Annotated in this window: 62 protein-coding genes and 1 pseudogene (2 of these 63 cut by a window edge); 15 read left to right on the top strand and 48 right to left on the bottom strand. The window is 31.1% G+C overall.

Annotated elements, in window-relative coordinates:
* From AAH949_RS00620 to AAH949_RS00610, 3 genes are all read right to left on the bottom strand, one after another.
* On the bottom strand, positions 1-455 hold the 5' portion of the coding sequence (locus tag AAH949_RS00620; protein WP_134238284.1) for a biotin--[acetyl-CoA-carboxylase] ligase. 181 nt of this gene lie to the left of the window's left edge; only the first 455 of its 636 coding nucleotides appear in the window; its start codon is at positions 453-455; its stop codon lies beyond the left edge, outside the window.
* Complete coding sequence (gene fmt / locus AAH949_RS00615; RefSeq protein ID WP_348518666.1) at positions 436-1,353, bottom strand: methionyl-tRNA formyltransferase; 918 nt, start codon at positions 1,351-1,353, stop codon at positions 436-438. Before fmt ends, AAH949_RS00620 begins: the two co-directional genes overlap by 20 nt.
* A 63-nt stretch (positions 1,354-1,416) precedes the next feature.
* Entirely contained in the window at positions 1,417-2,067 is a 651-nt protein-coding gene (locus AAH949_RS00610) for an FkbM family methyltransferase (RefSeq protein WP_348518665.1), read from the bottom strand.
* A 226-nt stretch (positions 2,068-2,293) separates the two neighbouring features.
* Here AAH949_RS00610 and AAH949_RS00605 point away from each other — a divergent pair, with 226 nt between their 5' ends.
* The gene (locus AAH949_RS00605; protein ID WP_348518664.1) at positions 2,294-2,542 is read left to right on the top strand and encodes a helix-turn-helix transcriptional regulator; all 249 of its coding nucleotides are present in this window, start codon (positions 2,294-2,296) and stop codon (positions 2,540-2,542) included.
* Between the two features lie 4 nt (positions 2,543-2,546).
* On the opposite strand, the gene AAH949_RS00600 is transcribed toward AAH949_RS00605, so the two are convergent.
* The 18 genes from AAH949_RS00600 to AAH949_RS00515 form a co-directional block, all read right to left on the bottom strand.
* On the bottom strand, positions 2,547-4,331 hold the full coding sequence (locus tag AAH949_RS00600; protein ID WP_348518663.1) for a DUF4365 domain-containing protein: 1,785 nt from the start codon (positions 4,329-4,331) through the stop codon (positions 2,547-2,549).
* Positions 4,324-5,079 (bottom strand): glutamate 5-kinase, encoded by a 756-nt coding sequence (gene proB / locus AAH949_RS00595; RefSeq protein WP_134238281.1) that lies wholly within the window; start codon positions 5,077-5,079, stop codon positions 4,324-4,326. The genes AAH949_RS00600 and proB overlap by 8 nt, the downstream gene beginning before the upstream one ends.
* Position 5,080: 1 nt before the next feature.
* On the bottom strand, positions 5,081-5,479 hold the full coding sequence (locus AAH949_RS00590; RefSeq protein WP_348518662.1) for a nodulation protein NfeD: 399 nt from the start codon (positions 5,477-5,479) through the stop codon (positions 5,081-5,083).
* Positions 5,472-6,389 (bottom strand): stomatin-like protein, encoded by a 918-nt coding sequence (locus AAH949_RS00585; protein ID WP_348518661.1) that lies wholly within the window; start codon positions 6,387-6,389, stop codon positions 5,472-5,474. The genes AAH949_RS00590 and AAH949_RS00585 overlap by 8 nt, the downstream gene beginning before the upstream one ends.
* A 141-nt stretch (positions 6,390-6,530) precedes the next feature.
* Positions 6,531-6,935, bottom strand: coding sequence for a DUF6194 family protein (locus AAH949_RS00580; RefSeq protein WP_348518660.1), 405 nt, complete (start codon positions 6,933-6,935; stop codon positions 6,531-6,533).
* Between the two features lie 51 nt (positions 6,936-6,986).
* On the bottom strand, positions 6,987-7,286 hold the full coding sequence (locus AAH949_RS00575; RefSeq protein ID WP_348518659.1) for a competence protein TfoX: 300 nt from the start codon (positions 7,284-7,286) through the stop codon (positions 6,987-6,989).
* Between the two features lie 14 nt (positions 7,287-7,300).
* On the bottom strand, positions 7,301-7,513 hold the full coding sequence (locus AAH949_RS00570; protein WP_348518658.1) for a hypothetical protein: 213 nt from the start codon (positions 7,511-7,513) through the stop codon (positions 7,301-7,303).
* Positions 7,503-8,546, bottom strand: coding sequence for a GTPase ObgE (obgE, locus tag AAH949_RS00565; RefSeq protein WP_348518657.1), 1,044 nt, complete (start codon positions 8,544-8,546; stop codon positions 7,503-7,505). Before obgE ends, AAH949_RS00570 begins: the two co-directional genes overlap by 11 nt.
* Positions 8,546-9,016 (bottom strand): DUF2059 domain-containing protein, encoded by a 471-nt coding sequence (locus AAH949_RS00560; RefSeq protein WP_134238274.1) that lies wholly within the window; start codon positions 9,014-9,016, stop codon positions 8,546-8,548. Before AAH949_RS00560 ends, obgE begins: the two co-directional genes overlap by 1 nt.
* Positions 9,017-9,068: 52 nt before the next feature.
* On the bottom strand, positions 9,069-9,323 hold the full coding sequence (gene rpmA, locus AAH949_RS00555) for a 50S ribosomal protein L27 (protein ID WP_002800974.1): 255 nt from the start codon (positions 9,321-9,323) through the stop codon (positions 9,069-9,071).
* A 10-nt stretch (positions 9,324-9,333) separates the two neighbouring features.
* Positions 9,334-9,642 (bottom strand): 50S ribosomal protein L21, encoded by a 309-nt coding sequence (gene rplU / locus AAH949_RS00550; RefSeq protein ID WP_087725499.1) that lies wholly within the window; start codon positions 9,640-9,642, stop codon positions 9,334-9,336.
* A 157-nt stretch (positions 9,643-9,799) separates the two neighbouring features.
* Positions 9,800-11,002 carry a CsgG/HfaB family protein gene (locus AAH949_RS00545; protein ID WP_348518656.1) on the bottom strand — a complete coding sequence of 401 codons (1,203 nt, stop codon included), beginning with the start codon at positions 11,000-11,002 and terminating at the stop codon, positions 9,800-9,802.
* Between the two features lie 11 nt (positions 11,003-11,013).
* Positions 11,014-12,351 carry a DUF6844 domain-containing protein gene (locus tag AAH949_RS00540; protein ID WP_134238272.1) on the bottom strand — a complete coding sequence of 446 codons (1,338 nt, stop codon included), beginning with the start codon at positions 12,349-12,351 and terminating at the stop codon, positions 11,014-11,016.
* A gap of 91 nt (positions 12,352-12,442) precedes the next feature.
* Entirely contained in the window at positions 12,443-13,048 is a 606-nt protein-coding gene (gene lpoB / locus AAH949_RS00535; protein ID WP_348519166.1) for a penicillin-binding protein activator LpoB, read from the bottom strand.
* A 36-nt stretch (positions 13,049-13,084) separates the two neighbouring features.
* A complete protein-coding gene (locus AAH949_RS00530) occupies positions 13,085-13,480 on the bottom strand; it encodes a YcfL family protein (RefSeq protein ID WP_348518655.1) in 396 nt (131 codons plus the stop codon).
* A gap of 9 nt (positions 13,481-13,489) precedes the next feature.
* The gene (locus tag AAH949_RS00525; protein WP_348518654.1) at positions 13,490-14,842 is read right to left on the bottom strand and encodes a hypothetical protein; all 1,353 of its coding nucleotides are present in this window, start codon (positions 14,840-14,842) and stop codon (positions 13,490-13,492) included.
* Between the two features lie 138 nt (positions 14,843-14,980).
* Positions 14,981-17,206 carry a penicillin-binding protein 1C gene (gene pbpC, locus AAH949_RS00520; protein WP_348519165.1) on the bottom strand — a complete coding sequence of 742 codons (2,226 nt, stop codon included), beginning with the start codon at positions 17,204-17,206 and terminating at the stop codon, positions 14,981-14,983.
* Between the two features lie 5 nt (positions 17,207-17,211).
* Positions 17,212-22,488, bottom strand: coding sequence for an MG2 domain-containing protein (locus AAH949_RS00515; protein WP_348518653.1), 5,277 nt, complete (start codon positions 22,486-22,488; stop codon positions 17,212-17,214).
* A gap of 138 nt (positions 22,489-22,626) precedes the next feature.
* Between AAH949_RS00515 and AAH949_RS00510 the strand changes: the two genes are divergently transcribed.
* The gene (locus tag AAH949_RS00510; RefSeq protein ID WP_134238268.1) at positions 22,627-22,983 is read left to right on the top strand and encodes a hypothetical protein; all 357 of its coding nucleotides are present in this window, start codon (positions 22,627-22,629) and stop codon (positions 22,981-22,983) included.
* A 20-nt stretch (positions 22,984-23,003) separates the two neighbouring features.
* Here the strand turns inward: AAH949_RS00510 and AAH949_RS00505 are convergent, their stop codons facing one another.
* From AAH949_RS00505 to AAH949_RS00495, 3 genes are read right to left on the bottom strand one after another with little or no spacing between them, the layout of a single operon-like run.
* The gene (locus AAH949_RS00505; RefSeq protein ID WP_348518652.1) at positions 23,004-23,879 is read right to left on the bottom strand and encodes a fumarylacetoacetate hydrolase family protein; all 876 of its coding nucleotides are present in this window, start codon (positions 23,877-23,879) and stop codon (positions 23,004-23,006) included.
* Between the two features lie 10 nt (positions 23,880-23,889).
* On the bottom strand, positions 23,890-25,764 hold the full coding sequence (locus AAH949_RS00500) for a mechanosensitive ion channel family protein (RefSeq protein WP_348518651.1): 1,875 nt from the start codon (positions 25,762-25,764) through the stop codon (positions 23,890-23,892).
* Positions 25,761-26,393 carry a carbonic anhydrase gene (locus tag AAH949_RS00495; RefSeq protein WP_348518650.1) on the bottom strand — a complete coding sequence of 211 codons (633 nt, stop codon included), beginning with the start codon at positions 26,391-26,393 and terminating at the stop codon, positions 25,761-25,763. The genes AAH949_RS00500 and AAH949_RS00495 overlap by 4 nt, the downstream gene beginning before the upstream one ends.
* Positions 26,394-26,530: 137 nt before the next feature.
* On the opposite strand from AAH949_RS00495, the gene AAH949_RS00490 reads away from it, so the two are divergent.
* From AAH949_RS00490 to AAH949_RS00460, 7 genes are all read left to right on the top strand, one after another.
* Complete coding sequence (locus tag AAH949_RS00490) at positions 26,531-27,223, top strand: Bax inhibitor-1/YccA family protein (RefSeq protein WP_134238264.1); 693 nt, start codon at positions 26,531-26,533, stop codon at positions 27,221-27,223.
* A gap of 100 nt (positions 27,224-27,323) precedes the next feature.
* Positions 27,324-27,686 (top strand): preprotein translocase subunit SecG, encoded by a 363-nt coding sequence (secG, locus tag AAH949_RS00485; protein ID WP_134238263.1) that lies wholly within the window; start codon positions 27,324-27,326, stop codon positions 27,684-27,686.
* A gap of 9 nt (positions 27,687-27,695) precedes the next feature.
* Positions 27,696-28,253 carry a ribosome recycling factor gene (gene frr / locus AAH949_RS00480; protein WP_134238262.1) on the top strand — a complete coding sequence of 186 codons (558 nt, stop codon included), beginning with the start codon at positions 27,696-27,698 and terminating at the stop codon, positions 28,251-28,253.
* Between the two features lie 2 nt (positions 28,254-28,255).
* Positions 28,256-28,864, top strand: a complete 609-nt coding sequence (pyrE, locus tag AAH949_RS00475) for an orotate phosphoribosyltransferase (protein WP_134238261.1) — start codon at positions 28,256-28,258, stop codon at positions 28,862-28,864.
* A complete protein-coding gene (locus AAH949_RS00470) occupies positions 28,865-29,284 on the top strand; it encodes an RDD family protein (protein ID WP_348518649.1) in 420 nt (139 codons plus the stop codon).
* A complete protein-coding gene (locus tag AAH949_RS00465) occupies positions 29,277-30,299 on the top strand; it encodes a ribonucleotide-diphosphate reductase subunit beta (RefSeq protein WP_134238259.1) in 1,023 nt (340 codons plus the stop codon). The genes AAH949_RS00470 and AAH949_RS00465 overlap by 8 nt, the downstream gene beginning before the upstream one ends.
* 38 nt (positions 30,300-30,337) lie before the next feature.
* Entirely contained in the window at positions 30,338-31,708 is a 1,371-nt protein-coding gene (locus tag AAH949_RS00460) for a nicotinate phosphoribosyltransferase (RefSeq protein ID WP_348519164.1), read from the top strand.
* A 163-nt stretch (positions 31,709-31,871) separates the two neighbouring features.
* Here AAH949_RS00460 and AAH949_RS00455 read toward each other — a convergent pair whose 3' ends face one another.
* The gene (locus AAH949_RS00455; RefSeq protein ID WP_134238258.1) at positions 31,872-32,420 is read right to left on the bottom strand and encodes a gamma carbonic anhydrase family protein; all 549 of its coding nucleotides are present in this window, start codon (positions 32,418-32,420) and stop codon (positions 31,872-31,874) included.
* Positions 32,421-32,515: 95 nt separating this feature from the next.
* Between AAH949_RS00455 and AAH949_RS00450 the strand changes: the two genes are divergently transcribed.
* Positions 32,516-33,145: a protein-L-isoaspartate(D-aspartate) O-methyltransferase gene (locus AAH949_RS00450; protein WP_348518648.1), complete on the top strand. Its 630-nt coding sequence runs from the start codon at positions 32,516-32,518 to the stop codon at positions 33,143-33,145.
* Here the strand turns inward: AAH949_RS00450 and AAH949_RS00445 are convergent.
* Genes AAH949_RS00445 through AAH949_RS00430 form a run of 4 tightly spaced genes read right to left on the bottom strand, consistent with a single transcriptional unit; the run spans position 33,142 to position 36,367 of the window.
* On the bottom strand, positions 33,142-33,945 hold the full coding sequence (locus tag AAH949_RS00445) for an adenylosuccinate lyase (RefSeq protein WP_134238256.1): 804 nt from the start codon (positions 33,943-33,945) through the stop codon (positions 33,142-33,144). The two genes, AAH949_RS00450 and AAH949_RS00445, sit on opposite strands and share 4 nt — an antisense overlap.
* A gap of 3 nt (positions 33,946-33,948) precedes the next feature.
* Positions 33,949-34,668 carry an arginyltransferase gene (locus tag AAH949_RS00440; protein ID WP_348519163.1) on the bottom strand — a complete coding sequence of 240 codons (720 nt, stop codon included), beginning with the start codon at positions 34,666-34,668 and terminating at the stop codon, positions 33,949-33,951.
* The gene (locus tag AAH949_RS00435; RefSeq protein ID WP_348518647.1) at positions 34,668-34,928 is read right to left on the bottom strand and encodes a hypothetical protein; all 261 of its coding nucleotides are present in this window, start codon (positions 34,926-34,928) and stop codon (positions 34,668-34,670) included. Before AAH949_RS00435 ends, AAH949_RS00440 begins: the two co-directional genes overlap by 1 nt.
* A complete protein-coding gene (locus AAH949_RS00430) occupies positions 34,928-36,367 on the bottom strand; it encodes an acetyl-CoA carboxylase subunit A (protein ID WP_134238254.1) in 1,440 nt (479 codons plus the stop codon). The genes AAH949_RS00435 and AAH949_RS00430 overlap by 1 nt, the downstream gene beginning before the upstream one ends.
* Positions 36,368-36,548: 181 nt before the next feature.
* Here AAH949_RS00430 and ftsW point away from each other — a divergent pair, with 181 nt between their 5' ends.
* Together ftsW and murG are read left to right on the top strand one after the other, a co-directional pair.
* Complete coding sequence (ftsW, locus tag AAH949_RS00425; RefSeq protein WP_134238361.1) at positions 36,549-37,712, top strand: putative lipid II flippase FtsW; 1,164 nt, start codon at positions 36,549-36,551, stop codon at positions 37,710-37,712.
* On the top strand, positions 37,709-38,716 hold the full coding sequence (gene murG, locus AAH949_RS00420) for an undecaprenyldiphospho-muramoylpentapeptide beta-N-acetylglucosaminyltransferase (protein ID WP_348518646.1): 1,008 nt from the start codon (positions 37,709-37,711) through the stop codon (positions 38,714-38,716). The genes ftsW and murG overlap by 4 nt, the downstream gene beginning before the upstream one ends.
* Here the strand turns inward: murG and AAH949_RS00415 are convergent.
* From AAH949_RS00415 to AAH949_RS00345, 15 genes and pseudogenes are all read right to left on the bottom strand, one after another.
* Entirely contained in the window at positions 38,694-42,206 is a 3,513-nt protein-coding gene (locus AAH949_RS00415; RefSeq protein ID WP_348519162.1) for an acyl-[ACP]--phospholipid O-acyltransferase, read from the bottom strand. The genes murG and AAH949_RS00415 overlap by 23 nt on opposite strands.
* Before the next feature lie 91 nt (positions 42,207-42,297).
* The gene (gene trxB / locus AAH949_RS00410; RefSeq protein ID WP_348518645.1) at positions 42,298-43,236 is read right to left on the bottom strand and encodes a thioredoxin-disulfide reductase; all 939 of its coding nucleotides are present in this window, start codon (positions 43,234-43,236) and stop codon (positions 42,298-42,300) included.
* 129 nt (positions 43,237-43,365) lie between these two features.
* Positions 43,366-43,680, bottom strand: coding sequence for a thioredoxin (gene trxA, locus AAH949_RS00405; RefSeq protein ID WP_134238250.1), 315 nt, complete (start codon positions 43,678-43,680; stop codon positions 43,366-43,368).
* 55 nt (positions 43,681-43,735) lie between these two features.
* A complete protein-coding gene (locus AAH949_RS00400) occupies positions 43,736-44,074 on the bottom strand; it encodes a YraN family protein (protein WP_134238249.1) in 339 nt (112 codons plus the stop codon).
* Positions 44,074-45,327, bottom strand: a complete 1,254-nt coding sequence (locus AAH949_RS00395) for a homoserine dehydrogenase (protein WP_348518644.1) — start codon at positions 45,325-45,327, stop codon at positions 44,074-44,076. Before AAH949_RS00395 ends, AAH949_RS00400 begins: the two co-directional genes overlap by 1 nt.
* Positions 45,328-46,533 carry an LL-diaminopimelate aminotransferase gene (locus AAH949_RS00390; RefSeq protein WP_134238247.1) on the bottom strand — a complete coding sequence of 402 codons (1,206 nt, stop codon included), beginning with the start codon at positions 46,531-46,533 and terminating at the stop codon, positions 45,328-45,330.
* Positions 46,534-46,539: 6 nt separating this feature from the next.
* Positions 46,540-47,346 (bottom strand): hypothetical protein, encoded by an 807-nt coding sequence (locus AAH949_RS00385; protein WP_134238246.1) that lies wholly within the window; start codon positions 47,344-47,346, stop codon positions 46,540-46,542.
* Entirely contained in the window at positions 47,340-48,293 is a 954-nt protein-coding gene (locus tag AAH949_RS00380; RefSeq protein ID WP_134238245.1) for a hypothetical protein, read from the bottom strand. The genes AAH949_RS00385 and AAH949_RS00380 overlap by 7 nt, the downstream gene beginning before the upstream one ends.
* Positions 48,286-48,966, bottom strand: a complete 681-nt coding sequence (rlmB, locus tag AAH949_RS00375) for a 23S rRNA (guanosine(2251)-2'-O)-methyltransferase RlmB (RefSeq protein ID WP_134238244.1) — start codon at positions 48,964-48,966, stop codon at positions 48,286-48,288. Before rlmB ends, AAH949_RS00380 begins: the two co-directional genes overlap by 8 nt.
* Before the next feature lie 13 nt (positions 48,967-48,979).
* A complete protein-coding gene (rsmI, locus tag AAH949_RS00370; protein ID WP_134238243.1) occupies positions 48,980-49,804 on the bottom strand; it encodes a 16S rRNA (cytidine(1402)-2'-O)-methyltransferase in 825 nt (274 codons plus the stop codon).
* Complete coding sequence (gene rpmE, locus AAH949_RS00365; RefSeq protein WP_134238242.1) at positions 49,804-50,004, bottom strand: 50S ribosomal protein L31; 201 nt, start codon at positions 50,002-50,004, stop codon at positions 49,804-49,806. Before rpmE ends, rsmI begins: the two co-directional genes overlap by 1 nt.
* An 89-nt stretch (positions 50,005-50,093) precedes the next feature.
* Complete coding sequence (locus AAH949_RS00360) at positions 50,094-50,756, bottom strand: 16S rRNA (uracil(1498)-N(3))-methyltransferase (RefSeq protein ID WP_134238241.1); 663 nt, start codon at positions 50,754-50,756, stop codon at positions 50,094-50,096.
* Position 50,757: 1 nt separating this feature from the next.
* Positions 50,758-51,165 carry a hypothetical protein gene (locus AAH949_RS00355; RefSeq protein WP_134238240.1) on the bottom strand — a complete coding sequence of 136 codons (408 nt, stop codon included), beginning with the start codon at positions 51,163-51,165 and terminating at the stop codon, positions 50,758-50,760.
* Positions 51,166-51,176: 11 nt separating this feature from the next.
* Positions 51,177-51,359 (bottom strand): annotated as a pseudogene (locus AAH949_RS00350) (cytochrome c); the annotation flags it as partial.
* The gene (locus tag AAH949_RS00345; protein ID WP_134238238.1) at positions 51,359-51,940 is read right to left on the bottom strand and encodes a 6-carboxytetrahydropterin synthase; all 582 of its coding nucleotides are present in this window, start codon (positions 51,938-51,940) and stop codon (positions 51,359-51,361) included. The gene AAH949_RS00345 and the pseudogene AAH949_RS00350, both read right to left, overlap by 1 nt.
* A 434-nt stretch (positions 51,941-52,374) precedes the next feature.
* On the opposite strand from AAH949_RS00345, the gene AAH949_RS00340 reads away from it, so the two are divergent.
* The 3 genes from AAH949_RS00340 to AAH949_RS00330 all read left to right on the top strand — a co-directional run bounded on the left by AAH949_RS00340 (position 52,375) and on the right by AAH949_RS00330 (position 55,213).
* A complete protein-coding gene (locus AAH949_RS00340; protein ID WP_348518643.1) occupies positions 52,375-52,830 on the top strand; it encodes a hypothetical protein in 456 nt (151 codons plus the stop codon).
* A gap of 2 nt (positions 52,831-52,832) precedes the next feature.
* Positions 52,833-54,017, top strand: coding sequence for a hypothetical protein (locus AAH949_RS00335; RefSeq protein ID WP_348518642.1), 1,185 nt, complete (start codon positions 52,833-52,835; stop codon positions 54,015-54,017).
* A gap of 209 nt (positions 54,018-54,226) precedes the next feature.
* On the top strand, positions 54,227-55,213 hold the full coding sequence (locus tag AAH949_RS00330; protein WP_348518641.1) for an autotransporter outer membrane beta-barrel domain-containing protein: 987 nt from the start codon (positions 54,227-54,229) through the stop codon (positions 55,211-55,213).
* A gap of 23 nt (positions 55,214-55,236) precedes the next feature.
* On the opposite strand, the gene AAH949_RS00325 is transcribed toward AAH949_RS00330, so the two are convergent.
* The 4 genes in view from AAH949_RS00325 to AAH949_RS00310 are tightly spaced (at most 7 nt apart) and all read right to left on the bottom strand, a layout consistent with a single transcriptional unit that may run on beyond the window.
* A complete protein-coding gene (locus AAH949_RS00325) occupies positions 55,237-55,980 on the bottom strand; it encodes a 7-carboxy-7-deazaguanine synthase QueE (RefSeq protein ID WP_348518640.1) in 744 nt (247 codons plus the stop codon).
* Positions 55,981-55,983: 3 nt separating this feature from the next.
* Positions 55,984-56,946, bottom strand: a complete 963-nt coding sequence (gene moaA, locus AAH949_RS00320) for a GTP 3',8-cyclase MoaA (protein ID WP_134238236.1) — start codon at positions 56,944-56,946, stop codon at positions 55,984-55,986.
* 7 nt (positions 56,947-56,953) lie between these two features.
* Positions 56,954-57,460 (bottom strand): hypothetical protein, encoded by a 507-nt coding sequence (locus AAH949_RS00315; protein ID WP_348518639.1) that lies wholly within the window; start codon positions 57,458-57,460, stop codon positions 56,954-56,956.
* On the bottom strand, positions 57,450-57,671 hold the end of the coding sequence (locus AAH949_RS00310) for a hypothetical protein (RefSeq protein ID WP_134238234.1). Its footprint extends 279 nt past the window's final position; the window shows 222 of its 501 coding nt (coding positions 280-501); the start codon falls outside the window, past its right edge; its stop codon occupies positions 57,450-57,452. The genes AAH949_RS00315 and AAH949_RS00310 overlap by 11 nt, the downstream gene beginning before the upstream one ends.

Below are 57,671 nucleotides of genomic sequence, written 5' to 3'. Positions count from 1 at the left end.
AAAAACTCTTCTACTAAAATTTTCAAGTCAATTTCAATATCTACAATTTCAGCTCCAACAGGTGCAAATTTCAAATTTAATCCCACTCCACCTATGATAAATTCACTTATTTTAGCGCTCATCACCCCGCCTACTTTTTTATCATTTAAATACAAATCGTTAGGCCATTTAACCCAAATTTGTGATCCTTTACGCTCTAAAACTTCTTTCATCAAAAAAGCAAAATAAATACTCACAGATGCTAAAGGCAAATCCTTGGGTAAATCTTGCACTTTTAAGCAAAAAGAAAGGTGTAAATTCCCCTTAGAACTTTGCCAAATATTTTCCCTACTTCCAACTCCGCCATTTTGCTCTAGCGCATAAATTGCTAAATTTTTGTTTATTTTGCCACTTCGAATTTGTTCGCATAAAAAATGATGGGTCGAAGTAATGCTTTCAATACAAACTATCTCCAATTTTCAACCTTTTTCCATTTAAATAAGTCCTACCATCAAGGGCTTTTTTTCCGCTTTCTTGAAGTTTTTTAATGCGTAAAATTCCTTTTTTACAAGCCAATAAAAAACTTTCTTTTTCAAGCTCTAAAATTTCACCTATTTTAGTATTCTGTTTTGTTTCATCAACAAGCTCAAGCTCTATAAACTTCAAACCATTTTCTAAAAAAATTGTAGGCCAAGGCGTGAAAGCTAAATATTTTTGATAAATTTCTCTTGCATCATTTAACTCGATAAGCCCATCTTCTTTTTTGATCTTTTTACAATGCGTAGCCAAGCTTTCATCTTGTTTTTTTGGAGTGATTTTTTCAAAATTTAAAAGTGTAGAAAGTATAAGTTTTGCCGCTAAATTTGCCAAAAGATCAAAAACTTCACTCGCGTTTTTATCTTTTATATCGCACTCTATACTCTCAAGCACAGCACCCGTGTCAAGCCCTTCTTCCATAAGCATTGTGCAAACCCCACTTATTTTATCAGCATTTAAAATCGCACTTTGTATCGGACTTGCACCGCGATATTTTGGCAAAAGTGAAGCGTGTAAATTAATACAAGGTGCAAGATTTAAAATAGCTTTTGGTAAAATTTTTCCATAAGCAGCAACTACTATAAAATCGGGTTTTAAAGCACAAATTTCATTTACAATGCTTTCATCTTTTAAAGAATTTGGTGTAAAAATTGGAATTTGCGGGGTATTTTGGCATAAAAATGCCTTTGTATCACTTGGTGTTAAAATCTGCTTTCTACCCACCGCACGATCAGGCTGGGTAAAAAGTGCTAAAATTTCAAAATTTTTATCTTCTAAAAGGGCTTTTAAAATGCAAGTTGCATAAGATGGTGTTCCCATAAAAATAATTTTTTTCATCATTTCGCTTTGTGTAAAATTCAAAGCTTTCATTATAACAAATTTGAATTTAAAGCTTTATTATCAAATCCAATCTAGAAAAATATTTGTAATATTATTTTGAGCGATTTTTTCTTTTAAAGGATTAATTTTTTGGCTAGGATTTTCAAAAAACCTTTCATGTGTTTCTACCATTATATATTCGATATTTTCATAAAGTTTTTGCTCAATTAAGGCGTCTAATACATCAAATTCAGCCCCTTCAATATCCATTTTAACAAAGGTGATTTTTTTATGCTTTTTAAGAATTTCATGTAAAAATTCACAAAAATCAATCAACTCTACTTCATAACCACTTTCTTTATGATTACAATGATTTGTTTTTACAATTCCCCCGCCTTGCCCCACTGCGTTAGTTCCTTCATCATAAAATATGGCTGTGGAATTTTGATTTGACACGGCTTTATTTGATAAAATGAGTTTTTCATTATCTTTATAAAGATCTTTTAAAAAAGCATGCAAATAAATATTTGGTTCAAAAGCATAACAAATCCCACCACTTGCTAACGCCACATCACTAAATACTCCTACATGTGCTCCAGCATCTATAAAGGCAAGCTCTTCACCTTTTTGACTTCTTAAGAAAAAATCGTAAAAAAATTTTTGATACTTTTCTATCGCAAAAGCTCTTTTTAACAAGTCTTTTAAATAACCGATGTCTTTGGTGAAAAACAATTTATGAAATATTTCATTCAGAAATTTGATATTCTAGGTATTGACTTTGTTTAAAATATTTTAAAATTCTAAAATTTCTTAATATAAATTTCTTTTTTTCCATTCCCATATTTAACTTTTCTAAACATGTCTTTCCTTTGGTTTTAATCTATTATAATAGAGTGAAAAGAAATTGCAAATTAAATGTGCTTAATCTATCAATCTATCATCATAGATTAAAGTAAAGATGACTTACGAATTCAGTGAAGATAAAATAGAAAATTTTCACAAAAAAATCGCACAAAATGTAGCAAAAATCAGAAAAGAAAAAGGCTTATCACAGCTTGAACTTAGTCTTGAGATCAGCTATAAATCTTGCTCATTGGTTGATGGTGCAGAAGCAGAATATAAAAATATCCATTTTAATTTAGAACATCTTTATAAAATTTCTAAGGTTTTAAATGTAGAAATTACGGAGTTTTTTAAAGGAATTTAAAATATTAATTGAATTTTAAGTCAATCATTTGGCTAATTTTTATTATATTTTGTAATTTTACTATAAGCTTTGAAGTTATATTAAATTCCAATGCTTGTTTATTATCTCTAATAAGTGCTACATAATTGCGTAATATCAAATCAACTACATTACAATTGCTTTCAAATTTAGAATTATTTTTTAAATAATTTTTAATGCCCATTATTAAATTTTCCCTATTCCTTTCTCCACAAAAACCAATATTTCCTAAATTTCCATAAATATAATATATATCTAGTTCGGAACAATTTTGGATTAAAATAAGCAATCCCTCATAAAGAGAAACAAAAGCTTCATTATTAAAAAGTATATCATTATGATTTTTACAATAAGACTGCAAACTTTCACATCTAGTAAGCAAAAATTCCATATCATTTTGTTTGTAATCTGATTTTATATATTCTCTAATCTTGAAATTTTTTATAAAATCATGAAAGGCCAAAGTCTTATTAATTTTTATAAAATTAAAAATTTTATACAAAAACCGCTCTTCATCTTTTTTTCTTTCATAATCATAAATAACAAGCGGTATAAACTCATCAAACAACCATTTATGGGCATCTTCTACATTAAGCAAACTTTTTTCTAGATCTAAAGAAGTAAACCTATCAAATTCCCAATAAAGACTATTCCAGATCAAAATAACATCGTCTCTATAAATTTCAGGACTAATAATCAAATTTCCATGAACATTTTTTTCTTTATTTTGAAAATCTACTCGTATATTGTTACCTACCAGATAATATCGTATCTTGGCTTTTTTATTTTCATTGTCTTTAATAAATAAAATCATTTTTTCCCATAAATTTTTATCAATTTTTATGAGCTTGTAAGCATTTTTATATTTATGAAATTTTGGATAAAAACAAGCTTTTAGATTATTTTCTAATGTTTGCATTCTATCAAAATAAGCATCAAACAATTTATCTAATCCATTTGCAAATTCTTCACAAGTTTTTTTAGATAAGAAAAAACTATTAAATCCTATGGTTGCCATATATTTTTCTTTATCATTAGAGTCCTGAAAGGCAATCCATTTTCTTTTATCGAGATCTGCTTTATAGCCAGAAAAAAATACTTCCAAAATATAATCTTTCGAAGGCGTAAACATATTTTTATCCAAACCATCAATATTAAACATTACAAGCATAGAAAGATCTAGTCTATGTTTATAAGGTATATAGGCACTGATATAAACATTATTTTTTAAATGAGTAAATTTATCTTCATTTACTTTAGCTTCTATAACTTGATTAAAAAATGAATTATTTTTATTTTCATTTAAAGAACTCACTGTTTGAATAGCTCTTCTTTTCTCTAATTCATAAAAAATGTCTAAATTTTTCGTTATCTCATTTTTACGAGAAATTACAAATCTATTATATTTTTTACTAAGTTTACCTTTATTTTTTAATAAAACATCTAAAAATTCATAATAACACTTCTCTTTTACAAGATCACAAGCAACAACCATAAAAATTCCACAATTGCAACAAAAATTTATAGTACTAGTTTTCAATTCGACAAAAATTTCATTATCATTAAATTCATTCATTGTACTTTTTAATTGGACAAAAAACGAACAAATTGGTTTGTCATCTTTTTCATACTGTATAAGATAATCAAGACCATTATCTGGAGAAATTTTAGTTTCTATCCAACCCAATGGAATAGAATAGCTAAAAATTCTCTCGCCATTTCTTCCTATTTGATGAGCCTTAGCTTCTCTAGGCAATTTATAATCACTCAAACAAAGTCCCGCCCACTTGTTTATTTTCTAGCAAAAATGCCTTAGCCACGCTTAGATCAAAGCCACTTGCTAAGAACATTTTTTTATCATTTTCCAATAAAAATTTAGCCGCTTTTAGCTTGGTAACTATGCCACCGGTTCCGTGTTCGCTACCCGTTTTAACGCCCATTTTAAGCCATTCTTCTTTTATAAAATCAATCTTTTCTAAACGCTTTGCATCGCTAAATTCGCTAGGATTTTTATCATAAAAACCATCAATATCGCTTAAAATCACAAGCAAATCAGCTCCAAAATAATGCGTCGCGTAAGCACTTAAACTGTCATTATCTCCAAAAACGATTTCTTCAATCGCTGTGGCATCATTTTCATTGATGATAGGCAAAACGCCTAAATTTATCATCGCATCAATGGCATTTTTAGCGTGTTTGGTTGCCTTTCTTGAGTCAAAATCTTTTCCTGTAAGTAAAATTTGTCCGCCTAGTTTGCCAAATTTAGTTAAAAATTCATTATAAACACTGATTAAAAATGGCTGTCCGATTGCGGCCAAAACTTGTTTATTGATTAAATTTTTTCTATCAATATCAAGCTTTGTGTGTCCTGCTGAAATGGCAGCTGAAGTGACTAAAATCACTTCATATTTTTGCATCAGCTGATCCAAAAATTCTACTAAATTCCCCAATCTTTCAAAGCTCAAAACATTTTCTTCGCTAATGACATGCGAACCCACTTTTATAACTATTCTTTGCATTTTAATCTCTTGTGATTTGAATTTGATTGTCTTTTACCCCTTTGACAAAGACCTTATCTCCATTTTTTAAACCCTTGATTTGATCACTTTGCCAAAGTGCACCTTTATAATAAATTAATCCATTTTGAATGACGCCTTCGCCGCTTTCATCTAAAAAATTATCTTTTAAACTTTCTTCTTTTTTAGTTTTTTTGAAAAATTTTTTAAAAACAAATAAAGAAATAAGAGAAATAAAAACAATGAGTAAAATTTGCCATACCAAATTCAGTGGGACAAAAAGACTTAAAAGCCCTACAATCAAAAAGCCCAAAGCAAAAAATATCACATAAAAGCTACCAATTGAAAGCTCGATAATAGCAAGTATAAAAGCTATGATTAAAAGTAAATAAGCATTAAGCATTTTTTCTGCCTATAAAATCCTTAAGTATGCTTATAGCACCTATTAAATCAGCACTTTCATAAGGCACTAAAATCTTATCTTTTGAAGCGCTTTTTGCAAATTCATTAAAAGCTTCAACCCTATCTTTTGCAAGCAAAAATTCTGCCGCTAATGGGCTTTCTTGCATAGCTTTATTGATATTTTCCATCGCTTCTTTTTGTCCTTGTGCGATTGCAATTTGCTCGTAACGCTTCGCATCTGCCATTCTTTCAATGGCTTCTGCAATCAAAACTTGCTCTTGTTTTTGCGCTTCTGCATTGCGTATCATAGCTACTTTTTTAGCTTCAGCATTGAGCTCGATCGCTCTTTTTTCGCGTTCGGCTTTCATTTGTAAATTCATGGCTTCTTCTATACCCAAAGGAACAGAAATTTCTGAAATTTCAACACGCATAATTTTCACACCCCAATTATCTGCTGCACCGCCTAGTGCGATTTGCAAAGCTCCATTAAGTCTATCACGACTGCTTAGAGTATCATCAAGATTCATTCCGCCAATTTCTCCACGCAAGGTTGTCATTGCGAGATTTGAAATTGCTTTTTTATAATCTTCTACATTATAAAGTGCCATTTTTCCATTCGTTACTTTAAGATATACGATACCATCAACTGTAATATTAACATTATCTTTTGTGATAACTTGCTGTCTTTCTATATTAATGAGTTGCTCACGGATAGTAATCACCGCACGCGGAATATCTAAAAATGGGATAATTACATGAAAACCACCGCTAATTTCTTTATTAAATTTACCCAAACGCTCGATAATCATAATATCGCTTTGTGAAACTATTTTTATACTCATTTTTAAGAAAACGGCAATTAAAAGTAATAAAATCACTACCCAAAGATAAGACAAATCAATCTCAAACATCTATTCTCCTTAATAAAATAATAAGTTTCATTTAATTTTATCAAAAAATTGATTAGAAATTTATTTTTATAAATACTCGATAAAAGTTTAATATTTTTCAAGATTGTTTAAATTTATTTCAGTGTTATAATAAAATTTTTATTATTTTTTATCCTTTTTTTGATAAGTTTTTATAACTTTTTGACATGAAAGCCCAAGATAACCTTTGAAAATTTCAAAATTTTTTCTAGAAGGGTTATTGATACAAATATATCCCATATAAGCATAAATTAGATGAGGCATGATAAAATCAAGCATAGAAAAATCATAATTTAAATTAACAACCTCACCCTTTAAAGCTTTTTTAGGTTTTTGACCAAAAAGTTTTTGGTAATCTTGTTCATAAATAGAGCAACTTAGACGAAACACGCCTTCTCTATTTAAATTCGAAGTTTTATCATTTATGCCATCATTTTCTTTAATAGTACAAAAATAAACTCCGTTTTTTAAAACCCTATCGGGATTATAAAAAAAGCTATGTTCTTTATGGGTAAATTTATATACCAAGCCTTTAAAAATTAGACTTAATATATTTTTAGATAAAATCTATATTAAATTCTACATTTTGCTTGCAAATTTTTCAATTACCTTTTTTAAAATTTCAATATCTTCAATATCTAAAATATACCATTGTTTGGCTTTTGGAAAAGGAGTACCTAAATCATTATCTTTTAAAAGCTCTTTTAAAAAAGGAAATTGTTTGATATACAAAACATCATCGCAAATCAAAAATGCAGGTTTTGTATCGATATAAACGCAATACTCGCCAAACATTTTTCTCGCACTAAAAACACTTTTACTTTCACAAAGTCTAAGTTGCTCTAAAACAAAATCTTTGAAATCTTCACTACTTGCCATAATTTCCCTATTTATTATTTAGCTAGTTTTCCTAATTGATATTTAGCATAAATAAAATAGCCCATTCCTAAAATAAGCCAAAAAATTCCGGACCAAACAAGCATTGAATTTTCGCCAAAAAGCGATAGGCTAAATACAGCAATAAAATGTATCAAAGCTATAATTAAATACATTATACTTGCAAAACGCAACTTTTTTAGCTTTTTAATTTTTTCATCATTTTCCATTTTTTTCTCTTAATTTTTTAATCTCTTCTAAAAGCATAAATTTAAGCTCTTTAAGTCCGGTTTTTTCAAGACTTGATACCTTAATCAAAAAACTTTGTGGGTTGTCAATGCTTTTTAAATAATCTTCCAAATTCGCTATATTTTGAGCAATCTGCTCTGCAAAATCTTCGCCAAAATTCACACTATCACTTTTTGAAATCATTATGCCAAATTTACGCCCAAAAAGCTCGCTTGAAAATTCCTCAAGCTCATTTCTTAGCACTATAAATTGCTCTTTTAAAGGCATTTCTCTCATAGGATCTAGCACAAAAAGTAAAAAACTCGTGCGTTCGATATGTTTTAAAAATGCAAGCCCTAAGCCCTTGCCACCACTTGCGCCTTCAATAATCCCTGGGATATCCGCCATTACAAAAGAATTATATTCATCCACATCTACAAGTCCAAGTTTTGGTGTAAGTGTGGTGAATTCATAATTTGCAATTTCAGGCTTTGCATTTGAAACAACACTTATAAGAGTAGATTTTCCTACATTTGGAAAGCCCACAAGGCCTACATCGGCAATGAGTTTAAGCTCAAGTCTTACTAGGCGACTTTCTCCTTTTATACCAGGTTGTGCGTAATCAGGGCGTTGGTTGGTCGCGTGTTTAAAATGCGTATTTCCAAGTCCGCCTTTGCCACCTTTTAAAAAAAGCTCTCTTTGTCCTTCTTTAGTCAAATCAAGTAAAATTTCATTAGTCTGCGCGTCAATAACTTGCGTGCCTTCAGGCACGATAAGTTCTAAATTTTCGCCTTTTTTACCATTTTTATTGCGTCCCATACCGCCTGCACCATTTTGTGCGCGAAGTTCTCTTTTGCCTTTAAAATTCACTAAAGTATGAGTGTTGTTATCGCAAACAAAAATAATATCGCCACCATTTCCGCCGTCCCCTCCATCAGGACCGCCAAGCGGGACATGTTTTTCACGGCGAAAACTCACTGCACCCTTTCCGCCATCCCCTGAAGCTAAAGTAATTTTAACACTATCAATAAACATTATTCTTGATTCAAATTACCCAATTCTCGTGAAAGATCTTCTTGCATATTAAAAATATATTTTGTCATAATTTTTACAGTTAAATTTTGCAAGTCATCTTGCATTAATACTGCATTTTTAGCACTTTTTTTACCTATAGAGGTTTTATAAAATTTATTAAGATCTTCTAAATCTTTTTGGGTAAAATATTTTTTATGAATTTCTACTATTTCCTTGTTTACATCCTCAACTACTTGTTTGATGTATTTTTGAAGTATATTTTTAACTTTTTGCTTTTGAACCTCATCAAGTTGCCAATTTTCTTGTGCAATCATAGAATCAAGCATTTGAGAAATAGTAGTCTCATCAATGTTTTTTTCAAGCATTGCTCTGCCACCTGAAAGAGTATAATACTCGTCAAAAACTTCTTCATAACTTTTAGCATAAACAAAACTTAAAAATATACTTACTATTAATAAAAACCTTAACATTGCTTTCCTTTAAAAAATCAATTTATGAAGAAAGGGCTTAAAAGCCCTAAAATTATGCAGGATATACAGAAACTTTTTTTCTATCTTTGTCTTTTCTTTCGAATTTTACAAAACCATCAATTAAAGCAAAAATTGTATGATCTTTTCCCATGCCTACATTATTTCCTGCGTGAGTTGCAGTTCCTCTTTGACGAATGATGATATTTCCGGCTCTTACAAACTCACCGCCAAATTTTTTAACACCTAAACGACGACCTATAGAATCGCGGTTATTTTGAGTGGATCCTTGACCTTTCTTGTGTGCCATTCTTTACTCCTTAAGCTTTAATTTCTTTTACTACAACGCGAGTAAATTGTCTTCTAAAACCGCGTTTAAGCTTAGAATCTTTTCTGCGTCTTTTTTTGTAAATCACTACTTTTTTATCTTTTCCGTGATTAATCACTTCCAAAACAACCTTTGCACCTGCTACGAAAGGTGCACCTACCTTTAATTCTTTATCATTGATAGCAAGAACTTCACTTACTTCAATGCTTGCTTTGCTTTCAGCTTCAAAGTGATCTAGTTTTAGCTCGTCGCCAACACTTACTTTGTATTGCTTTCCGCTGTGTTTAATAATAGCATACATTGCTTTTTCCTTAATAATTTGGTAAGCACCATAAAGCACCAAAAATTTGGATTTAAAAGCTTTAGTGGTTAAAAAGTTTTAATTTTACAGAATTTTTCTTTAATTTTTTTTGAATTTAAGAAAGATTTTAGAGTTTGAAAAGCCAAACTCTAAAATTTTAAAAGCCCAAATTTACTCCGCCACCTTCTTCGATTTTATAATTTGCATCTCGACCTATAGTATAGCCATTACCACTTCCTCCGTTGCTTAAAGGCCTACAAACATCTCCTACTTTCACACTTCCTTCTGTGATTTTCGCGTAAGAAAGCTTGGGGCTTGTACGAGTAATTTCAATGCCTCCTGTCTTTGTTTCAACTGCACCAGTAGTTTCTTTTGTATAAGCATCTTTTATAACTTTACCAAGTGAAAAACACTCATAAATATCGCCTTGATTTAAGGTTTGAGAAAACACTACCTCATTATTCTCAACACTTGCAACTTTCAAAGGATAAATCGCATTTAAAATATCACCCGAAACACGGCTTGCAATTTGCTCCAAAGCCGCTTCATTAGTGCTTAGAGTATTGTCTTTAAGGTTTACCTTCATACTTAAAGTATTAGAAAATTTAATTTGCCTTGTTGCAAACAAAAGCACACGATAATCAACCACAACTTCAACTTCTGCTTTAGTTTTTCCCGTGAGATTACTTGTTTTTTGTTTGCCATCAAGTCCTGAAATAGAAAAAAGCAAGATATAATCCGTTGCTAAAACATTTTTCAGTTTATAAATCTCATCACTTGCCGCATTACCGCTTTTAATAAGAGCTTTTTCCATTTCATAATAACCTTGACTGTCCCTATCCAAAACATTGAATTTTCTACTCTCTAGTAAATCAGAAATAATTTTTTGTTGCAAAGCTGCCCCAATACCTCTTTTCATAGGATCTGGCGTAGAATCAAAAACCGTAATACTCCTTCTGCTATCCGCACTTAAACCTGGGACTTGGTATTTTTTGGTTGTTGTGGTTTTATAAATGGTTACATTAGCTATAAATTTACCGCTTTGATCTTGCTCTACACTGTTGATTTCATAGGTATCGGCTATACCTTTTGTGGCTTTTGAAATTTGCTCGCTATAATGATCTTTTATTTTGGAATTTAAACCATCAGTAAAAACTTGAGTGTTAGACTTCTTAAGAGAATTTATATTTACCCCATTCATTTTACTCATAGCTTCAATGATAGCATTATTTATTGCTTCTTCGCGCGTAAGTCCGCTTCCTTCACCTGTGCTTAATTTAGTAGAAGTTGTAGTCACCACCTTGGCATTAAGACTTAAGCTTAAAAACAAACCTAAAAAAAGAATTTTAACTATTTTCATCTTTTGTGTCCTTAAAAATCATCCATACTATTAATTACGTTAGAACTTCTTTGTATATTGGAAGATTTTTTATTATTATCTTTATTGGTATTTGACTTTTGGTTTAAAGTTTCATTAAAATTTGCCAAATTGTCATAAGAATAAAATCTAACAACGCCAACATGCTCTACGCCATTTTCGCTAGTATAATTCCATTTTTTAAGAGTGCGAATGCCGCGAATCTTTCCACTTGAGCTTGTTTTTACTTTGCTATTAACTTTATCAATAATATTTGTAATATTTTGCATTTGCTCTTGAGTGGAACCATCATTGATATTAATACTTTGCTTAATAATTTCCTCATAGCTATCACCTGTTGTTTTCTCATCTTTAAGACTTAAATTGGTGTTAATAAATTCAATAATAGCTGCATCCGCCATAGTCATAGCAGTATCTTTGGCTCTATCTTCTAAAATATTCGTCTTTTTAGTATTGCTTGCATCATTTACATAACCCCAATTTCCATAACTTAAAATAACAGGAGCACCTTTCTCATCATAAACCAAACGAATACCATACTCATTTAAAAAACCTTTATCTTCTTTTGGCAAATATTCACTGACAAATTTACCTTTGCCCTTAATGGCACTTTGACGCGACAAAGCCATATCTTTAGCCAATTGGCGCGTTTTATTGGACACTATAGCAATGACACCCACATCATACTCGCCTCTTCTTTGTGTGATTATGGTTTGCACCGGAACAAGCCCACTCATCGAGCCAATAGCACTTGTCATTGTTTTACTAACAAATTCTTCTTTTAGTAAAGTCTTTTTCCTCTCTTCACTCAAAGCACTTACATCAATACCTAAATCTTTTAAGGCATTATCAAGTTTTGCTCCGGTTAATTGGGTCAATTTATTTAAAACCTGTTCAAAAGTACTTCCTTTTGGAAGCTCTTCAAATTCTCTAGCATTAGTTGAATTATCAGCTTCATAACTTTGCACTTTACTTGTTGCAATTCGTCCATAAGCATCTCTTATAAATTCGGTTTGCAAATTAAGCATTGCTTTTTGATAAGCATTCTGTAAAGCTTGTGCAAACTGCGGATCATTATCACTAACAGCAACAGTACTTTTTCCCGTATAGAAAGTTTTGCCATCTTTGGTGATACCATATTCTATATCATAATTATCTGCAAATTCTTCAAAAAAATCATCCAAAGATTTTGGCGTAATATCCTTAGTGCTAGCATCTGACATTTCATTTTGTGTATTAATATCTTGCTGGGAAATTTCAATGGGTTTTGATCCTTGCGCATAAAGCAAACTTGCTGCTACCAATGAAGCGATAAATAATAATTTTTTCATTTGTATCCTTTTTGTAAATTCATAAAAAAAGCCCAAGCTTGTAAAAACAAAACTTGAGCTAAATTTTTCAACTATAAATCAAAATTCAATCTTACCAAGTCACTGATTTATCAGAACCTGTTTTATTAATAGTTTGCTCATCTTCCCAATACACAAGACCCGAATTTAAATCCGTAAGTCTTAATAAAAAGAAGTATTCAACTTGGGTTTTGCCATTGCTAAGTTTTACATTATCTTGCCTGATTTTACCCGCAAGTGAAAAATCAGGAGATACAAGTGTACCTTTTTTAGCTATGGTTTTTTGATTAAACTCTTCGTTATCTCTTAATTCTCTTACATCTTCGCTCATACTATCAAGTGCACCGCCTGCTGCAACTGCTGAAGTAAGCACAAATTTTCCTGAGCGTCTTAGGGCCGTGGTGATTTTTGCTGTTAATTTTTCAGTGTCGATTCTTTGTGGAGTATCATTAACAACTCTTCCCATAGCAATCACTTTTCTTTGACCTGGTTTGATATTTGCAAAAGCTGGATCGCTAAGCATACTACTGATCATAGTTTCAGCTGTTTTTTCAAAATCTTCCCTATCCAAACCTAAGGTAAGCGCATCGCCTTGTTTTACTTGCGCAGCTGTCCCATCAGTATAAACCGGTTTAGTACAAGCGCCAAGCACCAAAACCAAACTAGCAGCAAAAGCCATTTTAGAAATTTTTTTCATAATAAATCCTTTCATTGATTAATATTTTCGAGTATTGTCGTTATAAATTTGTATTGTATTTAGATGAATTCTAAAATCTTTTATACAAGGATCTACGGCTACTTTTCTTAAAACAAATTCTTGATTAGGATTTAAAATAAGTCTGCGATAATTCTCATCTAAAGCTGTTTTTAAAATAAATCCTTCAGCATCAAGCCAATTTACTTTATAATCTAAAGTAACCATATTAGAACTTTGCATCACAAGTTCAAATTCAAGCAAACCATTTTTATTTACCCTGCTTTTTACGCTTTTAACTATACTTCTAGGATATTTTCCCATTACATATTTTTGACTTTCTTTTTGCGTGTAAGTTGCCGTACTACAACCCCAAGCAAAAAATAGTACCAAAATAATACTTACAACTTTTAGCATTTATTCTCCTTATTTTTCTATAATTTCAATCTGCGGCTTAGTATTTGGCGAAAAAGATCTTACAAACACTAAAATATTTTTATTTTTTGATACTTTTTGCTTAAAAAGATTTTGCGAATTTAAAGTATCAATTTTTACCAAACCATCGTTTGGAACCATTACAACATTGGCACTCTTTGGCAATGTTCTCCAAGATCTCACATCTGCTCTAGTACTTAAACTCGTTACAACACTACTAGCTAAAGCCAACCAACCACCCGTGGAGTCATTTTCTGCCACTGTAACATTTAAAGCGGTTTTAATGATGGTTGAAGCAATGGCTTTTGTGACAACAGAAGGCATATCAATCTTAAATTCTGTAGCTATAATATCATCGAAATTTACCAATAAAACACTTTTTTTATCATTAAGCTTTAAGCCTCCATAAGAAGCTTCTCTTTTAGCAAGCTTTGGTATGGCTATACTAGCTGTAACCACTTTTTTATCCACTATAAAAGGTAAGGTAAAGGCAAATTCTTCTTTTACTGCATTTTGCCCATCCTCATATACTAAGAAAATGTATTTTTTTAATTTATCTGGCTTAATTGCGTTGGCATACTGCTTAAATACTTTTGCCTGTGTAATAATTTCGGGTTTTTTCGCATTAACACTTGCAACTTCACGGAATAATGAATTTGCTTTTCTATAATCTTGATCCAAGAAAAAAAACAAAGATGCCATATAAGTTGCATAAGGATTTGTAAAATTTTTAGTCGTTTGGAATTCCTCGAACCATTTTTCATACTCATTTTGAATAGTTTTAAAATTCGTTTGCATATTAGCTTTATAGTTTGGATCTTTTTTGGCTTCTTGTAAATCTTTGCGATTTTTGGCAATTTGACTTGCAAAATACTCCTTAGCTTTATCTTGTCTCATTAAAGCACGATTAAATTCCACTCTCGCGTTTTGATAATCATCAAGACTCATAAAATTTAAGCCCTTATAAATATTTACCATAATTCTTTCATATAAAGAACCATCATAATCTACTATAGTATCATTCAAAAGAGTTATAGCAATTGTTTTTGTTCCTTTTGAAGCAAAATTTTCTAAATCCACATCATATTTATAAGAATTTTCAGCTATATCAAAAAAATAATTACTCGTGTTAAAATCTCCACAATGTCTAGACACTGCACCAGCATTTAAACCCACATAAATTACATCATTATTTTCATTAATTTTCTTCATATTATTAGCAATAAAATTTTTAGAACAATAATTCAAAGCATTTTCATACTCTTTATTATTTTGCATATGGTTTGCACATGCACTAAAAATAAATAAAGGCAAAAGTAAAATCATAAACAACAAATGACGCATTTTCTTCCTTAAATATTGAAATTAACCAAACAAATATTTTATCATATATTTGAAAATTAATAAATATTTTATTAATTTTAAACACAGAAATCTTTAAATTTTATCAAACTGTCTCGCAATGTAATGCTATTTTAGATATTATTTAACTTCAAATTCAATCTCATCATTATCGCCTGATTCTTCACCTATAATCAAAAGGGTATATTTTCCTTTGTCTAAATTTAAAATTTGATTATTTTTATTGCCTTCATAAATTAATTTTTGATTTAAATACCAAAAAACCTTTTCGTTTTTTAAATTCGCTATTCTTATCACGAGTCCTTTTTTTCCATCAAAGTCTTTAGCTAAAATTACTTTTAAATCATTTTTTGGATAAAGAATTTTAAGATTTTTTCTACTTTGCAATTTGATATTTTCTTGATATAAAAAATTCAAAGCATACAAAGGCAAATCAAGTCTTACAACTGCTTTTGCTTCTTTAAAATTTTCATCTTTTGAATCCACTTCCTTGCCGTTAAATTCATAAATTTTTCTAAGATAGGGCGAAGTTTGCAAAATTTTAGCATCCTTAGGATAAAGTGCATTTATATAAGCTCCGCCTAAAGTTTCATCGTAACGATATTTTGTAACACTATCCAGCTTTATATTGATTAAATCATTTGGCAGCGTAAAATCAACTTCCACATCGTCTAAAAGCCCCAAAAGCTCAAAAAGCAAATCTCCAGCAATGCTCACTCCATATAAATTTGCATTAGCCTCTCCGCTAAAATTTCCAACCCAAACACCTAGCGTGTATTTTGGCGTTGCACCCATAGCCCAAGCATCTTTTCTACCATAACTTGTCCCAGTTTTATAAGAAATAATTTTATTGGGGTTAAAATTCTCTAAACCTACTCTTTGCACTTGTTTTAAGGCTTTTAAAGTCAGATAAGCACTGCCTTTAGAAAACATGGTTTTGACGTTGCTTAAATTTTCATCTCTTAAAAAAGATAAATCCGCTAATTCTCCATAATTTGCCAAGCCCAAATAAAGCTTAGTCATCTCTTCAAGACTTTGTTCTTTTGTGCCTAAAATAAAAGACAAACCATAATTTTGAAAATTTTCTTCTTCAAAACCAATAAAAGCTCTTAATTTATAAAAAAATTTTTCATAACCATAATCTTGTAAAAGCGACACAAAAGGGACATTTAAAGATTTTTGCAAGGCTTTATCGGCTTGTATTAGACCGTAGTATTTTTTGTTGGCATTTTGGGGATTAAAATTAGAAAAAAAGATTGGGACATCTAAAAGTATAGATTTAGAACTTATCAAACCCTCATCCATACTCAAAGCATATAAAAAAGGTTTTAAAATCGAACCCACACTGCGTTTTGCTACATTTGCATTAATCTGCCCCAAATTTTTTATATCATAAAAATCCTGTGAGCCAACATAAGCCAATACTTTACGCGTTTTTGTATCGGCTAAAATAATGCCTAAATTTAAAATTCCTTTTTGCTGTAAGCTTTTAGAAAATTCACTCGCTTTGGCTTCAAATTTCATTTGAATTTTTTTATCTATGCTAGAGATAAGTTCTTTTTTATTTTCATCTAAGAGTTTTAGGGCTAAATGGGGTGCGATATTTTTGCGTGGCTTAAAATTTGGCAAAGGTTCTTTTAATGAAAGCTCATAAAGATCTTTTGGAATGAATTTTCTTTCATAAAGTTTTGTTAAAAGTGCATTGCGTTTATTTAAAAGCAAGGTTTTGTTTTTTTCTAAATTAATAAGACCTGGTTGATTAGGCAAAATCGCAAGCAAAGCAGCTTCTGACCAAGTAAGGTTTTTTGCACTTTTATTAAAATAAAACAAAATTGCCGCTTCAAAGCCAACCAAATTTCCACCATAAGGTGCATTACTAAGATAAAATCTTAAAATCTCATCTTTGCCAAAAGCTTGCTCAAGTGCAAAACTTTGAATGATTTCATTAAATTTATTAAAATAAGTCCTTTTAGCCCTTGTATTAAGCTTGATAGTTTGCATACTAAGAGTACTTGCACCACTTCTTTGAGCAGAATTAAAATTACTCACAAAAGCACGCATTAGGGCTAAAAAATCCACTCCATAATGGGAATAAAAATTTTTATCTTCATAATTAATCACCGCGATTTTTAAACGCTCTGGAATAAATTTAGCCTTAATATGCCATTGCTCTTCATTATTCAAAAAAACACTCAAAAGCTCTTCATTTTTATCATATAAAACCTTGCTGTATCTTTGCTCAAAAGTTTGCAAAAATTTCTTAGCATCAAAACTAAAATAAACAAAAGCTCCATAAATAAAAATTAAAAGCCCTAAAAATAAAACGATTTTTAGGGCAATTTTGATAAATCTCATTTAATCACAAAAACTTTTTCGCTCTGACTTAAAGCCTTATAAGTATCATCATACATTGCTTCAGCATAAGCGCCACTCAAAGTATAAGCACCTGGAGTTACAGCATTTAATTTAACAAAAAAAGCTCGTGTTTGGTTTTTATTCAAGCTAAAAAACCACATAATTTTATCATCTCTAACATCAATAAAATCAAGCGGAGAATTCTTAAAAAAACTTGGAGCATTATCATCTAAAATCGTATTGCTTACTTCCCAGCCACTTGGCAAAATTTGCGTTAAAGCAACATTAGAAACAAAACCCGCCTCTTGGCTTAAACTTGCCGAAATTCTCATATAAAAAGTTTGGCCGGATTTGATTTGACTAGGGCTTATTTCTCCACCTTTTTCATCATAGAAAGTGCGTTCTAAGATAATTTTATTGCTAAATGGAGTATTTTCATCCATTCTCACCCCTTCAATACCAAAACTTACAAAGGTATCTTTCTTTGCATTTAGCACTGCTTTTTTATCTTTAAATGAAAAAATTTGTATTTGATTTTGATTAAGAATATGATTTTCTTCATTTAATTTTAAATTTGCATCCATAAAATTCTCACTTGCATTGCCTAAATTTATCCCCAAAGCCAAAGCATAAAGCGCATAACCTGTGCTTTGGGTAGAAAGATAATCTTTGGATTCTAAAGTATCGCTGATTTTTTGAAGCAATTCTTCATTATTTTTACCATAAATTTGCCTATACGCATTTGCGATAATAGCCCTATCTCTAAGCACCGAGCCATAAGTATAATAAGAATACTTTGAATCTGGCGTAGTTGAAATTTGACTCGCTATTTTTTTAGCAATATCTTCAACTCCTGCAAGTTTATATGCCGCGGCTAATTGCCATTTAGCTTCGGTGCTAAGGACATTTAAATTATCATAAAGCAAATTCATCTCGCTGATATTTGGTCTTTTTGCCATAGCTAAAAGATATAATGAATTGGCCTTAATATCCATTACATAATTCGCATTTGCACTATTTTGGACAAAATTTTGCTCATATTTTAGCCATCTTTCATACATGGAATCAGGCACAAAATAACCATTTTCTTTAGCTAAAATTAAAAACATCCCCGCATAATTACTTCCCCAAAGACTGCTTTTCTCATCTCCTTGCCAATAAGCAAAACCGCCATCAGCCGTCTGAAAATTCACATAACGCTCTATGGCTGCGTTGATATTGTTAATTGCCTTTTGTTTATCAAAATTGGTACTAAATTTATCGATAAAAAGCTGTGGCAAAACCGCTGAAGTTGTTTGTTCTATACAACCATAAGGATAATTAATCAAGTATTTTAAACGCTTATCTAAGTTAATGATTGGCGTAGGAGAAATTTTTAAAAGCGCTGTACTTGTGCCCTTTAAATAAGACTTATCAATGCTAAATTCCTTGCTCTCTCCAGCCCTAACTAAAAATTTTTGGCTTTCATAAGTGTAGGGATTGATCGGTTTAATATCAATTTCAATGCTATTTTTAAAACTATAATCTTTCGTTTTTAATTCAAAATCCAAAATATCCATTCCAACACTATCTTTGCTTACATTCGCTTCTATGGCGATTTCTTGCTGAGTTTTGGCATCAAAATTGACTTTAAAATTTGACTGCGGTAAATGTATAAGTTTATTTTTACTTTTTACGCTTAAACTCGCTTCATTAATCTCTTTTTGTGTTTTAAAAAGCTCCGCTAAAATTGTAAAATCATCTCCAACTTTCAAAGTCCTCGGCAAGGTTTCAAGCATAACAACAGGAGCACTTACTTGGATAGTTTTTTGGGCTGAAGAAAAACTGTTATTTGAATTTGCAACCACCATCACACGCACAGAACCCATATATGAAGGCATTTTAAATTTTAAGCTCGCAAAGCCTTTATCATCGCTCTTTGCAGGAGCATTAAAAAACACAACAGGCTTAAAGCGTTGCGCATTATCATCGCGGTTTTTTTGTTCCCTATTAGATGCTAGCATATCTCCGCCAGTAAATTTAGGAATGATTTGGTTATAAGTATCGTAAGTTTTTAAGCTAAATCCTCTTTTAGCGTAAAAATATCCCCAAATATCAGGGGTCTTAAAATCAGTTAAATCCAAAAGCCCCTCATCAACTATAGCAATAGTATAATTATAAGCCTTGTGGTTTTTGCTTTGAATTTGCACTTCAAATTCGCTATTTGGCAAGATTTTTTCAGGTGTCTTGACTTCTAAATCAAGCTTAGTATCCTCATCAATAACATTTAAAGGTACAACACCAAAAAGTCTTAAAGCGCGATCATTATCTAAACTTTCATAATCTTGAAACAAGCTCACGCTTACATAAACATTTGGGGTGTATTCTTTTTTCATATTAAATTCAACACTGGTGCTTTGATCTTTAGTATCCACTATAAAGCGTTCGAGAATTTTAGAATTATTACTCAAAGTTATCAAAGCTTTAGCATTTTTAGTGCTTTCAAATTCTATTTTTGCATTCTCGCCAACTTTATAATTTGTCTTATCGCTTTTGATTTTTAAATTACTCACCACATCAACACGACTTGGCTCGCCCCACGCACTGACATAAAAATTTTGTCCTGCACTTACACCACTTTCTTCATCAATAATTTCTATAAACATCTCGCCATAATAATCTGCCGCATCAAATTCTATTTTCACAGGATCTTTTTGAGTCACAAGCTCTCCACTGGCAACAATTTGCGTGGATTTATCTTGTTTAATGGAACGCAAAAATTCATTATAATTATCATAATCCCACCACCAAGAATACTTATTGTGATAAATTTTATATTTTATTTTTTTATTGCTAAGTAAATTATGTCCTAGATCGCTCGCAATAACCCAAAATTCTATTTTAGAACCAGAGCTTACATAGTCATTATCCAAAGCTTTTAGTCCTACAAAATAATCATAATAATTAATATTTACATCTTTAACACTTCCAACCGCTCGTCCGCCATTTTCAAAAACTTCACTCACAATGCGTGCGTTGTAATTTAAACCTTGCGCGCTTTGAAGCTCTTTGGGAAGACTCGTTTTAATGTTAGCCCTGCCATTTTCATCAAGCACACCTTCATTTTCACTACTTAAATCCATAGCATAACGCGAAGTAGGATTTTTGAAAATATAATTTTTATATTTTGGATTGCTATAAATTTTAGGTGAAAAATAAATTTTATTTTGATATTTTAAATTTGAACCCGCGGCACCAAAAAGATAACCAGCGCTAAGCGCGTAAGCTAGTCTATCTTTTGTAGTGTTTTCATCGGCATTTAATGTAACTTTAATGCGATTTGGCACTACGCTTTGAAGCAAAATATCTTTAGTAAAATATGTGCCAGCAATTTTAAACTCTGCTGTATAAATTCCATTAATATCATTTTTATCTGTATTAATTTTTTCATAAAAAATATCATTGGTATTTTTTATAGCTTTTTCGCTAATAATTTTTTGTCCTTTTGGATTATAAAAAGTCAAATAAATTGGGTGTTTTATAGGTTTCTTATCTGATCTTGCAACCACACTTAAATGAATACTATCACCTGGTCTATAAACCCCTCTGTCTGTATAGACAAAAGCTTTAATTGCACCATCTTCTTGCAAACCTCCAACTTCATAACCATCTGTAGACAAAGGACTGTTGAGTTTTAAAATACTTGCATTATCACCTTTGCTAGCTAAAATATACAAAATTTCATTGCTATCATTAAGCGTAAATTTAGCATCTCCACCAAAATTTGTATCCATAGTTTTAATATTTTGATTGCGTCTATCTATAAGCTCGATTTTAACACCACTTAAAGATTCATTTGAACCAAAATCTCTTGCATGGATAATTAATTCATTATTTAATTTTTGAGCACTTAAGGCAATACTAGAAAAAATGATATTTTTCTTAATATTAGTTTTTTCTCTGATTTCATAATATTTATCATCATTTTGATTAAATTCATAGTCAAACTCACCATCTTTTACATAAACATTGATAGCAAAAACACCACTTAATTTTTTTAACTCTTTCAAGTCAATTTCAGTATTTACCCAAGTATTTTTTTGACTTTGTATGTCTATTGTTTTAGATAAAACTTGTTTGCCTATATAATAAAAACTATCAGGGCTTTCCCAAATTTGTCTGGAATTATCTTGTTTTAAACCTGATAATTCCTTATAGCGCAAATATTCTCCCAAATTATTAGAAAAAATCTGCGATACTTCAACACTTACTTTTTTAATATTTCGCGATTTGATGTAAATTTTATGATCTGCTTTATTGGCTAAAAATACCCCATTGCTTGCAAAACTCAAACTTGGCTCTAAATCTTTTTCGAAAGCAATGCTTGTTTTTTCTCCATTATTCACTAAACCTTGAACTGATTTCAAACCTTTAGAAATCGCTATATCATAGGTTTTTCCTAAAGCAAAATTGGCCGAAATTTTAAGCTCTTTTCCAACGCTATAAGCCTTAAAATTAATATCTGGAAAGATGCGGATAAATTCTTTAAAATTTTGGTTTTCATCTAAGTCTTTAGAAAATTTTAGAGTAATGATTTGTTCTTTTTTTTCTGCACTAATAAGTCTAAAATCACTATTGCTTTGTTTGCTAGGAACTTGAAATTTAAAAATTTTTGACTCTTTAAAACCCATAATTTTTTCATCATAAGTTAAAACAAGCTCTCGAGTTTTATCCAAAAGCTTAATATTATCAGTAATTAAATGAAATTTATCAAGCTTCTTAAATGGCAATTCCTTTCCATCTAAAGTAATTTTCAAACCCTCTTGTGTTTTATCTTCAAAATCCCAATTACTATGTTTAAAGCCAAAATCATAAACAAAATCCAAATAAATTTTTTCATCATCGCCCTCAAATTCCGACTTATAAGTAAAATTTTCTATAAAATCTGTTTTAAAATTTAAAACTATAGGTATATCTTTATAATTAAATTCTATTTTATAATCTTTATTGGCCTCCAAAGAATTAAAATTCAGCAAAAAACTTGAATCTGAAGTTTTTAGAAGTGAAATTTTTTCATCTTTAGAATTGATTTTTCCATCAATAATCATTTCATCAAAATCTACAATAGCTTTATCAAATTCCACAAAAATGGCTTCTGAATGCTTAATTAAACCATCACTCTTTGCCCTTACTCCTTGTTCAAGTGGTGGTTTTTTGTTAGAAAATGATTTATTGTCCGAACAAGCAAACAAAAACAAAAGCATAAAACAGCTCATTAAAATTTTCTTAAACATCGCAAATGCCTTTATGGTATGATTTTAAAATAACAATATCAAGAAATATTGCTTACAAATTTCATTGTAACAAATTTCACATTCACTTCACCTAAAAAATTTATACTTACATCATAAACTTTCTAAAAAGGAGAAAAAATGAAAAAAATAGCAGTTTTCGCTATTGGAGCTATTTTGGCTGGATCAACACTTCTTGCTGATAGTGTTAAACTTCAAGGAACTATTGCAGAAATTTATGACAACAACAAAACTTTGTTAATTGACTCTATTTATGGCGGTCAAATGGCAGTAAAAGTTTTACCAAATACCGAAATTGATATGGATGATTGTGGAATTTTTGGTATGGATAAAAGAGGTATGTTTAAAGACTTAAATGTAGGAGATTTTTTAGAAGTAAAACTTTACTATCCTTCAACAATGAATACTCCAACCAATTCACAAGTAGTGCCTGTAGCAAGAGAAATAGAAATTCAATGTTACAAAAAAGCATATTAAGTATTTTCATCATTTGCCTTCTAGGCAAATGATTTAATTTTATTACAAAGCTCACCAATATTTTCTATCGCACAACACACTTCATCACCTTCTTTTAAAAACATAGGCGGATTAAGCCCCATACCTACACCGCTAGGCGTTCCCATAGAAATAATACTCCCTGCCTTTAAACGCATACCTGCACTTAATTCTTCCAAAACATAAGCGATATCAAAAATAAAAAATTTAGTATTTGAATTTTGTCTTAGTTCGCCATTTACAAAACTTTGCAAATTCAGCTTTGGTGGATAAGAAATCTCATCTTTGCTCACCAAATAAGGACCCATTACCGTACTTCCTTCTAAACTTTTAGCGCGATAAAACTGCTTGTGTCGTTTTTGTAGCTCTCTTGCTGAAATTTCATTAATAATAGTATAACCAAAGATATAATCTTCAGCTTCGCTTGCTTTAATCTTATACGCATCTTTACTTAAAACAAAAGCTAGCTCGCATTCATAATCAAGTTGTGAAGTCACATCTTCATGCAAAGGAATTTCCGCATAAGGAGCACTCGCGCCATTACAACGCTTGCCAAAATACACAGGATATTCTCTTTCTTCAAATTGTTCGCCTTTAAATTTGGCAGACTCTTTTGCGTGATCTAAAAAATTAATACCCAAACAAATAATATCTTGCAAAGGCTGAATGATAGGTGCTAAAAACTGATCTTTTGAAATTTTTATACCCTTTTGTTTTTGTAAATCAAGTAATTTTGGAGCAAATTTTTCATAATTTAAAATCAACTCATTCATATCTTTTGCATCAATACCTAAATCCCTTAAAACCACAACCTCATCATTTGAATTTAACACACCCAAAGTCGCCTTATCTTCTAGAAGAAAATTAACAAATTTCATTTTTCATCCTTTATTTGCTTAAATTAATTTTTGGTAAGTTTTCGATGTAAATACTACGACTTGGAAAAGCAAAACTCAAACCATTTTTTTCAACTATTCTCATAAATTCAAGCATTAAAATTTGTTTTGATTCTCTAAATTCAGCCGCATCTATAGCCTTGGTATAAAAATACAATTCTATATTAATGCTATTATCCCCAAAATCACTCAAAGCCACATAACAAGCATTTTTATAGCCTTCTAAATCATTAATTGAAACTAAATTTTGGCGATATTTTGCCCTATGATCACCATATTTTAAAGCACTATCATCTGCATGTGCAACCAAATCACTAGTATTTAAAAGCTCTTTTAAATCTTTAATGCAAGATTCAAGCTGTTCAGGAGTAGCGCCATAAGTTACCCCTATATACATTTTCACATGACGCCCTATGCGTCTTTTGCTCCAATTTTTAATATTGGCTCCCATAATGGTTGAATTTGGTAAAAACACTAAGGAATTATCAAAAGTTCTTATGGTCGTTTTTCTAAGTCCAGTTTCTACTATAGTTCCTTCAACGCCTGAAATTTCAACCCAATCGCCTTGATTAAAACTATTATCAAATAGCAAAAGAACCGAAGCAAAGAAATTTGCAATAATATCTTTTGCCGCCAAAGCCACTGCCAAACCACCAATACCTAAAGAGGCCACAAGAGCAGAAACATTAAATCCAAGCTGTGCTAAAACAAAAAGCAAAGCCACAACAATAATGAGAAAATATAAAATCTTAATGATTAAATTCACCACTTCTTTTTTGCCACTTTTTTGGGCGAGTTTTGAAACCAAAATCACACCGTAACTATCAAGCGCAGTCAAGATCAGCCAAGCAATTAAAATTGCATAAGCAATATAAAATAAATTAGTAATTTTAATCGAAACAGGCGTAGGATAATAAATTATAGTAAAACAAATACTTGCAGCATAAACAAGCAACAAAATTCCGACAGGCTTTTGTATATGTTCTATAAATATTGCCTTAATATCTTTTAAATTTTCTTTACTCTTATAAAATAATTTTACAAGCACAAAATACACAATATGAGAGAAAAATTTTCGCAAAGAAAAGAATATCAAAAGCACGAGTGCAGAAATAACAATTTTTCCTAAATTTATACTTTCAAAATTTGCAATTTGATTGATTTTATCTATCCAATTTTGCAAACCTAATTTACTAAATAAATAATTACTCTCCAACAAGCTTGCATTAGTTCTTAAATAAGACAAAATTTCTTGATAAGCAAGTGAACGATCTTTAAGCTTTTCTTCCTTTTCTTCCAAAGTTTTTAAAATACTCTCATCAGTAATTTTACTTTTCATTTCATCAAAATTATAAACCATAACTTTTTGAAGACGACCAATACTTTGATCTATGCTTTTTTCTATACTTGAACTTTGAGCTGCATCCTTGAAAAGCTGCTCCAATCCTATAAAGGAAGAATAAAAACTTTCGACCAAATTTAAATAAATCAAATCTAAACTAGAATCCACATAAACACTAGGATTGTTTTTGTTTTTTTTAATCTTATTTTCTATACTTTTTTTAATTTTTAAAAAATTATTTACTGCATTTTCATCTGTTTTTTGTGTGACAATAACAGAAGGAATTTCAACTAAAATATTTTGTTTTTGTTTCTCTAAAACTTTAATTTCGCCCGAAAAAAGACTAACATTGGCATCTTCTTGCTCTTGATAATCTTTAATCTGCTCGTTAATTAAAACATATTTTTCCACCAAAGAATAACTTGTCTTTTCATTTGCATTACTTTTATTAGCATCAAAAAATTTAAGTTCTTGCGAAAAAAGCACACAAACAAATACAACCAAAATCAAAAAAATCTTTTTCATTTTTTTCCTTTATTTTCGATTAAAACAAAAATTTTTGCCTTAAAATCGTATTCATAAATTTCGCCTGTCTCTATGATATAATACCAAGCATGAAGCTCTATCTTACCCTCATCTAAAGCTTTTTGCACTCCTGGATAAGTGAGTAAATTTTGTAAAGAATTCACTATATTTAACTTTTCAGTTAGCCAAGAACGCATTGCTAGATCATTACTTGCAAATCTTAACACATCTTCTTTTATAGGCTCTAGCATCATAAGCCATTTTTTTACATTTGGAGCATCTTTTAAAGCTTCTTGATTATAAAGTGCAGCACAACCGCCGCAATTACTATGCCCACAAACAATAATGTTTTTAATATGCAAAGAGCTTAACGCGTATTCTATAGCTGAAGTTGTGGCCAAATAATCATTGCCCACGCGATAAGGCGGGACTATATTTGCGATATTTCTAACAACAAAAAGCTCGCCAGGACCTGTATTTGTAATTAAATTTGGTATAACCCTAGAATCAGCACAACCTATAAATAAAGTATGAGGATTTTGTTTATTTTTCAAACTCATAAAAAGTTCTTGGTGCTCTTTGAAATCTTCTTGCATAAATTTAATAGCACCTTTAATTAAATTATCCATTCCATAGCCTTGAATAAAGTTTAAACTTGTAATTATATCAAGCATTTAGTTATTTTTTGATTTAATGGAATTTTTAATTTTTTGTTTAACTTTTTTGTGTAAATTTACAAAATTAAATTTTAGGAGGATATTCTATTATGAGTCTTTATGACAGAGATTATTCAAAATCAAGAGAATTTGATAGCATTCGCTCTAGCGAATTAAGTGTTTTCATTAAGCAAACTTACCAGCTTTTTGCTGCCTCACTTCTAGCCGCAACTGTAGGTGCTTATGTAGGAATTTATGCTTTAGCAGAATTCTTTTTTAGATCTCAAGCGACTTTTTGGATACTTTTTATAGTTGAAATTGGTTTGTTATTTGCATTAATGTATAAAAAAAGAGAAGCTCCGCTTAATCTGATTTTGCTTTTTGCTTTTACTTTTTGTTCTGGCTTAACGCTAACTCCGTTACTTATCTCAGTCCTTGCTTTACCAGCAGGCGGAGTAATCGTTGCTCAAGCCTTTGCTTTAACAACAGTGGCTTTTGCGGGACTTAGTATTTTTGCTATGAATACTAAAAAAGATTTTACAATGATGGGAAAAGCTTTATTTATCGTACTTTTAATCGTAGTTGCAGCTTCGATTCTTAACATATTTATGCAAAGCGGTCTATTAAATTTAGCCATTTCAGCAGTTGCTGCGATTTTATTTTCATTTTATATTCTTTATGATACACAAAATATCATTCGCGGAAATTACGAAACCCCAATTGAAGGAGCTGTAGCTCTTTATCTTGATTTTGTAAATCTTTTTATATCTTTACTTAATATTTTAAGAAGTGTTAATCGATAATTTTTGCGGGAATTTACCCGCAAAAATTTTAAATTTCAAATTCTTTTCAATCTTTTTAAGTTACAATTTTATCTTTGATAAATTCTTTTAAGGAAAATTTATGATTACTCTATTACTTATTGTTCAATTTACCCTTGTTGTTGTTATCTGTATAGCAGTTTTACTACAAAAAAGTTCAAGCATAGGACTTGGAGCATATAGTGGAAGTAATGAAAGTTTATTTGGCGCCAAAGGACCTGCGGGATTTTTAGCTAAATTTACCTTTATAATGGGCGTGGCTCTAATAGCAAATACCATAGCTTTAGGATATTTATATAATCAAAATTCCAAGTCTTCACTTGCAGAACAAATTCAGATTCCTTCAAACGAAAACAACTCCACTAATGTTCCATCGGCTCCAGCAATTCCTATGGCACCAAGCATACCTATGCAAAATACCGATCAAAACAATACTACAAATTAAAGGAAAAATATGCTAAGCGAAATTTTAAACAAACAAAAAACCCAAAATGAAAAAAGTCTAGAAGCTTTAAAAAAAGACTTTACCACACTACGCACCGGCAAAGTTAATATCCATATACTTGATCATATCAGCGTTGATTATTATGGCACTCAAACTCCTCTAAATCAAGTCGCAACGGTACTTGCAAGCGATGCTTCAACCATTAGCATTACTCCTTGGGAAAAACCTATGTTAAAAACAATAGAAAGCGCTATCGCAGCAGCAAATATAGGTGTAAATCCAAATAATGATGGCGAAAGCGTGAAATTATTTTTCCCACCAATGACTAGAGAGCAAAGAGAAGAAAATGTCAAACAAGCCAAAGCCATGGGAGAAAAAGCAAAAGTTTCTATAAGAAACATTCGTAAAGATGCAAACGATGCAGTAAAAAAGCTCGAAAAAGACAAAGCTATTTCTGAAGATGAAGCCAAAAAAGCTTATGATGATGTGCAAAAACTTACCGATACTTATACTGCAAAAATTGACGAGAGCGTAAAAAATAAAGAAGTAGAGCTTCTAAAGGTTTGATAATGAATTTAGAACAAATTTATAAAGAATGTGGTGCATATTTACAAGGACATTTTCTTTTAAGCTCGGGAAAGCATTCTGAGTTTTACTTGCAAAGTGCTAAAGTATTAGAAAATCCGCAACTTGCTGGCAAACTTTGTGATGAATTAGCAAAAATTATTTTTAGTTATGATGTTGAATTTGATAGTGTTTGCTCCCCCGCACTGGGTGGAATTTTAGCAGGTTATGAACTAGCAAGAGCTTGCAATAAACGCTTTATTTTTACCGAAAGAGTAGAAAAGCAAATGACTTTAAGACGTGGCTTTGAAGTTAAAAAAGGCGAAAAATTCATTATCTGTGAAGATATTATCACAACAGGTGGAAGTGCTTTGGAAAGTGCTGAAATCATAGAGAGTTTAGGCGGAGTTGTAGTAGGATTTGCAGCTTTAGCAAATCGTGGTTTTTGTGCAGTAAAAAATCTCAACACAACAAAAAAAGACAATGCAAAATTGCCTGATAATTTACCGCTTTTTGTTTTAGGAAATTTTGAATTTGATATCTATGAGGCAGAGCAATGTCCGCTTTGCAAGCAAGGTAGCACAGCTATAAAACCAGGAAGTCGTGGAAATTAAATGTCAAGCAAAGCAAAACTTGCTACTAAATGGATGAGATTTAGAGCATTTTTAATAGATATTTTTATGATCTATGTTCCCTTGCTTTATTTGTGTTATTTCTCTTTAGGTAAAGAAGTTTTTTTAAAAAATGAATGGTTTATTTTTGCTTGTTGGATCAGCTTTGGACTTATACAAACTTTATTTTTTGTAAAAAATGCTCAAAGTCCAGGTTGCAAAGCTTATGATATGTATCTTATTAGTAGCATTAATCATAAAAAAGTAAGTTTTATACAAGCATTATTAAGATTTTTGGTATTTATTTTTACTTATTCAATTATTATAGGTTTAATATTTCCATTCCTACGCAAAGACGGCTTGGGAATTCATGATTTATTAAGCAAATCTTATCTTGTAGTAAAGGCAAAAGACAATGGATAGAAAAAGAATTTATAACCCAAACTCAAATGAAACTTTAACAGAACGCAAGGTTTTCAGTGGAAATCCGCACGGAATTTTAAATTTTACAAAAGCAAAATACACTTGGGCTTTAAAACTTTGGGATATTATGGAAGCAAACACTTGGTTTCCAAAAGAAGTAGATACTACTAAAGACGCACTAGATTATCGTTGTAATCTTACAAGTGCTGAAAAAAGAATGTATGATCTTGTATGGTCACAACTCATTTCTATGGATAGTTTTCAAACCAATAATTTAGCCGATAACATCAATCCTTACATCACTGCGCCTGAAATCAATGCGGTTTTAGCACGCCAAGCTTATGAAGAAGCAAATCACTCAAAGTCTTATGCAGTAATGGTTGAAGCGATTTGTGATAATACAGATTTAATCTATGAAATGGAAAAATACGACGAAACTTTGCGTGAAAAAAATGATTTTATTTCAAGCATTTATGAGGAATTAGCCGGCGATGTGGATGATAATAAACTTCTTTTGGCTATGGTAGCAAATCAAATTTTAGAGGGTGTTTATTTTTACAGTGGATTTACCGCAATTTATGCGCTTGCAAGAGCAGGTAAAATGCTAGGTTCTGCACAAATGATTCGTTTTATCCAAAGAGATGAAATCACCCATCTTTTGCTTTTTCAAAATATGATTAATTCTGTTCGCAAAGAAAGACCCGATTTATTTAATGATAAAAATATAAATAAAATTTATGATATGTTTAAAAAAGCGGGCGATTTAGAAATTAAATGGGGCAAATACATCACTCAAAATCAAATCATGGGCTTTACAGATGATATTATAGAAGAATATATCCATTATCTTGTAGATCAAAGACTTATTGCTATCAACCTTGACAAAATTTACAACGCAAAACATCCTATCAAATGGGTAGATGATTTTTCCAAATTTAACGACCAAAAAAGCAATTTCTTTGAAAGTAAGGTTACTAATTATTCTAAAGGTAGCATAAGTTTTGATGATTTTTAAAATCTTGGGAAATTAAATTTATGGCACAAAATTCTCTCATGCAAGCAAAGCCAAATCTTGCTTTGCTTTGCGATTTCTACGAATTAACCATGATGCAAGGCTATTATCTTAATGGACTTGAAAATAAAATTTGTTATTTTGATATATTTTTTAGAAAAATTCCAGATCACGGTTCTTTTGCTATATTTGCTGGACTTGATGATATACTTGATTTTATCTCAAATTTACATTTTAGCAAAGAAGATATAAACTATTTGCGTTCGCAAAATATCTTTAAAGAAAGTTTTTTAGAATATTTAGAAAATTTCAAATTTAGCGGCGAAATTTATGCCATGCAAGAAGGCGAAATCATTTTTCCTAATGAACCTTTGATGATTATTAAAACCAATGCTATCGAAGCACAACTTCTTGAAACTTTTTTTCTTCTTAGTATTAATCATCAAAGTTTAATTGCCACAAAAGCAAACCGCATTGTAAGATCAGCTAAAAATCTACCTGTGCTTGAATTTGGGGCACGCAGGGCACATGGAAGCGAAGCAGCACTCAAAGGTGCAAGAGCGGCGATAATAGGAGGTTGCGTGGCAAGTTCTTGCACGCTTGCAGGAAAAAATTATAATATCACAACAAGCGGAACAATGGCGCATTCTTGGATACAAATGTTTAGCGATGAATTTGAAGCCTTTTGTCGTTATTTAGAACTTTACCCTAAAAACCCCATTCTGCTTATTGATACCTATCATTACAAGCAAGGCTTAAATAATGCTATAAAAGCATTTAAAAAATTTAAAGTTAGGCAGTGTGGAGTGCGCATTGACTCTGGAAATTTAGAAGTGCTTAGTAAAGAAATTCGAGTTATTTTAGATCAAAATGATTTAAAAGAATGCAAAATCATTGCTTCAAATTCCTTAGATGAAAAAAGTATAGAAAAACTTCTTGCAGACAATGCGCCTATTAATGCTTTTGGAGTTGGTGAAAGACTCATTACTGCTTCAAGTGATCCTACTTTTGGCTGTGTTTATAAACTCGTAGCTATAGAAGAAAACGAAACCATAACGCCCAAAATTAAGATCAGTGAGGATAAACAAAAAACAACCATACCGCATTTTAAAAAACTTTTTAGAATTTATGATAAAAAAAGCCAAAAAATGCTTTTCGATGAGCTTTATATTTATGATGAAAATTTAGCCAAACTTGATGAAAATTTAGAAAGAAAAGAACTCTTAAAATGCATTTTTAAAGAAGGTAAAATTCTTAACAAACAAAGCAATATTAAAAAAATTGCCTCATACACAAAAGATCAAATTTCAAAGCTGGATGAGAAATTCTTGGATTTTAGCAACAAAGAAAAATATAAAATCAAACTTTCAAAAAATTTAAAAAATTTGCAAAAAAAATTGATAAAAAATTAGTCCAATATTTTTATTTCATATTTTTCCAAAGCTGCGTGGATTAAATGATCTGCCAGAAACAGTAAATGACCCTGAGATTTATAATTCATTTTCAAGGTTTTCGATAAATCTTATTTTTCGAAAATGAAAATCTATAAACACAAAAAAAGGATAAGTCCAAAACTTATCCTTGCTCCTTTAAAAACTCATTTTTAAATTCAACATAATTTAAAGCCGACTGTTTTAAAAACTCCACTTCTTCATCGCTTAATTCGCGCACAACTTTGGCAGGATTTCCTAAAATAAGTGATTTTGGCGGAAATTTCTTACCCTTAGTCACCACGCTACCCGCTCCTACTATACTATCATCGCCAATCACCGCTGCGTCCATTACAACCGCATTCATACCCACAAGAACACGAGAGCCTATCGTGCAAGCATGAATCACGCAATTATGGCCTATAGTCACATCATCACCTATACTAGTAGGAAAACCCGCATCTTTCAAACTTCCATCCATATTAAATTCCCTATGCCACACATGGATGGTTGTTAAATCTTGTATATTTGTCCTTTTGCCAATTTTGATAAAATTCACATCGCCTCTTAAAACACAGTTAAACCAAACACTGCTCTCATCGCCAATTTCAACTTCACCAATAACCTTAGCCCCATCTGCAACAAAAACATTTTTTCCTAATTCTGGGGTTTTTCCCTTAAATTTCATCAACATTTCTCATCCTTTTTATTTTGAGTATAGCAAAAATAATGCGATTTTCAAATTTTATTAGCTAAAATTATTTTTAAAATTTTACTAGGATAAACAAAATGAACACTTTTGAACAAAAACGCGTTCAAACCATGACTGAAGAAATTGCTAAAAATGTATTTATCAACGAAGAACTTTTTAAAGCTTTTTGTGCAGTACCACGCGAAATTTTTTCCCCACTTAAAGCCCATGCTTACCGCCTTGATGCTTTACCACTTGCTTCTAATCAATGGATAAGCTCTCCTTTAACTGTAGCAAAAATGACAATGGCGCTTGAATTTAAAGGTGCTGATAGTGTATTAGAAATTGGCTGTGGGAGTGGCTATCAAGCTGCAATTTTAAGCAAAGTTATAAGACGCGTTTTTACTATAGAACGCATCGAAAAACTTGCAAAAAGCGCAGCCAATACCTTTAGAACTCTTGGATTTTCAAACATTAATGTGCGTTTTGACGATGGGCAAAATGGCTGGAAAAATTATGCACCTTATGATAGAATTTTATTTTCTGCTTATGCTACTTATATTCCTGAAATTTTATTTGAGCAATTAAGTGATGATGGTATTTTGGTTGCACCCTTATTAGAAAATGGGCGTCAATATATCACAAAATTCACGAAAAAAGATGGAAAAACTCACAAGCAAACTCTTGAAGAATGCCTGTTTGTGCCGATATTAGATGGTAAAAATTAGGTATTGTTTTTATAAAGGGCCTTAAGATTATCATAAGCGATTTGAATTTTTTCAAATCTCTCTCTTGCATAAGCTTTTTCTATAGAACTCTTTCCGTGATAAAAATCAGGATGATAAAGTTTAACCAAAATAAGATATTTTTGACGAATTTCATCTAAATTATTTTGCGGGGTGCATTCTAAAGTGGTGAAATAATTATTAAAAAGCTTAGCTAGAGCATTAAATTTCCACTTTACTTCTTCTTTTTTGTGAATTTGTTTTTTGAAATTTTTATATTTTTCTTCATCAATATTAAAATTCACGCAGTATTTTAAATGCTCACTTTCATTGGCAAAAATTTCAAAAAGCGAAAAAGTGCTTTCATCTTTATAATCAATAGTTAAAATTTTTAAATTTTCATCATACTCACAATGATGATTTTTAAAATATTGTTTAATATAAGCCACAAACAATCTCTCATTGGTATCAAATTTAAAAATCAAACCCCCATCAAAATCGACTTTAATAAAAATAACAGGCTTTAAGGTATTTTCTTGTTGGAAATTGAGCCTAAAAGTTTTTTGGTGCGCAAAATTAATATTTTCTATATCTTCTCCAGAAATTTTTTTATATTGAGTATTAAGCAATTTTAAAAAATATCTGCGTTGAGGAATTTCACTCTCCTCGAAAAAAGAAAAAATCTTATTTTTTTTGCCTATAACCTTAGAAAAATTCTTTTTTATCAAAGCCTTAAAATAATCAAAAATTGCCACATCATCAGTATTAACATGAATGCTTTGTAAAGTTTGAATTACTTGCATTGCTTATTTCTCCCATAAAAAAGCATTTTCATTTAAAGTGCTTGTTTCTCTTAAAATTTCATTAGGTGTATAATCGGCTTTATACATTAAAGATTGACAATTTTTTACATAATATCCTAAATAAATATATTTAAGATTTAAATTTTGTGCAATTTTAATCTCGCTAAGTAAAGAAAATTTACCCAAAGACAAATGAGAAAAATCAGGATCATAAAAACAATAAATACTCGAAATTCCATCTTTTAAAATATCAATAAAATCAACACAAACCAATTTTCCATCTACATAAAAATCAAGCTCACCGCCAAATTCATAAGCACCATCTACATAAAGATTATAATACTGTCTATAGCTTAATTCACTAGCCTTCCATTCGCGTTTTTGCTGCATAAATTTATGATATTTATCATATAAAAATAAATGCTCATTTGAAATATATGGGGATTTTAATATAATTTTTGTATTGGCGTTTTTATTTAAAATTCGGCGATATTGCTTACTAAAATGAAAATTTAAAGCATCAATTCTAAGACTTAAACACTCTTTACAACCATCACAAATTGGTCTTAAAAAATACTTTCCAAAACGCCTCCAGCCTCTAAAAATCAGTTCTTGATTTAGTAAGGCTGAGCAATTTTGGATATATTTGTATTCCATTTTGCATTTTGTATCTTTTAGATACGAACATTCATCTTCTAGGGTGCAAAAAGGAATTTCTTCTATCATTTCATTCTTTTGATATCAGAATTTTTGATAAAATTTTCAAATTCATCAATAAGCTTTTCCTCTTTCAAAAAAATTTCTTCAAATTCTTTTTTATCTTTATCAACTTGCGAAATTTGAGCTTTAATTTCGCCAAATTGTGTCAAGTCATTTTTCAAACTCACTCCACTTTTGCTAGACTTATTTTTTGGTTTTTCAGACTGTTTTTGCTCTTTTTCTAGGCTTTTTTTGATATCTTTTAAACTGTCTAAAAAATCCATTATTTTCTACTTTCTCTAATTTTTTTAAGCGTCGCCGCAATCGCAGCAATAACTTCTTCTTTATTTTCTTGATGACGATCTTCAGTGTTTTCTAGCAATTCTTGCATATGCGTTTCGATAAAAGAAGTGTCAAAATAACCACGACGAAATTCACGCGTTTTAGTAATGGCAATTAAAAACGGAATGGTTGTTCTTATATCATCAATGACAAATTCTTTCAAAGCGCGTTCTAGTTTATTTACCGCCAAATCATAACTTGTAGCTTTGATAATAAGTTTTGCAAGCATAGAATCATAAAAAGGAGGCACGGTATAATCTTTATAAATATGACTATCGACCCTTACAGAAGGACCTAGAGCTGGATAATACTCTCCGATTTTACCCGGACTTGGAATGAAATTTTTCCATACATTTTCAGCTGTAATTCTTGCCTCAATTGCAAAACCTCTAGGTTTAATATCGCTTTGCTCTAAATCTAAAATTTCCCCACCTGCAATACGAATTTGACGCACGATTAAATCAACACCCGTGATCTCTTCTGTCACTGGGTGCTCGACTTGAATTCTTGTATTCATCTCCATAAAATAAAAACGGTTATAATCATCAAGCAAAAACTCTATAGTTCCAGCATTAGTGTATCCTACTGCCTTTGCAGCGGCAACTGCGGTTACACCCATAGTTTTTCGTAAATTATCAGAAATCCCAGGACAAGGAGCGATTTCAATGACTTTTTGATGGCGGCGTTGGATAGAACAATCCCTTTCGCAAAGATGGATAATATTACCATAATTATCGCCCAAGATTTGAAACTCGATATGGCGAGGATTTACCACATATTTTTCCATAAAAACTTCATCATTATTAAAATAAGTCAAAGCCTCTCTTTTACAAGCTTCAAAAGATTTTTCTATCTCACTTTCATCATGAACAACACGAATTCCACGACCCCCGCCACCACCGCTGGCTTTTAAAATAATAGGATAGCCTATTTTTTCTGCAAAAGTTTTAATTTCATCCATAGAATAATCATTCAACTTTTCAGTACCTGGAACAATTGGAATTCCATTTTTTGCCATTAAATTTCTTGCAATATTTTTATTTCCCATTTTATGTATAACTTCAGACCTTGGACCTATGAAAATAATCCCTGCATCTTCACAAGCTTTGGCAAATTCATAATTTTCACTTAAAAATCCATAACCTGGATGTATAGCATCAGCCCCACAAGCCTTAGCAATTTCTATTATCCTTGCAACATCTAAATACCCTCTTATGGCATCTGTACCTATACGATAAGCCTCATCAGCAATTTTTACATGTAAGCATTCACGATCAGGTTCAGTAAAAACCGCTACACTCTTAATATGCAAGTCCCTACAAGCACGAATTACTCTAACGGCTATTTCAGCACGATTGGCAATTAAAATTTTGTGTATCATGATAAAACCTTTTAAAGCATTAAAAATTTAAATTATAAACAAAATACTTTAAAAGCTAATTTAAAATATTAAAAGCCAAAAATTTATTCAAAATTTTATTTTCATTTTTACACTTTTATTTTGCACTTATTTTAAGAGATTTTTTTATAAAATAATCGTTTATTTTATAAAAATGAGGGACATTTTGGCTGATAAAAAATTGTTTTATATCGCTTCAACATTAATTGCTATAGGTATTGTTTTTTCCTATTCTCTTACGGCTTTTACTGTACTTTATTTTGAATACGGCGAATTTCATTTTTTTATAAGGCAACTTTTTTTTGGAGTGAGTGGAATTTTAATTATGTTTTTCATTTCAAAATTAAATCCTAATAATCCCAATTCTTACAAACCCATCACTTTTTTACTGATATTTTCGGTAATTTGTATCATTATCTTGCCTTTTTTACCTTCTTCTCTTGCTACAGCAAGTGGTGGTGCAAAACGCTGGATAAGACTTGGGCCTATTTCAATTTCTCCGGTTGAATTTTTTAAAATTGGACTCATTTATTTTTTAGCTTGGAGTTACACAAGACGCATTGATGATAGTAAAAAAGCCATTAAGCACGAAATTTTGATTTTATTGCCTTATTGTATCGTTGCGACTTTATTGATAGGCTATATTTACATGACTCAAAATGACTTAGGACAGAGCGTAATTTCATTTTTCATCATTTTAGCTTTGGCTTTTTTTGCAGGAGCGAGTAAAAGATTATTTGCCTTTGGGCTTGTCATTATTGCAATGATTGGAATTTTAGTTATTTTTAGCAACCAAAGAAGAATTCAACGCATTACAAGTTGGTGGGGAAATATACAAGATGCTTTCTTGCCACTTTTTCCTGACTGGATAGCCAACGCATTAAGAGTGAGTGCAAATTCTGAACCCTATCAAATTTCACACTCCTTAAATGCTATAGCACATGGGGGAATTTTTGGCGAAGGTTTGGGACTTGGAATTTTTAAATTAGGTTTTTTAAGTGAAGTGCATACAGACTTCGTTCTTTCAGGTATTACTGAAGAGATAGGCTTAGTGGGACTGAGCTTTGTTTGCTTTTTGTATTTATGGATGATTTTAAGAATTTTTAAAATAGCTGGGCGTTGCGAAAGTAAAATTCACTTCATCTTTTGCTCCGGAATTGCACTTTTGCTTTTATTCTCATTTTTTATGAATGCTTTTGGCATCATTTCTCTGACTCCGCTTAAAGGTGTTGCGGTACCACTTTTAAGTTATGGAGGAAGTTCAATGTGGGCCATTTGTATAGGACTTGGATATGTATTAATGATTTCAAAAAAGGTTAAATTATGAAAATAGCAATCACAGGCGGTGGAACAGGCGGACACTTAAGCATAGCTAAATGCATACTAGAAAGTGCAAAAAAAAGAAATTTAGAATGCATTTACATAGGTAGTCAAAATGGACAAGATAAGGCTTGGTTTGAAAATGAAGATAAATTTGAGGCAAAATATTTTTTATCCAGTAGCGGTGTTGTGAATAAAAAAGGATTTGGAAAATTAAAATCTTTTATCCATATCCTAAAACTAAGTTTTGAATGCAAGAAAATTCTTAGACAACACAATATCCAAGCGGTTTTTAGCGTAGGCGGATACAGTAGCGCTCCTGCAGCTTTTGGTGCGATTTTTTCTCGCACTCCACTTTTTATCCACGAGCAAAATTCAAAAAAAGGCAGTTTAAATTCTTTACTCAAGCCTTTTAGCAAAAAATTTTTCAGTGCTTTTGAAAATACATTTTGTCCTTATCCTGTGGATGAAAAATTTTTTAACAGTGCTAGAAAACGAAGTGAGCTTAAAAGCATTATATTTTTAGGTGGCTCACAGGGTGCAAATTTTATCAATCAACTTGCATTAAAACTCGCCTGTGAACTTAACGCAAAAGGCATTAGCATCATTCATCAATGTGGTAAAAATGATTATGAGCTTTGCAAAAAAGAGTATGAAAAATTAAACATACAAGTAGATCTTTTTGCCTTTGATAATCACTTGGAATTAAAAATGCAAAAGGCAGATTTAGCTATCTCAAGAGCTGGTGCTAGCACGCTTTTTGAACTTTGCGCTAACACCTTACCTGCACTTTTTATCCCTTTTGCTTACGCGGCAAAAAATCATCAATACTTCAATGCGAAATTTTTACAAGATAAAGCTTTATGTCAAATTTTCACCCAAGAGCAAGCCAAAAATGAAAATGCTATTTTAAAAGCAATTTTGGCAATGAATTTAGAAGATATTTCTTCAAGATTAAAAGATATTGTGCAAAAAAATGGAGCGGATTTTATGCTCCAAGAAGTTCTCTAGCTAATTCTTTTGCACCTTTTAAATCCACTTTCCCAGAACCAAGAAGTGGAATTTTTTCAACTCTTAAATAATGACTCGGTTTAAAAATTGCTGGCATAGCAGAAGTTTTTATCTGTGCGCAAAGCTCTTCATACTCATTTTCATTGCATTCAAGCAATAAAACTATCATCTCGCCTTTCTTTTCTTCTTCTAAAGCTACAGCACAGAATTTTATATCCTTTCCAGAAAGGTTTTTGGCAATTTCTTCTTCCAAAGCCCCTAAAGAAATCATTTCTCCACCGATTTTAGCAAAACGAGAATATCGATCAACAATATATAAAAATCCATCATCATCTAAATGCCCTTTATCGCCGGTTTTATACCAACGAATATCATCAATATCAACAATAACCTCATCGGTTTTTTCTTTATCATTAAGATAACCCACCATAACTTGATGTCCGCCAACCAAAATCAAACCGTCTTCGTTGTTTTTTAAAGTTTCTAAAGTATTAGGATCAACAATCCTTACAGCCGTTCCAGGCAAAGGCATTCCCACACTTCCTTCTTTAGTACCTCTATGACAAACCCAATAATCCACATCAAATTTATTTGGTAAATTCACACTGGCCACTGGAGTCGTTTCAGTCGCCCCATAACCCTCATAAATTCTTTTATGAAATTTCATCTCAAAAGCTGTTCTTACCTCACTCTTAAGTTTTTCAGCGCCACTAACAACAACACGCAAGCTTTCAAACATCAAAGCATCAAGTTTTTTATTTCTTGCATAAATTCCAAGAAAAGTAGAAGTTCCACACATAATCGTAATATTATTTTTAGCTACAGCCTTTGCAACGCCCAAAGCATCGGTTGGATCTGCAAAAGTCACGCTAATAATAGAATCTAGAAGCGGTAAAAAAGTTGTTACGCTTAAACCAAAAGCATGGAATGGCGGTAAAGATGAAAGCATAACATCGTCATCTTTTGTACAAAGCACATCAGAAATTTGAGAGATATTACTTAAAATATTTCTATGATTTAACATCACACCTTTTGGCTGTCCCTCACTTCCGCTGCTAAAGAGTATAGCTGCAACTGCGAGATTATTATTTTGTGGAGAAAAAATACTTTTTAATGCAAAAGATGGCAAAAAACTCGCCATAGCCAAAAAGCTTAAAATTTTTAATTTTTTAGCTTTAAATTCCGCAACAATATCTTCCATATAAACCCAATTTATATCCGTGCCAAATTCAAAGTAAACGCCTTTATTGTTAAGTTTTTCAAGGAATTTTCTTGAAGTATAAATTTGCTTAATGCCTGCATTTTCAATTGCCGCGTTTAAGGCCTTATTTCCTGCTGTGAAATTTAAATTTACAACGATTTTTTGCGCAATGAGTGTGGCAAGATTACACATTGAGCTCGCCATTGAAGCAGGCAATAAAATCCCTACACACTCTTGTGGTGGAGCATAAGCTCCTTGTTTGGGTTTAATATCAAATTTTTGTGTATTTTTCTTAATTTCCAAAGAAAGCATTAAAGTAAGTGCCAAAAGCCTTCTATAAGTCATACTGCCTGTGATAGTATCAATGATAGCAATGCGAGAAAGATTTCTCTTCGCATTATCAATCCAAACCCTAGCAATGGTTTGCATCGCAAGACATTGAGATTCCCACGCTTTAAAAGAAAGCTCAAAAACCTTGCTTTTAACCTCTTCTTTAGTTGAATGAATACTCATAATTTTTCCAAACACAATAGCAATATTTCTCTTACTTAAACTTCTATGTCTTGCAGAAAATTCCTCATCACTTCTTGAAAAACTACTACCCCAAAGACCGCGGATATAAAAAGGCAAAATCACGCTTTCACTTTCTTCTAGCATCTTACCAATATGCTCAAAACCTGCTTTAAATTCATTTAAATGTCCGTGTCTTGAAAGCACACCTTCTGGGAAAAGACAAACCACTTCACCCTTTTTAAGATAACTAGACACAAGCTCAAAAGCACCTTTACTTGCCCCACTTGACACGGGAATAACCCCAAAACGATCTAAAAAAATGCGTATATACCATTTTGAATAAATGCTACGCTCCATTACAAAATGCACTTTTCTAGGCATAGCCATTTGTACTATAGCCCAATCTATAAATGAAACATGATTTCCAAGCAATAAAACTCCACCTTTTTCAGGCACATTTTTAAACCCTTCTACCAATAAATCATATCTTTGAAAAAATGCAAAACTTACCAATAAGCGCACCAAAGAAAAAGGCAATTTAAATACCACATAACAAGCACCAAAAAAACTTACCAACATAATAAAATAAAATAAATTTTCAACCCTTAATTCAAAATACGCACATAAAGTTGCAAAAATTAAAAACACCAACATGCTGACATTTTGTATGAAATTATTGCCTGCTAGAATTTTTCCTAAGTCATTTTCTTTGGCATAAAATTGCATTAAAGAATTTAAAGGAATGATAAAAAATGCTCCACACAAACCAAAGAAAAAGAAAATGATAGAATGAATATACAAGCTTTCAAAATGAGGAGTTAAAAAAGTTGCAAGAAAGACACCTAAAGCTCCAAATGGAATAAGACCTAGTTCGATATAATTTTTAGAAAAACGCCCAGCAATTAAAGAGCCAAAAATAACGCCAATTCCAGAACAAGCCATTGTAATTTGCACAAAAAAAGTATTCTCTTCTAGCAAAATACTTTTTGTAAAATTAGGAAAAGCTACTAAATAAAGCTGGGAAATAGACCAAAAAAGTGCGATACCTACTACACAAAGCCAAATAATTTTATCCTTAGTAATAAGTTTGATATTTTCCTTTAAATACTGCCCTTTTAAATATCTGTCTTTATCAAATTTAATATCTAAAGTTTCTTTTAATTTAGGCAAACGATACGCCATAAAAAGCTCAAAACCAGCAAATAAAATCAACAAAAATCCCAAAGGGGCAATTTGTCTCAACACAGCATTTTGATCACTTAAATTTGGATCATAAAGTAACTCAAAACTAAAAGAAAATACGCTCATACCGGCTAAAATAGCCACTATACTAACAGCTGAAATTGCACCATTTCCTAAAGCAAGCAAATCTTTTCCAACTAATTCTTTAATATAACCATATTTAGCAGGAGAGTAAATTGCAGACTGCACTCCCATAATAAAAGTCATAACAAAAGCGAGCCAAAAAGCCCCGAGAAAATAACAAATACAAATAATACAAGTTAAAGCAACTGAAAACCAAGCTGAAATTTTCATCACAGAATTTTTTGGAAATTTATCAGCCAAAAAGCCAGAAGGGGAAAGCACCATAATGAAAGGAAGTATCATTAGAGCATTAACGATTGAAATTAAAAATAATTGTTCAGGACCTGTGTAAATTTTATATATAGTATTTTGGATAATGATTTTATGCCCCAAATCTACAAAGGCATTAATAAAACCAACAATTAAAAAAGGAATAACTCCATAAATTTTTAACAAAGACATAACTATAATCTCCATTTTTTAATAAAACAAAGATTATAGCTAAAATTTGCTTTTAAAATTTAATCAAAAACAAATTTCAGTCAAAAGCAAATCCAAAAGATTAATGCAAGCTTTCTATATAAGCCATAGCACTAAGTGCCGCTACTGCTCCATCTCCTGCTGCGCAAATAACTTGTTTTGGGGCGTCTTTTCTAAGATCTCCTGCTGCAAAAAGCCCTGCAACACTTGTTTGCATTTTAAGATTTACACTTACTTGTCCGCCTTCTTCCATATCACACAAAAAGCTTCCATTGTCTTGCTTTAAAATTTCATTTCTTACATTCAAGCCTACAAAAGTGAAAATCCCAGGCACATTTAAATCCCTAATGCTACCATCTTTTAATTTTATTTTTACACCCGTAACACCCATTTTATCGCCATATACCTCATCAACGCTAGCACTAGTAATAAGCTCAATTTTTTCATTTTTCTTTACTTTTTCAACAGTTGACGGAGCAGCTCTAAATTCATCTCTGCGGTGAATCAAATAAACTTTAGAACAAATATTTGCTAGATACAAAGCTTCTTCTAAAGCCGTATCGCCACCACCTAAAACCGCCACTTCTTTATTTTTATAAAAAAATCCATCACAAGTCGCACAAGTACTCACACCTTTACCAAAAAATTCATCTTCACCTTTAAAACCTGCTCTTTTTGGTGCAGAACCTGTACAAACAATCACTGCTTTCGCAAGCTCACTTTTACCACCTTCAAGCTTTATAGTAAAAGTTCCATCAGCATTTTTACTAACTTGTTCCACGCCTACCATTTCGTGCTTTAAGCCAAAACGCATGCATTGCTCACTCCAAGGTGCCATAAAAGAAATTCCATCCATAACTTGTGCTACACCTGGATAATTTTCGATTTCAGAACTTGAAGTAATTTGACCTCCTGGCATACCTTTTTCAAACATCACTACATTTTTAAGTCCACCTCTTGTGGCATAAAGTCCAGCACTAAGTCCAGCAGGACCTCCACCTATAATTGCTACATCTAACATTGTTTTTCCTTTATTTTTGATTTTTATTGATAATGATATACAAATTATTCTTAATAGTAGTTAATAAAAATTATTATTTGATAAAAAAGAAGATTAAAGTCAGAAAAAGCCACAAAAAGTGGCTTAAAATTATAATAAAGAATTGAGTTTATCGCTAATTGCTTGTTTTGATTGTGCACCCACAAGTTGATCTACCACTTCACCATTTTTAAAGAAAATAAGCGTAGGAATAGAACGAACACCAAATTCTGCAGCCAAATCGCCTTGTTCATCGGTGTTTACTTTGCAAATTTTTGCCTTTCCATCAAAATCATTTGCAAGCTCATCAATAACTGGAGCAAGCATTCTACAAGGTCCGCACCATGGTGCCCAAAAATCAACCAATGCTACACCTTCTTTTGCTTCTGCAAAATTCTCAGAAGTTAACTCAATATATTTTCCCATAATTTTCTCCTTAAATTTTTATTTGCTATTTTAATCAAATAAAAAAAATATTAGCTTAAAAACTGATATTTTCAGCAAATTCTATCACATCATTTTTAATACAAATGAGATCAAGTTGAAAATCGTTGCAAATTCCTTTTTTGAGCGTATAAAATTCAATAGTCTTTAAAATCTTTTCATATTTTTTAGCATTCAAGCGTTCAGCGACTTCATAATCTCCTGCAGTACTTTTTACTTCTATAAAATGCAAAATTTCATTCTTTTTAGCAATGATATCTATTTCACCAAATTTAGAATGAAAATTGCGTTCTATAATTTTATAGCCTTGCTTTTTTAAAAATTTACAAGCTCTATCTTCTGCCTTCATGCCAAAAAGATATTCAGCTAAACCCATTAATCTTCGATTCTTATCATAAAAACATCATCTTTTACAAATTCTTGTTCTTTAAGTTTTTGCATTAAAATTTGTATATTTTTTTCATAAGTTTGATGTGTTACAAAAAATAACACTGCGGAATTTTCCTGCTCTTTTTTAGGTTTTTGCAAAAAGCTATCAATAGAAATTTCATGCTCACTCATCATTTGAGTAATTTTAGACAAAACCCCGATTTTGTCTTCTACTTTTAGTCTTAAATAATATTTTGTATAGCTTTCTTCTTTTGGCAAAAGCTTATATTTAGTATCATTTAAGTAGCCAAAAATAGCAGAATTTTTTTCTTTTCTAGCTATGTCTATTAAATCCGCTATCACTGCACTTGCAGTAGCCTTGCCACCCGCTCCTGCTCCATAATACAAACTTTCGCCTAAAACATCTCCATAAATACTAATAGCATTCATCACGCCATCTACTTTGGCAAGCATTTTATCACGACTCATCATCGCAGGATGCACGCGAAGTTCTACTTTATCATCTTTAATTTTTGCAATACCCAAATGTTTAATCGTGTATTCAAATTCATTAGCAAAATAAATATCCTCATCACTCACTTTGCTAATACCTTCTATTAAAATATCTTCAGGTTTTGCACGCAAACCATAAGCAATATTAGCCAAGATTAAAAGCTTATGTGCTGCATCTTGCCCTTCAATGTCAAAAGTAGGATCAGCTTCTGCATAGCCTAATTCTTGTGCTTTTTTTAGCACAGAATTAAAATCAATACCCCCTTTACTCATTTGGGTTAAAATATAATTGCTAGTTCCATTTAAAATTCCTTTAATGCAAAAAATATTATTTGCACTTAATCCTTCTTTTAAAATTTTTATAATAGGAATTCCACCTGCAACACTAGCCTCATAACCAAAAGCTGTATTTTGGGCTAATTTTTCTAGCTCTTCTCTATGATAAGCAAGCAAAGCTTTATTGGCAGTAACTACTGCTTTTTTTCTTTGTAGAATTTCGCTAATTAATTTCAAAGGTGTTTCAATACCACCCATAAGCTCTACAAAAACATCAATATCATCGCGGTTTAAAATTTCTTCTATATCATTTACCACAGGTATTAAAGCATTTTTTTTAGTACTTCTTGCTAAAGCTACAACAGGGATTATTTCTTCATTACACCTTGCTTTAATAAGCTCTTGATTTTTAAGTAAAGTTTCTACAACTGCACTTCCTACAACTCCATAACCTAAAATTGCTACTCTCATTTATTCTTCTTTTAAATATTTTTTAATATTTCTTGCAGCTTGTCGGATACGATTTTCATTTTCTATTAAAGCTATTCTTACATACTCATCACCCGCTTCACCAAAACCAATACCAGGGCTTACTGCCACACTTGCACTTTGCAAGAGTTGTTTTGAAAATTCTAAACTCTTTAAATGCATTTTACTTTCAGGTAATCTTGCCCACACAAACATACTTGCCCTTGGTTTTGAAAGCTTCCAACCAGCATTTTCAAAGGCTTCAAGTAAAATATGCATTCTTTTATCATAAGTAGCCCTAATTTCATCAACACATTTTTGATCCCCATCTAAAGCTATAGTAGCAGCTACTTGTATAGGTGTATACATACCATAATCAAACCATGATTTTATCTTCTTAAGTGCAGCCACTAAGCGTTTATTGCCCACAACAAAACCCACACGCCAACCTGCCATATTATAAGATTTTGAAAGCGTATAAGTTTCTACTGCTACATCTTTTGCGCCTTCTACTTCTAAAATAGATGGAGTTTTATACTCATCATAAGTAAGATCTGCATAAGCAATATCTGAAATAATATAAAATCTTTCTTTTTTAGCAGTTGCAACAAGTCTTTCATAAAAGCTTTTTTCGCAAGTCACAGTGGTAGGATTGTGTGGAAAATTTACCACTACATATTTTGGACGCGGAATGCTTTCATGTAAAGTTCTATTTAAATCTTCAAAAAATTGATTTTCATCAAGCTCAAATTTTTCATTATAAATTAAAGGCATTTTAGCCACATTTCCCCCTGCAATGATAAAAGCTTGAGTATGGATAGGATAAGCAGGAGTTGGTACTATAGCAACATCGCCAGGATTAATAATCGCTCTTGCTAAATTTACAAAGCCTTCCTTAGAACCCATAGTAGCTACCACTTCGCTATCTGGATCTAAATTCACGCCATATTTTCTTTTATACCAATTACAAATGGCTAAACGGAGTTTATAAATTCCCATAGAAGTTGAATAACCCGAAGTCTTGTCTTTGTTTGCACTTTCACAAAGCTTATCAATGATGTGTTGTGGTGTTTTGCCATCAGGATTTCCCATAGAAAAATCGATGATATCTGCTCCAGCTCTTCTTGCTGCCATTTTGATTGCATTTACTTCTGCAAAAACATAATTTGGAAGTCTTTCTATGGTATTAAAATGAATTTCTTCAAACATTTTGTCTCACTTTTTTAGATAAATAGTTAAACCTCTGCGTATATTATCAAGAGTAAATATATCGCCTATAATAGCATAAACTGCACCGCTGGGAATAAAATCTTTAAATTTATCACTTTTCGTAGAGCTTTGAACCGCACGAATTAAATTTAAATTTTGATCCAAAAATATAATTTTTGCAAACCATACATCCATAGAATTTGAGGTAATTTCTATACTTTTTGCACCTTGCAACAAAACAATATAATCTCTTAAAGGTTTCTCTAAAACAACCTCTTCATTTAAAGGCACATTCACATTAGGTTTTAAAAAAGCTTTTGAGAAATCTAGAGTATATTCGTAATCAAAAGCTCCCACTTTTTGAACATCTTCAATAAAAACAGAATTTTGTTTTAAAAGATTATAAAAACTTCCAGAATCAAGAATATACTGAGATTGCACTTCTATCTGATAAAAAATATTGCCGTCTCTTAAACTTAAATCAATGGGAGTAAAATAAATAAAACCTGAATTATTTAAAGCATCGTTAACAATCTTAAAAAAAAGTATTCCCTCAGTTTTTGCTTTAAAAGAAATTCGCATTGTAGCTGGTTCTTTTAAAGCAAAATCAATCAAAGAATTAATCTTAAGCGTTCTTGTGATTTTATCAATATCTAAATTTCCATTTGAATCTTGATAATTTTTATTATCAAATAAAGCTCTTAATTTATTTTGTTTGCTTACATCATCTACCATATGCTCTGCAAGTTCAAGTGCTGTTAATGCCAAAAGTTGATTTGATAAAAATACAATAATAAAAAAAAACCTTACCATCCCTTGCCCTTATTATATTTTGCAAACTCAGCTAAATCTATATTTCTTATGGTATTATCACGGATAATAAAGCGCTTTAGCTTTCCTGCAGGATACTTAAATTCATTGCCATTTTCATCAATCATTGTAATGGCATTAGTTCCAATGACCATCAATCTATCTCCGCCATTAACAAGATTGACACTAAATTTTTTATTTTTTACAAGGGAAGTTTTTTTAAGGGTTTTTATATCTATAAATCCCACCCAAATTTTATCCGAGCTTGCAAATTGGGCTTCACTAAATTTTGGTTTTACGAGCTCTTCTTGAATATTTACATCTTCTTGACTTATATTATTTTCAATATTCTGATCCGTATTTTGTGCAAACAAAGTCGGCGCAGAAGTATTATTTTCCAAAACTTGCTCCTGTTCTTTACTTGCATTTTGTTCAATGAGATTATCCTCTGCATTTTCCGCCAAAACAAGAGCATTATCATTTTCTTGCATATCTTTTTGGATTGATTGATTATCTACCACAACAACACCATTTTGCAAAGGAGTACTTTCTTCGGAATTTGCAATACCCGCTTTATTGCTAATCAAAGAAATCACATCATAATAATACACCCCACCGCCTATTACACCAACAATAATAAATCCTATAAACCACTGCCAAAGACCGGAATTTTTACTCGCATACGCATCAAGTTTAGGAATGATAATGGTTTTGCTCGCTGGCTTTAAATTTGATGCATTTTCTTCCAAATAAGCATCGAATTCTTCCATAAATTCAGTAAAATCAATGTCGTATTCTTTGCTTAAAATTTTTAAAAAGCCTCTGACATTAAATCGTTGCAAAGTTGCAAAATCTTTCTGTACCAATGCTTCTAAAAAATCATATTCAATTTGAGTTCTTCGAACCGCTTCTTTTAAATCCAAATTTTGTATTTTGTTAAAATTATCCATTAACCATCCTATCACAAAGTATTGCAAATGCGGCGCTTACATTAAGGCTATCAAAACTATTTTTCATTGTAATACCCACACATTCATCGCATTTTTTTACTATCTTTGGTGCTATACCAAAACCTTCACTTCCTAAAATTAAAGCCTTTTTTTCCTTTATTTTTACCGTGTGTATGTCTTTTCCGCTGCCATCGCTAGCGTATAGATAAAAACCTTGCTGTTTTAACTCATTTAAAACACTTGAAATATCTTTAGTTGCAACTATAGGTAAATCAAGCGCCGCACCACTACTTGTGCGTATCACTCCTTCCATTGCCAAATTTTCACCAATATAAATCAAAGCATCAACACCCAAAGCATAAGCCGTTCTTGCTATGGCTCCTATATTTCCAACATCACTTAAACCGTAAAGTATGACGATAAATTGAGCGGATTTTACCTTAGAAAAGCATGCAAATTCATAATCTTTTATATCCATTAAAAAGCCTTGATGATTTCCACCCTTTGCATAAGCTTGCGCAGTTTTAAAATCAAGTCTTTTAACCTTAAATCCCGAATTCGCAATTAACCTAAAACTCTCTTTATCGCACTCTTTAGCAAGATAAAGCTCATTGACTAATTCTTTGTGATTTTTTAAAATATAAAAAAATATTTGTTTGCCATAAACTACCATTGAAAAATAATATCTAAAATTTACTTAAATGTAGTTTTTGATATATTTCTTTTGCATTTTTTCCACTTAATTTGGCTAATAATTTACTTTTTGTCTTTAATGGTAACTCAAGTTCTAAAATATCACTCTCACATAAAGCTCCTTGAGTGAATTCTTCCCCATTTTCTTTTATCACAACAACCCACTCGCCATTTAAATTATGATTTTTAAGTTCTGTAACTAAATTTTGTGCGGTATTTTTGAATTTTTTTTCAAATTTTTTAGTCGCCTCTTTAATGGCAAAAATTTCTCTTTGAGGTTCTAATTTTGCAATACTTTCTATAAGATCTAAAATACGTTTAGGAGACTCATAAATCACACTTGGATAAGGATTTTTCAATACTTTTTCTAAATCTTTTTGTCTTTGTCTGCCTGTATTTGGTAAAAAACCCATAAAAATAAATTCTTTTTTACAAAAGCTTGAGCTTACGATAGCAAGTAAAGCCGCATTTGCACCAGGTAAAACCTCATAAGGAATTTGATTTTCCCAAGCAAATTGTATTAAAGATTGTCCTGGATCGCTAATACCAGGCATTCCTGCATCGCTCATAAATATAATATCTTGATTAAAAAAATCAATATCTACTCTTGCAAAAAATTCTTTTTCATTATGAGTATGAAAAGAAAGATAAGTTTTGGGCTGAATTTGAAGTTTGTATTTAGAATTTAACAAAGCAATTAAAGACTTAGCAACTCTTGTATCTTCGCAAATTAAAATTTCGCAAGTCTTTAAAAGCTCTAAAGTACGAAAAGAAATATCGCTTAAATTTCCTATAGGAGTAGGAATAAAATAAAGCATTATTGCATTGCGTATTTTTTCTTAAATTTCTCTACACGACCTGCCGCATCTACGATTTTTTCGCTACCTGTAAAAAAAGGATGGCAATTAGAGCAAATATCTACTCTTAACTCATTTTTATTAGACTTTGTTGTGAAAGTGTTGCCGCAAGCACAACTTACTTTGCATTCTACATATTCTGGATGTATGTCTTTTTTCATTGAATTTTCCTTAGTAATTGTTAGAAAAAAATAAGAAGTAATTATAATAAATTAAAATAAAAATAACTTTAATTTAAGCTAATTTTTAGTTAAATTAAAATTTTTGCACTCAAGGCTATTAAAGCTGTTTGTGATTTTAAAATATTTTGACATTCAAGCCTTACTTTTTGCGTAAAGCATCTACGTTCTGCCTGTGAAAATCCTCCTTCAGGGCCTATGAAAAAAATCTTTTCTTTTGGCTCTTTAATCTCTTGCAAATTTTGTCCTTCAAAATCTAACAAAATCACATTTTGATATTTTTGGCAAAAGCTTTTTATGTCTTTAAAAATTTCAAATTCCATTAAATGCGTGCGTCCGCATTGTTCACAAGAATTAATCAAAATTCTCTCATAACGCTTTAAATCAAGCTTGAAATTTTTTTGTGAAAACTCCGCATAAACGAGTATTAATTTCCCCACGCCAAGCTCATTCAAAAAAGGCAAAGTTTTTTCTAAAATTTTCGTATCAATCACAGCCAAAGCTATACTAAATGGGTATTTTTGTTCATAAGTTTGTGAGTGACTTTTTAAATGCAATTTGCAAAAATTTCTGCCTATTTCTATAATTTCATAGCCGTATAAAAACTCGTCTTTTAAATTTCTCAAAAAAAGCTCTTGTCCAACTTTAACGCGTCTTGCTTTAAGATGTAAAAAAGCCTCATTTTCAATTAAAAGCTCTAAATTTTTGGCATCTTGATGGTATAAAAATTGCATTTTAAAAATAATTTTTCAATAAAGTAGGAAAAAACAAAAGGAAAATTTCAACAAAAATTACAAAAAAACTGATTTTTCTAAATTTAGCATATCTTCTTAAGCGCCTAGCTGTCTTAAACTGCTTGAAATGAAAAATAGCCAAAAATAAAATAACACACCATGAAAAAATCATAGACCAATAATAAGCATTCATTTGAAAAAATTTCAAAGCCAACAGTAAAGAACCCGTAAATAACACTACAGCTAAAAATAAATAATAAATTGGCAAAAACAAACGAATGCGTTTAATAAAAACAAATTCGCTCGTTAAACGATCTTGGGTAAGCATAAGATACAACGCCATTAAAAAACCACTCGCATACAGACTATAAACATGCAAAGCAATAAAAAATTCCTGTGCTTGCATTATTCCAAACCTTGCAAACTTTGATTGATATCATCTTCTATAGGTAAAGGTAAATTGTTTTCATTCAACTCGGTTTTTTCATCATTTTGCTCGATTTGCACTACTTCCTCATCGTTGGCTTTATTTTTACTTACATTATCATTTTGCGTGCAAGCGCTGAATAAAAATATTAAAAAAATTCCTAGAAAATATCTCATCACACTTCCTTTTTATTGATAAATTCATAATCTGATTTTAATTTCTCAAAGAAATTTGCGTCTTTCCATTCTGCTATTACTCCTTGTGAAAATTCTATATCATCTAATGAAATTTTAGGCATCAACTCACTATAAGCATCTTCTGCAAAAGCCTGTGCGTAGCCTGTTCTTGTTTCATGAACAATGATAGATTTTAAACTCACACCCTTTTCTCCATTAACCATTATGGTTTTTTTAAGCAAGGTATCAATAAGTATAAAAAAAATACGGCAAAAATTCTCAGCACTGACATTTACAGGCAAAGAAATCCAGCGACTAGAATGCTTTTTCATCTGTGCTAAATATTCCTTATCATCATCTTTAAATAGGGTAATAGTGTGATCAAAGCTATCAACAATTTGTTTGATCTCATCTTTTAATAATCCAAAATCATAAACCATACCCGCATTATCTAAATACTTGCTTTCAAGCAAAATTTCAACCTTATAAGAATGTCCATGTATGCTTGTTTTGCATCTTTTAGAACTGCAAAATCTAACAATATGCGCATTTTCAAATTCAAATAACTTCCGTATAATCAAATTTCTTCCTTAAAATTTTTTAAATTGTAAAATATTTATTTAAATACTCCTTAAATAAAACTTTGAAATATAAAAATGCCTCAAATATAACAAATTGATTAAAAATTCTAAAAAATATTAAATATATTTAATAAAATTTAAAATTATAATTTTTCATTCAATATCATTTTATTTAATTTATATAATATTTTATATATTAAAAATTTATTCATTATCATTTTTTAACTGATAAAAAACATAAAAATTTATATTTTTTTATTTTTTATGAAAATATGTTACAATTATTCCAATTTTTATCAAAAAAGATAAAAAGTAGATATACAAAATCTAAAATTTGGGGAGGTAATAATATAAAAACTTATGGACAATTTAAAATCATAAACAAAAAAATTTGGTTCGATGGATTTCTTTAAAAATATTAAAAGGAGGTCAAAATGCAATTTTTGCAAAATAATAAATTTAAAAAACGCTTATTAAGTCATTCCGCTATTCTGATTTTTGCCCTATTTAATTCTCCATCAATATACGCTCAAGAATGTAGTTTAAATAATGGACAAATCGTAGGCAAAGGCGATAATTCTATTATCACCATAAAAGAAAAAAATAAATACACAATAGATGGCAAAGAATGTAGTTTTGAAGGACAGTTTGATACTGTTGCAGGTGGTATTGGTGATGGCAATACAAATATGATGAATAATAAAATCACAATCAGCAACGGACAAACTATATATAATCTCTACGGCAGCAAAACTAATTCAGGTAGCTCATCAAACAACAAAGTTATCATTGATAATGCACAAGTGATATGGAAAGTTTATGGTGGATACTCTGAATACAAAGATACGGTTTCAAATTTAATTACAATTAGTGATAACTCAATGGCGTAGCTTTGGGCAATAAAGTTGTAATTAATACAAATATGAATACAGAAAAAACTAAATTTTATAAAGAAATTCTTGATGATTATGAGCCACCAGCATGGCCTGATGCTGATCCTGTTGATCCTATATTCCCAGAAGATCCCATTGATAGAGATGTTGTCATTGCAGTAGGTGGCGCCACTCAAGATAATGGAAAAGCCATTCAAAATATAGTCGAGCTTAAAAATGGCGTTGTAGATACAATTATGGGAGGTTCTTCATTTAAGGGCTTAGTCAGTCAAAATTATGTTATTTTAAATGGTGGAATTACTGTTGGCACTGTATATGGCGGTTCATCAACAGAAGGCGTGGTAAATGGTAATATAGTAGAAGTTAAATCAGAACATTATATCTCAAAAGGACCTATAATAGGCGGTTCTTCATCAGCAGGTAGCGTTGAAAATAATATGGTCATAATTTCTGCAGGTGAAATTAAATCAGATATTAAAGGTGGAGAAAATTTTTCATCTCTTCCAAATTCAGGTAATGCGGTATTTATAAAAGGCGGTTCGGTTTCTAATATATATGGTGGATACAATTACACAGATGGGGATATCAATAATAACTACATAGAAATCACAAATGGCATTGTAAATGGCACTATATACGGTGGATACAGCGGCACAACCTTTGAAGACAACAAAAAAGGTATTGGAGTAAATCACAACGCTATAAAAATAGCAGGTGGTACAATCAAACAAAGTATTTATGGTGGCTACTCTCTTTCCAATACAGAAGTAAAAGAAAATATCGTTGAAATTTATGATGGACATATCAATTCAAGCATCTATGGTGGCTATAGTGATTATAGCAATGTGGAAAAAAATACAGTTGCGATCTTTGGAGGGATAATAACAAAAGATATTTATGGAGGATACAGTCAAAATGGTAAAGCCACAAATAATACCGTAATACTAGCAGGAGGTAAAATTTCTAGCAATATATATGCTTCGGCAAGCGCAAACGAGTCGTCAGGTAAAATTGTCTTGCAAAAAGGAGCAGATGTATCACAGGCGAATTTACATGGTAAACTGAATACTTCAAATTCTTTAATCAATAACACAAACACAACCAATAATACGCTTGAAATTGACTCTTGGTCAGGTTCTATTAACACAATTCACGACTTTGATAATATTCATTTTGCAATATAATTTGGCAAAAAGAGCCTATTTTAACCATCAACAATCTTGCGTCATCAAATATTATCCAAGGCACAAAAATCAATGTCGATAAAATCACAGTTCCAGTAGATACGACTCTGCAAAAAGATGATAAATTAACAATTTTTAATGACAAAGATTTAACTGATAAAATTGACATTCAAAGCGATTCTATTAAAATTTTCCATGGCGTAAGCCAAATGAGAACATCAACAATTAACAAGGAAGATTCTTCTATTTATATTGGCGTAAATGATATCTGGCTTAATCCTCAAAATAAACTTGTTGCAGAAAACAGAGCTGTCGCTTCAGCATTTATAAATCAAGGAAGTGACTTGATTTCCGACAAACTAGATGCTTTATCTTATTCTAATTCTAACGAAATGGGTTTTAATATGTTTGCAAGCACCTATGATAATACTAGCGAATACGACACTCTTTCAAATTTTAAAATCAATGGTTTTTCATCCACGCTTGGAATGGGATATAAAAACGAATTTGACTATTTTAATCTTTCTTTTTTAGCTTTTTATGAAAATTCCATAGGAAACTATAGAACTTATAATAGTTTTGATGGGGAACTATTTAGAGGCTTTGGGGAATTGGAAACAAATGGTGGCGGAATAGCTACAAGATTTGAATTTCATAATGGCTTTTATACCGAAGCAAGTTTAAGAGCAGGAAATTTGAAGTCTTCTATGCAAAATGCTTTAAAAGATGGCAATGGTAATACTTATGGCTATGAATTAAATAGCATCTATTATGGAGCGCATATTGGGGCAGGAAAACAAACTCATATCAATCAAACTTTTAGTCTTGATTTGTATTCTAAACTTTTTTATACCTATACTGATCAAGATAGTTTTAATATAGGCGAGGAAATATTTCATTTCAATGACATCAACAGCACAAGAGCTAGAATAGGTTTGAAAAGTGATGCTAAAATTAATGATAAATTAAAAGCCTACACAGGCGTAGCTTATGAATATGAATTTAACGGTATTGCTAATATGCAAATAAATTCTTACAATCTAAGTGAACAAAATTTGCAAGGTAGTTCTTATATGGCAGAACTTGGGTTTAATTATCAAGCAAGCAAAAATTTCAATTTAGATATAAAAGGCAGAGGATACCTAGGCAAAAGGGAAGGAGTTAGCACAACCTTAACGCTTAATTATAAATTTTAATCCACTCAAAAGGTTTAGTTAAACTAAACCTTTTCTTTATCATTCCAAAGTCTAATATGCAAACGATCGGTGTAGTTAAAACCATTTTTTATACAAAAATCCGCAACGCTCAAAGCATTACTTGCAAGTTCATCAAAATTCGCCCCCATAGGCATACAAAAAATTTCATTAGGTGTTTCTTTTATAATCTCTAAAATTTCTTCTTTTTCTTGTTCTAAATTTTTAGCATCTAAAACAAATTTATAAAAACTATCTTTTGCGTGTTCCTTAAAAGCTTTTAAGGCTTTAAAATTGAGCCTCTTTTCCCTAGAAACACCGCTATTTTCAAGTTTCACACCCAAGGCAAAAACACATTTTTTATAAATTGGATATTGTTTAAAATCAATTTCAATACTAGCATTACTTTCAAAATGCACCTCCAAATTCTCACTCAATAAAGCTTCAATAAAAGCTATAAATTCAGCCTTTTTATAATGCAAAAGCGGCTCACCGCCTGTGATAACGACTATGGGATTTGATTTTTGTTTTAGCTCAAGCACTCTGGCAAATAATTCCTTGGCGTTTAAATTTTTATATTCTTTGGCAAATTCTTTAGTCCAAACTGCTCTGATTGTATCACAACCTATAAGTTTTTGACCGTTTTTTTCTTGCTTAACACCAAAACCAACACAATTAAAATTACAACCCGCAAAACGCATAAAAACAGCCAATCTACCAGCATACTTACCTTCACCTTGTATGCTTAAAAAACTTTCCACTAGCTCCAAATTTTAGCCTCCTGTTTGATAAAAAGCACGAGGTGAAGTTTCATTATCTACTATGCCCCATTTGTTTTTTTCTGGTTTATTTTCTAAAACTTTTTTTAAAACCTCAGCTGCCGCTTTGATGTCTTTATTTCTTACTGCTTTTTTAATGCTTAAAGCCTCCTCATAATATAAGCAAGGTATAAGCAAACCTTCTGCACTCAAGCGAATTCGGTTACAACTTTTACAAAACTCATCACTATGCGGATCGATGATGCCAAATTCATAATCATCAGCCCTATACAAACTTACCGGCGCATTTTGGGTTTTTTGTATAAGATTGATGGAGTATTTTTGACTCAAAATTTTAATGATCTCATCTTTTTTCAAGCCTTGTAGTTTCCCATAGGCGTGTGTATTTTCCATAAATTCAATAAAGCGAATTTGGATATTTAAGTCTTTAGCAAATTCTAAAAGTTTTAAAAGCTCATCATCATTAATACCCTTTAAAGCAACAGTATTAAGCTTAACCTTAAAACCTATAGCAATAGCCTTTTTAATGCCTTTAATTACTTGTTCTAACACTTCTTTTTGTGCGATTTTTTTTGCTTTTTTCGCATCTAAAGTATCTAAAGAAATATTAATACGTTTTAAGCCTGCATCAAAAAGCTCCTGAGCTTGATCTTCTAATAAAAAACCATTTGTAGTTAAGGCTAGATCAATTTTATTATTATAATCATAAATCATTTTAATAAATTTATACAATTCATTTCTAACTAAAGGCTCGCCACCAGTAATGCGAATTTTATTAATGCCACCATCGATTGCCACCTTAACAAACAAAAAAAGCTCTTCAAAACTAAGTAAATTTTCTTTAGGTATGTATTCAAAAGGAATTTTTGGCATACAATATAAACAACGGAAATTACATCTTTGAGTAACAGAAATGCGAAGATAGTCTATTTTCCGACCATATTGATCAATGAGCATAAAAATCCTAATTTAATAATTGTTTAAATTTAAGGGCAAGTTCAACACTTCCAATCCCGATACGCAAATCCTTAGCGATTTGCTCCACACTCTTACCCTCTTTAAAAAGCTCAATAATTTTTTGCTCTTCATTTTCATAGCTTGGACTTAATTTGCTAATGTTTTGTGTCTTTTGTTCTAAATTTAAAATACGATTTTGCTGTTCGTTTTGAAATTCTTCAATGATATACTCAACATTTTTTAAAGAACTTAAAACAGGTGCGATTTTGGCATTTATTTCTTTTTCAAGCATGATTTTTAATTCTTCTTTTAAAAGCACAATATCATAATCTTGCAAACCGCTTTTACCTTCCAACTCCTTGCGCAAAAAATGCTCTTGTTTAGACAAATCTTCAACAATTTTTTCAAGTTGCTCAATCCTGCGCATACTTTCTTTATCTTTAACATAAATAAAAACAAGCATAATCGCCAAAACAACCACAACAACAATCAAAAAAAACACATCATTGCTCATCTTTTCCCTTTAAATTTTTTATCATATCCCTTTGAATTTCAACAACAAAAGCAGAATACACACTTTCATCATCACTTTTAATCTTAATGATCTTTGCAGTATTAGCATCTAAAGCTTTTAAAAATACAGCAATTTTTTGAGAATTTAAATCAAATCTCGCATAATACTCACTCCCACTCTCCAAAAGCTCTTCACTAAATTTCAAGCATTC

The sequence above is a fragment of the Campylobacter sp. CCS1377 genome (assembly GCF_040008265.1).
GTDB lineage: Bacteria > Campylobacterota > Campylobacteria > Campylobacterales > Campylobacteraceae > Campylobacter_D.
Note: the sequence above shows the minus strand (reverse complement) of the source record. Positions and strands in the feature narration are given on the sequence as shown.

Bases quoted from the DNA above. Each gene is read 5' to 3' on its own strand.
- AAH949_RS00540 (WP_134238272.1), bottom strand. From the start codon at position 12,351: ATGAAAAAATTATTATTTATCGCTTCATTGGTAGCAGCAAGTTTGCTT.
- AAH949_RS00360 (WP_134238241.1), bottom strand. From the start codon at position 50,756: ATGCAATTTTTATACCATCAAGATGCCAAAAATTTAGAGCTTTTAATT.
- AAH949_RS00465 (WP_134238259.1), top strand. From the start codon at position 29,277: ATGGATAGAAAAAGAATTTATAACCCAAACTCAAATGAAACTTTAACA.
- rpmE (WP_134238242.1), bottom strand. From the start codon at position 50,004: ATGAAAAAAGACATACATCCAGAATATGTAGAATGCAAAGTAAGTTGT.
- AAH949_RS00525 (WP_348518654.1), bottom strand. From the start codon at position 14,842: ATGCGTCATTTGTTGTTTATGATTTTACTTTTGCCTTTATTTATTTTT.
- proB (WP_134238281.1), bottom strand. From the start codon at position 5,079: ATGCAAAGAATAGTTATAAAAGTGGGTTCGCATGTCATTAGCGAAGAA.
- AAH949_RS00575 (WP_348518659.1), bottom strand. From the start codon at position 7,286: ATGGCAAGTAGTGAAGATTTCAAAGATTTTGTTTTAGAGCAACTTAGA.
- pyrE (WP_134238261.1), top strand. From the start codon at position 28,256: ATGAATTTAGAACAAATTTATAAAGAATGTGGTGCATATTTACAAGGA.
- AAH949_RS00380 (WP_134238245.1), bottom strand. From the start codon at position 48,293: ATGGATAATTTTAACAAAATACAAAATTTGGATTTAAAAGAAGCGGTT.
- AAH949_RS00445 (WP_134238256.1), bottom strand. From the start codon at position 33,945: ATGCAAGTAATTCAAACTTTACAAAGCATTCATGTTAATACTGATGAT.
- secG (WP_134238263.1), top strand. From the start codon at position 27,324: ATGATTACTCTATTACTTATTGTTCAATTTACCCTTGTTGTTGTTATC.
- AAH949_RS00545 (WP_348518656.1), bottom strand. From the start codon at position 11,002: ATGAAAATAGTTAAAATTCTTTTTTTAGGTTTGTTTTTAAGCTTAAGT.
- AAH949_RS00510 (WP_134238268.1), top strand. From the start codon at position 22,627: ATGAAAAAAATAGCAGTTTTCGCTATTGGAGCTATTTTGGCTGGATCA.
- AAH949_RS00385 (WP_134238246.1), bottom strand. From the start codon at position 47,346: ATGGTAAGGTTTTTTTTTATTATTGTATTTTTATCAAATCAACTTTTG.
- AAH949_RS00435 (WP_348518647.1), bottom strand. From the start codon at position 34,928: ATGGATTTTTTAGACAGTTTAAAAGATATCAAAAAAAGCCTAGAAAAA.
- AAH949_RS00390 (WP_134238247.1), bottom strand. From the start codon at position 46,533: ATGTTTGAAGAAATTCATTTTAATACCATAGAAAGACTTCCAAATTAT.
- AAH949_RS00460 (WP_348519164.1), top strand. From the start codon at position 30,338: ATGCAAGCAAAGCCAAATCTTGCTTTGCTTTGCGATTTCTACGAATTA.
- AAH949_RS00430 (WP_134238254.1), bottom strand. From the start codon at position 36,367: ATGATACACAAAATTTTAATTGCCAATCGTGCTGAAATAGCCGTTAGA.
- AAH949_RS00400 (WP_134238249.1), bottom strand. From the start codon at position 44,074: ATGGGTTTAGCTGAATATCTTTTTGGCATGAAGGCAGAAGATAGAGCT.
- trxA (WP_134238250.1), bottom strand. From the start codon at position 43,680: ATGGGAAAATATATTGAGTTAACTTCTGAGAATTTTGCAGAAGCAAAA.
- AAH949_RS00490 (WP_134238264.1), top strand. From the start codon at position 26,531: ATGAGTCTTTATGACAGAGATTATTCAAAATCAAGAGAATTTGATAGC.
- AAH949_RS00330 (WP_348518641.1), top strand. From the start codon at position 54,227: ATGAGAACATCAACAATTAACAAGGAAGATTCTTCTATTTATATTGGC.
- AAH949_RS00500 (WP_348518651.1), bottom strand. From the start codon at position 25,764: ATGAAAAAGATTTTTTTGATTTTGGTTGTATTTGTTTGTGTGCTTTTT.
- AAH949_RS00315 (WP_348518639.1), bottom strand. From the start codon at position 57,460: ATGAGCAATGATGTGTTTTTTTTGATTGTTGTTGTGGTTGTTTTGGCG.
- frr (WP_134238262.1), top strand. From the start codon at position 27,696: ATGCTAAGCGAAATTTTAAACAAACAAAAAACCCAAAATGAAAAAAGT.
- rplU (WP_087725499.1), bottom strand. From the start codon at position 9,642: ATGTATGCTATTATTAAACACAGCGGAAAGCAATACAAAGTAAGTGTT.
- AAH949_RS00515 (WP_348518653.1), bottom strand. From the start codon at position 22,488: ATGTTTAAGAAAATTTTAATGAGCTGTTTTATGCTTTTGTTTTTGTTT.
- murG (WP_348518646.1), top strand. From the start codon at position 37,709: ATGAAAATAGCAATCACAGGCGGTGGAACAGGCGGACACTTAAGCATA.
- rsmI (WP_134238243.1), bottom strand. From the start codon at position 49,804: ATGCTTTATTTTATTCCTACTCCTATAGGAAATTTAAGCGATATTTCT.
- fmt (WP_348518666.1), bottom strand. From the start codon at position 1,353: ATGAAAAAAATTATTTTTATGGGAACACCATCTTATGCAACTTGCATT.
- AAH949_RS00340 (WP_348518643.1), top strand. From the start codon at position 52,375: ATGCAATTTTTGCAAAATAATAAATTTAAAAAACGCTTATTAAGTCAT.
- AAH949_RS00585 (WP_348518661.1), bottom strand. From the start codon at position 6,389: ATGTTTGAGATTGATTTGTCTTATCTTTGGGTAGTGATTTTATTACTT.
- obgE (WP_348518657.1), bottom strand. From the start codon at position 8,546: ATGTTTATTGATAGTGTTAAAATTACTTTAGCTTCAGGGGATGGCGGA.
- AAH949_RS00470 (WP_348518649.1), top strand. From the start codon at position 28,865: ATGTCAAGCAAAGCAAAACTTGCTACTAAATGGATGAGATTTAGAGCA.
- AAH949_RS00570 (WP_348518658.1), bottom strand. From the start codon at position 7,513: ATGGAAAATGATGAAAAAATTAAAAAGCTAAAAAAGTTGCGTTTTGCA.
- AAH949_RS00495 (WP_348518650.1), bottom strand. From the start codon at position 26,393: ATGGATAATTTAATTAAAGGTGCTATTAAATTTATGCAAGAAGATTTC.
- rlmB (WP_134238244.1), bottom strand. From the start codon at position 48,966: ATGGTAGTTTATGGCAAACAAATATTTTTTTATATTTTAAAAAATCAC.
- lpoB (WP_348519166.1), bottom strand. From the start codon at position 13,048: ATGGCTTTTGCTGCTAGTTTGGTTTTGGTGCTTGGCGCTTGTACTAAA.
- AAH949_RS00455 (WP_134238258.1), bottom strand. From the start codon at position 32,420: ATGTTGATGAAATTTAAGGGAAAAACCCCAGAATTAGGAAAAAATGTT.
- rpmA (WP_002800974.1), bottom strand. From the start codon at position 9,323: ATGGCACACAAGAAAGGTCAAGGATCCACTCAAAATAACCGCGATTCT.
- AAH949_RS00590 (WP_348518662.1), bottom strand. From the start codon at position 5,479: ATGCTTAATGCTTATTTACTTTTAATCATAGCTTTTATACTTGCTATT.
- AAH949_RS00395 (WP_348518644.1), bottom strand. From the start codon at position 45,327: ATGAGAGTAGCAATTTTAGGTTATGGAGTTGTAGGAAGTGCAGTTGTA.
- AAH949_RS00505 (WP_348518652.1), bottom strand. From the start codon at position 23,879: ATGAAATTTGTTAATTTTCTTCTAGAAGATAAGGCGACTTTGGGTGTG.
- trxB (WP_348518645.1), bottom strand. From the start codon at position 43,236: ATGTTAGATGTAGCAATTATAGGTGGAGGTCCTGCTGGACTTAGTGCT.
- moaA (WP_134238236.1), bottom strand. From the start codon at position 56,946: ATGCTCATTGATCAATATGGTCGGAAAATAGACTATCTTCGCATTTCT.
- AAH949_RS00605 (WP_348518664.1), top strand. From the start codon at position 2,294: ATGACTTACGAATTCAGTGAAGATAAAATAGAAAATTTTCACAAAAAA.
- AAH949_RS00560 (WP_134238274.1), bottom strand. From the start codon at position 9,016: ATGTTAAGGTTTTTATTAATAGTAAGTATATTTTTAAGTTTTGTTTAT.
- AAH949_RS00530 (WP_348518655.1), bottom strand. From the start codon at position 13,480: ATGCTAAAAGTTGTAAGTATTATTTTGGTACTATTTTTTGCTTGGGGT.
- AAH949_RS00450 (WP_348518648.1), top strand. From the start codon at position 32,516: ATGAACACTTTTGAACAAAAACGCGTTCAAACCATGACTGAAGAAATT.